Source organism: Mesorhizobium carmichaelinearum (assembly GCF_900199455.1).
Lineage (GTDB): Bacteria > Pseudomonadota > Alphaproteobacteria > Rhizobiales > Rhizobiaceae > Mesorhizobium > Mesorhizobium carmichaelinearum.
This window is the reverse complement of record NZ_FZQR01000011.1, coordinates 218,627-273,421: the sequence shown is the minus strand read 5'-3', so window position 1 is coordinate 273,421 and position 54,795 is coordinate 218,627. Positions and strand designations below refer to the sequence as shown.

Here is a 54,795-nt window from a genome sequence, read left to right as displayed (position 1 = left end):
GGGGGGACTTGGGGGGTGGCCCGTCGCACCAATAATGTCTGAGTCGGATGATGGTTCCGTGACCGTGTCACTTTTTTAAGAAATATTCGACGCTGCCTGCTGCGAGCGGGCCGCCAGCCAGTCGCGGCCGGCATGGGCGAACACTGCGCCAAGCACAATGACGCCGCCGACAATGCTGGCGACAGGCGGGATCTCGGCCAGGAACAGGAAGGCAAACAGGATCGCGAACGGCACCTCCGCCGAGCCGAGCAGGCCGGATTCGGGCGCCGGGATGAGCCGCGCGCCTTCCGTCCACAGGATCGACGACAATGCGAAGGATGCGCCGAAAGTGACGAGCAGAACAGCATCCCTTGCCGAAACCGCCAAGGGATCGGTGACGAACCAGCCGATAATGAACAGCAGGAAGGCTGAAACCGCGCCGGCCCACACCACCGGCGTGTCGCGGAAGGCGCGCACCATGATCATGTAGAGCGCGCTGCCGGCCGTCATCAGCAGCGCCAGCCCGTCGCCGAACAGATTGCCGGTGCCGAAGCCCGACCAGACCATGATCGCCACGCCGCACAGCGATACGGCGGCCGCGAGCATCGTCTGCAGGCGGAAGGGCTCGCGCACCAGCACCCAGGCGAGCAAGGCGGCAATGAAGGGCGACGTTGCGTAGATGACCGCGACATTGGCGACGTAGGTGAATTTGAACGCCGAGATGAAGGCGATGCTGGCCAGCGCGCCTTCCACCGCCAGCAGCCAGCCGCGCCAGCCAAGGCGGAGCGTGTCGCGGTTGCCCGACCGGCGGCGGCGCCAGAGCACATAGAGGCTGATCAGGATCGAGCCGACAAAGCCGCGCCAGCAGGTAATCGTCAGCGGGTCTGCATGGATCGACTTCGTCAACACACCGGTCAGGCCGAACACGGCAGCCGATGACGACACCAGGATGATGCCGAGCGTGCGCTCGGTGGTTTCGGTTGTGGTGGTTGCGATGTCAGTCATACCGGCAGCCTACCTCGCTAGGTCCTGACATCGTAGTGTCAGCAGTGACGGCTACCCACATCACAGCCGCTTGCGGAAATGCTCGCCGCCGACGATCAGCAGGCCGGCGGCGATGATCAGCGCAGCGCCGAGAAACACTTCGCGGCGCGGCACGTCGCCCCAGATCGCAAAACCGAGCGCGAACGCCCACAACAGCGAACTGTATTCGAGCGGGGCGAGGATCGATGCCGGCGTTCGCTTCATGCCTTCGAAGAGAAGATATTGCGCCAGGCCGCCAAGGGCGCCGACGCTGCCGAGAAGCAGCAGCTGGTTCAGATCAGGCGTATGCCACCACAACAGCGCCGGCACCGCCGAAAACAGCAGGAAATAGAAATTGTTGAGGAGCAGCTGGATCATTGAGCGCTCGGCAAGTGCTGTCTTGCGCAGGAGCACGATGGCGATGGCCCACAAAAGGGCGGCCGCCAGCACCAGCAGCACCGGCACGGACAGGCCGAGATGGGTCGGATCACAGGCGACGAAGACCCCGACAAAACCGATCAGAACCGCCAGCCAGCGCAGCATCGGCACCTTTTCACCGAGCAGGAACACCGAAAGCACGGTGACGATGATCGGCGCCGCGTAATAGACCGTGGTCAGTTCGGCAAGCTGCAGGCTGCGCGCGGCGTTGTAGTAGCAAAGCCAGGCGGCAAGCGTGAACGCGCTGCGCACCAGCATGGGCCGCACGATCGGCGAGCGCACCGTGTCGGCAAACAGTTTTCGCCCGCCGATCGCCGCGCAGGCGCTCAGAATGGTGATGCTGCGGAAGAACATGATCTGCCAGACCGTCATGCCGGTCACCAGCAGCTTGATCGAGGCGTCCTGCGTCGAAAACAACAGATAGGCAGCGCCGGTCAGCAGGATTCCAGCGAAAGCCCTTTCGCGTGTTTCGAGAATGGCGATGTCGGCCATAGGCGTGGGACCAGTGTTACGGGAAGCGGCAGAAATGCCGTGGATCAACGCAATGGCCGGGAAATAGCCGTCTTGCCAAGCTATACGGCCGAAAGTTGGCACAGCGCTACGCCAGCCCTGGGCTTGCGTTGGGGCAGGAACTGGCGGTCTTGCTTCGGCGAGGCGATCGGCACTTATATCTGACAAAGCCACGCTGCTCGCTGGCCGCAAAAAGCGAAAGAGACAACGGAAATGGATGCAACCGAACTGAAGGCCATGCAGGCGCCGCTGAAGCAGGCTTACCGCGACGATGCCTCGCAGGCGCTGATCACGCTGCGCGCCAAAGGCTCGATCGACGACCAGTCGGTGGCCTGTAAGGTGGAGACGGGCAGGGCGTTGGCCATCGCCGGTCTGCATCCGGCAACCGGCGGCTCTGGGCTCGAGCTCTGCTCCGGCGATATGCTGCTGGAAGCCCTGGTCGCCTGTGCCGGCGTGACGCTGAAAGCAGTGGCGACGGCGCTCGAGTTCAAGCTCGGCGCTGCCACGGTGGAGGCCGAAGGCGATCTCGATTTTCGCGGCACGCTCGGTGTCGCCAGGGATGCGCCGGTCGGTTTTCGCGCTATCCGGCTCAATTTCAGCCTCGACACGGATGAACCACAGGAGCGCGTCGATTCGCTGCTGAAGCTGACCGAGCGCTATTGCGTGGTGTTCCAGACCATCAACCAGAAGCCGGAGCTGACGGTGAGCGCCCGGCGTTGAAATGACAAGGCCCGCAGCCGGCAGCTGCGGGCCTTGTTGTAAAGGATGCTTACTGTGCCGACGGCGTCTCGGCATCGCCTTCGTCGGTGAAGGGCGAGGCGCTCGGTACGCACTGTATGGACCAGCCGGTGGGTGTCGGCTGCTTCTGATATTCGGTGATGGCGGCGGTGCACTGCTCGCGCTTGTCGAAGGTGCTGGGCAGCACGACCATGCCGCCCTGCGGGCCGGCGATTACCAGATACCAGACCAATGCTGCGGTCGTAGCCATGGGGATGTCCTTGTTCTGCCCAGCAGGGCGCTCGTTGTTGTGGGAGTCGTTTCGATCCTAACAACTCCTTGGAAATGACGAAAGCATGACCGCGACCCGGCCTTTCCCCTCAGATCACAGCCGCGTGATGATCCGGCGGATTTTGCATCCAGATTTTGAGGCCCTGTCGGCTCGGTCCGTCGCAAAACATTCGAAGAACGTCGGGAGTGCCCGAATTCTTCCGGCAAAAGGATGCAGCTACTCCGGTTGGCGGTAGGCAACAAAACGATTGTGCTTGGCCTGGAAGATCAGTCCAGTCTCTTTCAGCTCCGGGCTCGCGAGCGGCACGATGCGTTTGGCGATCTCCGAGGGGTGCGGCAGCGTCTCCGGATCCTCGCCGGGCACGGCCTGGGCTCGCATGGCGGTGCGGGTGGCGCCCGGGTCGGCGGCATTGATGCGCAGCGGCAGGCTTTGCGTCTCATGCGCCCACGAGCGCATCATGGTTTCGACCGCCGCCTTCGATGCCGCATAGGGCGCCCAGAAGGCGCGCGCCGAATGCGCTGCATTGGACGACAGGATGATGGCGCGGCCGGCATCCGAAAGCCTGAGCAGCGGGTCGACCGAGCGGATCAGCCGCCAGGTCGAGGTGACGTTGATGGTCATCACCTTCTCGAAGGTCTTGGCCTCGACATGGCCGATCGGCGAGATGACGCCGAGCACGCCGGCATTGGCGACGAGAATGTCGAGCTTGCCCCAGCGCTCATGGATGGCGCCGCCCAGCCGGTCGATGCCGGCCATGTCGGCGAGATCGAGCGGCACCAGGGTCGCCTGGCCACCGGCTGCCTTGATCTGGTCGTCGAGTTCTTCCAGCCCACCGACCGTGCGCGCAACCGCGATGACATGCGCGCCGGCTGCGGCCAATTCCCTGGCGATGAAATAGCCGATGCCGCGCGAGGCGCCGGTGACGACCGCAACGCGGCCGGTAAGGTCGAGGGTCATGCGAGAATTTCCGTAAGGTCCAGAGCAATTCCAGGAAAAGTGTGAAGCGGTTTTCCGTCCGGAATTGTGTCAAAACAAAGAGTTGGAGCGGTTCGCCGTTTTCCGTGAAACGGTGAACTGCTCTAGCCTACGCCCCGTTGTTCGCCAGCAGCGACAGCGTGCGCACATTGTCGTGGCCTTCGAAGTCGAGCAGGCGGGTCGGGTACTGGCCGGTGAAGCAGGCGTCGCAGAATTGCGGCTGGTCGTTGTCGCGGCCGACCTCGCCGACGGCACGGTAGAGCCCATCGATAGACAGGAAGCCGAGCGAGTCGACTCGGATGAACTCGGCCATCTCTTCCACCGACATGCGCGAAGCCAGAAGCTTCGACTTCTCCGGCGTGTCGACGCCATAGAAGCAGGAGGCGCTGGTCGGCGGCGAGGCGATGCGCATGTGCACTTCCTTGGCGCCGGCGTCGCGCACCATCTGCACGATCTTCTGGCTGGTGGTGCCGCGCACGATCGAATCGTCGACGAGCACCACGCGCTTGCCCTCGATCATGCGGCGGTTGGCGTTGTGCTTCAGCTTGACGCCCATGTGGCGGATCGAATCGCCGGGCTGAATGAAGGTGCGGCCGACATAGTGGTTGCGAATGATGCCGAGTTCGAAGGGAATGCCTGCGGCTTGCGAAAAACCGATCGCCGCCGGCGTGCCCGAATCCGGCACCGGCACGACGATGTCGGCCTCGACCGGGTTTTCCTGCGCCAGTTCGGCACCGATGCGCTTGCGCACTTCGTAGACGTTGCGGCCTTCGACCGAGGAATCCGGCCGGGCGAAATAGACATATTCGAAGATGCAGAAGCGGGTCTTCTGCGGCTCAAACGGGAACAGGCTTTCAATGCCCTTGGAGGTGACGACGACCATCTCGCCGGGTTTCAGGTCGCGCACGAAACGCGCGCCGATAATGTCGAGAGCGCAGGTCTCGGAGGCGAGGATCCAGGCGCCGTCGAGATCGCCGAGCACCAGCGGCCGGATGCCGAGCGGGTCGCGGCAGCCGATCATCTTCTTGGCGGTCATCGCCACCAGCGAGAAGGCGCCCTCGACCTGCCGCACGGCGTCGATGAAGCGCGAGTTGAGGTCGCGCTCCTTGCTGGTCGCAACCAGGTGCAGGAGCGTCTCGGTGTCGGAGGTGGAGGAGAAGATCGCGCCCTGTTTCTGCAGCGCGCGCTGCACCGTCATGGCGTTGGTCAAATTGCCGTTGTGGGCGACGGCAAAACCGCCATCGGCGAGTTCGGCGAAGAAGGGCTGGATGTTGCGCATGCCGGCGCCGCCGGTCGTGGCGTAGCGCGTATGGCCGATGGCGCGGTTGCCTTGCAGGCTGTCTATGACGCGCTGCTTGGTGAAGGTGTCGCCGATCAGGCCGACATGGCGTTCGACATGGAACTGGCTGCCGTCGTAGGAAACGATACCGGCCGCTTCCTGGCCGCGATGCTGCAGCGCGTGCAGGCCAAGTGTGACAATTGCCGCTGCGTCCTGTCGGCCGAAAATGCCGAACACGCCGCATTCGTCGTGGAAATGGTCGTCGGCCTCGGCGGAAAGCACGTCGTCTGCGTCTGCCATCTTAAGCTCCGCTAAAATCGCCATATAGTGCGGGTTCGCGTCGAAAGCAACGCGCGCCGTGCAGTCGTTCACACCATCGTCTGCTCCGACGCCTGTTTCGGGCGTCAGTTTGCCGGTGCTGCCGACGCCGGCTTGGCCGTGTTGTCGGCAGGGGCGGCGTCGTTGTCGTCGGGCGCTGGTGCGTTGGCGTCATCGCCGCCGGCAGGGGCATCCGCCGCTGGTGCATCCGGGGTAGCCGGAGTCTCGGCGCCCGCTTTCGGGCTGAGCTTCTTGAGGATTGCGTTTTCGGTGTCGGCCGGCAGCAGGTTTTCGAGCTTGGCGCCGATCTGTTCCAGCAGCGGCCGCGACTTGGCATCCGTGACCCAGGCGGGTGCCTTGGCGCCGGCAAGCCAGTTGAAGAACAAAAGCGCCACCGCGACGACCAGGATGCCGCGCGCGGCGCCGTAGAGGAAACCGAGCGTGCGGTCGAGCGCGCCGATACGCGAATCGATGATCCAGTCGGCGAGCTTCATGGTGATCACCGAGACGACGATCAGCGCGATGATGAAGACGACGCCGGCGGAGGCCGCCATGGCGATCTTCTCATTCTCGATGTAGGGCTTCAGGTAGGGCAGGACCGGCTTGTAGAAGAAGAATGCCGCTGCCGCTGCCGCCGCCCACGAGACGACCGACAGGACCTCGCGCGAGAAGCCGCGAACCATGGCGAGCATCGCCGAGACCAGGGTGAAGCCGACCAGGATTCCGTCAAGCAGCGTAATCGGCATGTCTTTCGCCCCACTCCGATCTCTTGTTCACGGCTCGGCGAGCCGCGTCACTCTTCGTCGTCGACACGGCTGCGCCTTGAGCCGGCTATGCGCGCCACGAGGTCGGCAAGCTCGGTGGGCTGGAAAGCGCCGGCCCCGATCCCCCCGGCAAGTTCCTCGCTGCCCAAGGGCAGAACCGCGCTACCAAAACCCAGCTTTTCGGCTTCCTTGAGGCGCTGCTGCGCATGCGCAACCGGCCTCACCGCGCCCGAAAGGCTGATTTCGCCGAAATAGACGCAATCAGCCGGAAGGGCAAGACCGGTGAGCGAGGAAACCAGTGCGGCGGCGACCGCAAGATCGGCCGCTGGCTCGCTGATGCGGTAGCCGCCGGCAACGTTGAGATAGACGTCGTGCTGGCCAAAGCGCACGCCGCAATGGGCTTCGAGAACCGCCAGGATCATCGACAGGCGAGCTCCGTCCCAACCGACGACGGCGCGTCGTGGCGTGCCGAGCGAAGATTGTGCCACCAGCGCCTGGATCTCGACCAGAACAGGCCTTGTGCCTTCCATGCCGGCGAAAACCGCAGCACCCGGCGATTTCGCATGCCGCTCGCCGAGGAACAGCTCGGATGGATTGGCGACTTCGCGCAAGCCCTTGTCCGACATTTCGAAGACGCCGATCTCGTCGGTCGGTCCGAAGCGGTTCTTCACCGTGCGCAGGATGCGGAAGTGATGATTGCCTTCGCCCTCGAAATAGAGCACGGCATCGACCATATGCTCGACCACGCGCGGGCCGGCGATCTGGCCTTCCTTGGTGACATGGCCGACCAGCACGATCGCTGCCCCTGTGGATTTTGCATAACGGATCATCGCCTGGGCGGCGGCGCGCACCTGGGTAACCGTGCCTGGCGCTGAATCGGCAAGGTCGGTCCACAGCGTCTGGATGGAATCGAGAATGACCAGATCCGGCCGCTTGCCGTCGGCGATCGTGGCAAGAATGTCCTCGACATTGGTCTCGGCTGCCAGTTCCACCGGCGTGTCGGCGACGCCGAGCCGCTGCGCCCTCAGCCTGATCTGCGCGACGGCTTCTTCGCCCGAGACATAGACGATGCGGTGACCTTTGGAGGCAAGAGCGGCGGCAGCCTGGGTGAGCAGCGTCGACTTGCCGATGCCGGGATCGCCGCCGACCAGAAGTGCGGAGCCGCGTACAAAACCGCCGCCGGTGGCGCGGTCGAGTTCGCCGATGCCCGAGATGATGCGCGGCGCGTCCTCGATGTCGCCGGAAAGCGTGGTCAGCACCACCGCGCGGCCCTTGCGGGCGTTGCGCGTGTTGGCCGGCCCCGAGCCGATGCCGCCGGACGTGCCTTCCTCGACCAGTGTGTTCCACTCGCCGCAGGCATCGCATTTGCCGGCCCAGCGCTGATGCACCGATCCGCAATTCTGGCAGATGAACTGGACGCGCGATTTAGCCATCAGGCTTGGCCTGCCACAAATGAAAGACAGGTCGGCGGGACAGCGCCCCCCTCTGTCCTGCCGGACATCTCCCCCACGAGGGGGGAGATCGAATTGCGCGTGGGGTTTCGCCAATTTTCAGCGCTGCAGAAATGAGCGCCGGCGTCGCCGACAGCCAATCTCCCCCCTTGTGGGGGAGATGTCCGGCAGGACAGAGGGGGGCGCCGTAGAGCGCCTTGGTCCCGTTTTTCTGTTGCGACAGCTGGCAAGAGGCTACTCAAACCTCTCGGCGATATGGTGCTCCTCAGCCAGATCGGAGAAGCGGGTGAATTCGCCGTGGAAGGCGAGCGTCACCGAGCCGGTCGGGCCATGGCGCTGCTTGGCGACGATCACCTCGGCCTTGCCGCGCATCTCGTTCATCTCGTTTTCCCACTTGACGTATTCCTCGGTGCCAAGCTTGGGCTCGCGGTTCTTGAGATAATACTCCTCGCGGTAGACGAACATCACGACGTCGGCGTCCTGCTCGATCGAGCCGGATTCACGCAGATCGGAGAGCTGCGGGCGCTTGTCGTCGCGGCTTTCGACCTGACGCGACAGCTGCGACAGCGCGATGATCGGCACCGCCAGTTCCTTGGCCAGCGCCTTCAGGCCCGTGGTGATCTCGGTGATTTCCTGCACGCGGTTCTGCGAGGCCCTGGCGGATGACCCCTGCATCAGCTGGATATAGTCGATGACGATCAGGTCGAGGCCGCGCTGGCGCTTCAGGCGACGCGCGCGGGCGGACAGCTGGGCAATGGAAATACCACCGGTCTGGTCGATGAAAAGTGGGATCTTCTGCATGGTCTGCGAACAGGCGACCAGCTTTTCGAAGTCCATTTCGGTGATTTCGCCGCGGCGGATCTTCGAGGACGAGATTTCCGTCTGCTCGGAAATGATACGGGTGGCCAGCTGTTCGGACGACATTTCGAGCGAGAAGAAGCCGACCACGCCGCCATTGGCCGCCTTGAAAGAGCCATCGGCCTGCTGCGCCGGCACATAGGCCTCCGCGACGTTGAAGGCGATGTTGGTGGCGAGCGACGTCTTGCCCATGCCAGGGCGACCGGCAAGCACGATCAAATCGGACGATTGCAGGCCACCCATGCGGCGGTCGAGATCGCGCATGCCGGTGGCAAGGCCCGACAAATGGCCGTCGCGCATATAGGCGGCGTTGGCCATGTCGACCGCGGTCTTGACCGCGTCGGTGAAGCTCTCGAAGCCGCCATCGTAGCGGCCGGTTTCGGCCAGTTCGAACAGCCGGCGCTCGGCGTCCTCGATCTGTTCGGAAGGCGACATGTCGACCGGCGCGTCATAGGCGATGTTGACCATGTCCTCGCCGACGGTGATCAGCGCGCGGCGCGTCGCCAGGTCGTAGATGGCGCGGCCATAGTCGGTGGCGTTGACCACGGTGACGGCTTCGACCGCCAGCCGCACGACATATTGAGCCACCGTCATGTCGCCGACCTTCTCATCGGCCGGCAGGAAGGTTTTTAGCGTGATCGGCGTCGCCACCTTGCCCATGCGGATGAGCTCGGCCGCGACATCGAAGATTTTTCTGTGTAGCGGCTCGTAGAAATGGCCGGCTTTCAGGAAGTCGGAGACACGATAGAAGGCATCGTTGTTGACAAGGATCGCGCCGAGCAGCGCCTGCTCGGCCTCGATATTGTTCGGCGCCTCACGATAAAGCGGTTGCTCCGCCACGCCGAATTTCCGCGCTGCCTCTGCCATGATGTCCCCGATCTAGATCCCGGCCTTTCGATATCAGAACGAGACGAAACCGTGCTGACCTTTCTGCATCACCGCTCGACCAAACAGCCTTGATGCCCGTTGTTCACAGGAACGACAAACCGTCCACAGGACAGTGTTCCTGTGTCCCGATTCCGGTTGACTCGGCAAGCGGCGATTCTTATGCGAAGCCCTGGAACGAAGCAAGAACAATCGGTCGTTCACGTGCTGCCTGGGTCCAGCCGGTCGCCCCAGTCCAGCCGCCGGGCCAGCTTGAAGTCCGCGCCGTCACGCTTGGTGAACAGTTGCTCCGTGGCCGTGCCGTCCTCCTGGCAAAGCTTGAGCAGAACCTTGCCGGAACCGGATTTCGGCGGTGCGATGACTCGAGCGGCGTGGGAGGCGGCCGGCTGGCGCGACGCGGCGACATAGATGAATTTCTCGTCTTCCCAAGGCACTTCCGCGTCCTTGGCCAGCCGGTGCAGGCGCGAGCGGGCGACGCGGCGGGAAAAGTGGCACCAGTCAGGTGGGCTGAGCGGGCAGGGCGCCTCGTGCGGACAAGGCGCCAGCAGATGCGCGCCGGCCGCGATCAGCTGCGCGCGAACCGCCAGAATGCGCTGCCAGCCCGCCGGCGTGCCCGGCTCGATGATCAGCAACGTGTCTGTCGTCAGCTGCCATAGGCGGTCGACCATTTTGGGCAGCGACGCCGGCACGATCTCGTCCAGCACATAGGCGCAAGTGACGAGGTCCGCCGGCTGAACGTCGGCAAGATCGATAGTGACGTCGCCGGCCTGCCAGACGGTGCGGGCCGTGATGGCATCGGCGGCAAGCGTCTCGCCGACCTTGCGCACCGCGGCACTTGCTTCCAGCAAGATGGCCTGTTCGAGATCGGGCCAGAGCGCGCTGGTGGCCCAAAGCACCGTACCAGGACCGGCGCCGACATCGAGCAGGATTTTCGGCGTGAAGTCCGGCCGCGCTTCGTTGAGCGCATCGAGGCTGGCGCGGACCGCGGCATAGGTCGCCGGCAGCCGCGTCGCCAGATAGGCCTTGACCGCCATGTCCTGCGCCATGTGCAGACGGCCGTCGCGCAGTTCGGCGCGGTAGCGGTCCGACAAGGTTTTTGCTGCCTGCTTCAGCTCGAGCAGCGGGACTTTTTCCAGGATGCGATCGACAGCTTGTCGAAGAGGGGCTGGCAGCTCCACGCTATGCTCCTCGCGGTGCGAGCAGGATGAGCGAAGCGCCGGCTATGCAGAGCGCGGCACCACCAAGATCCCAGCGGTCGGGCCGCACGCCTTCCACCAGCCACAGCCAGCCGAGCGAGGCGACGATGTAGATGCCGCCATAAGCGGCATAGGCACGGCCAGCCGCATTGGTGTCGACCAGCGCCAGAAGCCAGGCGAAGACAAGCAGCGAGACGAAGCCCGGCGCCAGCCACAAGGGCGATCTTTCCAGCCGCCACCAGGCCCATACCGAAAAACAGCCGGCGATCTCGGCCAGTGCCGCGGCGGCATAGAGGAGATAGGTCATGAAAAAGGCCTCGCGACGATCACGAGGCCTTTTTCAGGGCAGGGGCCGGGAATGGCAAGCGCCAATGGCGAAAGCCTGCGAACGTTCGGCTCTATTCCGCCACCTTGCGGCGGCGGGCTGGCTTGGCGGGCTTCTCGACGGGAGCCGCTTCGCGGCGGCCCATGTCGCGCATTTCCAGCGCCTTTTCGCATTTGGCCATATAGTCGCGGGTCATCGGCAGCGTTTCGTTCTTCTTGGCGATCTGGAACTGGAAGATGACCAGATCCTGCCAGCGGAAAGCGGCTTCCGAAGCGGCCAGATAGAATTCCCACATGCGGCAGAAGCGTTCGTCGTAGATGGCCTTGGCCTTGTCGCGGTTGGCGGCGAAGCGCTGGCCCCAGTGCTTCAGCGTGTCGGCATAGTGGAGCCGCAGGATCTCGACGTCGGTGACCACGAGGCCGGACTTCTCGATCGCCGGCAGCACCTCCGACATGGCCGGAATATAGCCGCCCGGGAATATATACTTGCGGATGAAGGCGCTGGTCGCCCACGGCACGCCGGAGCGGCCGATCGTGTGCAGGAGCATGACGCCATCGGGCTTCAGCAACGTCGCCGCCTTGTCGAAGAAGGTGCGGAAGTGATTGACCCCGACATGTTCGAACATGCCGACCGAAACGATGCGGTCGAAGCGTTCGTTGAGTTCGCGGTAATCCTTCAGCTCGAAATGAACGTGGTTTTCCAGGCCTTGCGCATGCGCCCGGTCGGTGGCGACGCCATGCTGTTCGGTCGACAGCGTCACGCCCTGCACGTCGACGTCGAACGCCTTGGCGAGATAGAGGCCAAGCCCGCCCCAGCCGGAGCCGATGTCGAGCACGGTCTGGCCGGCCTTCAGCCTGAGCTTGGCGGCGATATGGCGCTTCTTGGCGGCCTGCGCCTCGTCCAGCGTCATGTCCGGCTGCTCGAAATAGGCGCAGGAATACTGCATGTCCTCGTCGAGGAAGAGCCGGTAGAGATCGCCCGACAGATCGTAGTGGCGCTGCACGTTGCGGCGCGAACGCGAGGCGGTGTTGATCTGCTGCAGGCGGCGGAAGGCGTGGCGCAGGCCCTCGATGGCTTTCGACCATGTCGCGTCGATGCCGCCGCTGCCCATGTTCTGGAAGGCTATGCGCATCACACCCAGCACGCCGCCCTCGAGAATGTCGAGTTCGCCATCCATATAGGCTTCAGGCACCGCCAGCATCGGATCGAAGGTAATGGCGCGCTCGGCATGCGCGGTCTTGATGTGCATATGCACCGGCTCGCCGCTGCCGTCGCCGAAGATGACTGTCGAGCCTTTGGGCCCGGTTACCTTGAGATTGCCCGTGCGCACCAGGCGGTCGAGAACGCGCTTCAGCAGGATGTTCATAACCAAATGTCCCCTCACGGTCAGACTGGCTGCCTTAATTCTGCAACAATATATAGGGGTTCGAAAAGTTCCATTTGGTACAAAAATGCCCGGGCGAGAGGCCCGGGCATTGGTCCACAAAGGCTGGATGACGACAAAGTGATAAGAGCGCTGCTCCCTCGCTTGTCGTACGCGATCAGGCGTTGTCTTCGCCGCCTTCGAACTCGGCGTTCGGATCGAAGAAGTTTTCCGGCCGCGCATTGTCGTTGATGTCGTCGCCATAGATGGCTTCGGCGGTGGTCAGTGTCTCGCCCTTGGCCTGACGCTCGGCTTCATCGGCCGTGCGGGCGATGTTGAGCGTGATGGTGACTTCGACTTCCGGATGCAGCGCGATCGCCACATTGGTCAGGCCGATGGTCTTGATCGGCTGGTTGAGCAGGATCTGGTTGCGGTTGACCGAAAAGCCTTCCGCCGTCACCAGATCGGCGATGTCGCGTGTCGACACCGAACCGTAGAGCTGGCCGGTTTCGCCGGCCGAACGGACCGCGATGAAGCTCTTGCCGTCGAGCTTTTCGGCAATTTGGCTGGCTTCCGACTTGCGCTCGAGATTGCGGGCCTCGAGCTGGGCGCGCTGGCCTTCGAACTTCTTCTTGTTGGCTTCGTTGGCGCGCAGCGCCTTGCCCTGCGGCAGCAGGAAATTGCGGGCAAAGCCGTCCTTGACCTTGACGGTATCACCCATCTGGCCGAGGCGGGAAACGCGTTCGAGAAGAATGACTTCCATGGTTTTGTTCCTTTTGGTTGGGCGTCCGTCCACAGGGCAGGCGCCAAATTCAATGGAACAGGTCAGGAAGCTTGAGCGCCTTGAGCGCCGGTGTCGCTGTCCTGCCTGTCGCGGCAGTTAGAGGCGTTGACCTCAACTCGGGATTTGATGGCTGAGCCGGTCATGCCCGTCATGGCCGGCGAAAGGAACGGGCGGCGAACCGCCCGTTCGAGAGAATTAGCGGACCACGTAGGGCAGCAGGCCGAGGAAGCGGGCGCGCTTGATCGCCTTGGCGAGTTCACGCTGCTTCTTCTGGCTGACGGCGGTGATGCGCGACGGCACGATCTTGCCGCGCTCGGAAATGTAGCGCTGCAGCAGACGCACGTCCTTGTAGTCGATCTTAGGCGCGTTGGCGCCGGAGAACGGGCAGGTCTTGCGGCGACGATGGAACGGGCGCCGGGTCGGGATCTGGTTGATGTCGACCATTATTCTGCACCCCCTTCAAAGCCTTCGCGCGGACGGCGCGGACCACGATCGCCACCGGCGTCGCCACCGAAGCTGCGCGGCGGACGATCGCCACGGTCGCCGCGATCACGGTCGCCGAACGAACGCGGACCACGATCGCCACGGTCGCGGTCGCCGAAGCTGCCGCGCTCGGAGCGCTCTTCGCGCTTCTGCATCATGGCCGACGGACCTTCCTCATGCGCCTCGACCTTGATGGTCAGGAAACGCAGGACGTCCTCGGACAGACCCATCTGGCGCTCCATCTCGTTGAGCGCTGCCGGCGGGCAGTTGAGGTCCATTAGCGTGTAGTATGCCTTCCGGTTCTTGTTGACCCGGTAGGTGAGGGACTTCAGTCCCCAGTTCTCGACCCGGCCGACGGCCCCGCCATTCGCGGAGATGACGCCCTTGTACTGTTCGACAAGCGCATCGACCTGCTGCTGCGAGAGGTCCTGCCGGGCAAGAAACACATGTTCGTAAAGAGCCATTATGTCTTCGTGCCTTTCTTCGTTTCTCTCCCGGTTCCCGGCGGCAAAAGCCTCTGCAACTTCTCTGACCCGTATGCCAAGAGGCACGGGGAAGAAAGGAGCATGACGAGACGGTCGAGAGCGGAGACACGGGAGGCGGAAGCACTTCCGGCTTCACACGAAGGCTTTTGAAACCTCCGGCCCTCCGTTCAGCCCCCAGCTGGGACCGGCAGATTGGCGGCGTCTATACAGCAATCCACTGATAAGGCAAGGGCAAGCGGTGTTCCCGATGTCGCAGGGCGCCGCAAAATCAGGCGGCAGCGCCGATACGGCCTGGCGCTTTCCCTGCAACCGGCCCTTAACCACAATGTCAGGTTGTGCAGGGTTGAGCCCTCGCCGTCAACGGTCGATTCATCATGGGAGGTGCAAAAGCCCGGGCAAGCCGCGCAGATCAAGCGGGTAAGCATTTCGGGGGTAAGGATGCTTCTCAACAGATTCTGGCGCTCGAAGAGCGGCAATTTCGCGCTGCTGATGGGGCTCGGGCTGCCGGCTATCCTGTCGGCGGTGGCGTTTGCCGTCGATGTCTCCACCATCATGCGGGCCAAGAGCAACCTGCAGAATGCGCTCGACTCGGCAAATCTTGCCTCCTCGCATCTCGGCGATCTGGAAATTACCCGCAACGACGCCTTCGACCGCTATTTTCAGGCCAACATCGCCGGACATGGCGAACTCGCCAACGCGCAGGCGACGCTGACCGTCGACAGGGGCGTCAACTTCGTCAAGACCAAGGCGGTTGCCTCGGCGGACGTCAATTTGAACTTCGCTTTCCTGTTCGGCCAGAACAAGCACATTGTCGTCGACGCCTCGGCGGTCGAATCGAACAACCAGCTCGAAGTCGTGCTGGTATTGGACAATACCGGCTCGATGGCCGGTGCCCGCATGACGGCACTGAGGACGGCGACGAAGTCCTTGCTGGACACGCTCGAGTCGACAAAATCGCCGACGCGCCAGGTGCGTGCCTCGCTGGTTCCCTTCGTCACGGCCGTCAACGTCAATGGCGACGAGTTCGACCCGTCCTGGATCGACATGGACGGCAAGTCCTCGACCAATGGCATCAATTTTCCCGTCATCGACGGCAAGCGGCCGAACCATATGGCGCTGTTCAAGCAATTGGGGCTGAAGGGCGGATGGAAAGACACCGGTTGGAAAGGCTGCGTCGAGGCGCGCCCCGGCACCTACAACATTTCCGATACGCCACCGGATCCGAACAGACCCGACACGCTGTTCGTGCCTTACTTTGCTCCCGACGATCCGGCGCCTGCCACCAGGCCGTCTGGCTCCTATGGCAACTCGGCGACCGGCTACAACAATTCGTACCTCGACGACACCATCGACAAGGTCAAACTCGCCGAGCCGGGCGTCAACATACTGGGTATCGACCTCAGCGGCCTGCTTGGCGGCGTGGTCGACGCACTGTTGGCCGCGGACCTGGAGAAGGTCGCCAAATATGTCGCGCCGACGAACAAGATCGTCACCGAGACCGGCAGCGCGATCACCGTCGGCCCCAACCGCTCCTGCCCAACCCCCGTGGTTCCCCTGACCGACGATTTCGACAAATTGCGCAAGGCGGCAAGCCAGATGACGGAGTGGAACGGTTCCGGCACCAACGTCTCGGAGGGCCTGTCATGGGGCATGCGGGTGCTTTCACCCGGTGCGCCCTATACTGATGGTGCGCCATTCAAGACGGCAGGCGTCAGCAAGATCGTCATGCTGCTTACCGATGGCGAGAATGTCGTCTATGGCGCCAGCAACCAGCCGACCAAGTCCGACTACACGTCCTATGGATATCTGGCGGGGGGCCGCTTCGGCTCGGACAACCAGGCGACAGCGGCGCGCAATGTCGATGGCTGGACCAAGAGCGTGTGCACGCAGTTGAAGAACCAGGGTGTGCAAATCTACACAATGGTGCTGCAGTCCGACACCGCCGCCAACCGCACGCTCTACAGTGCGTGCGCCTCGGACCCGAGCGGCTATTATGCCGTCAACGATCCGGCCAAACTGCCGGACGTTTTCCAGCAGATCGCCAACAAGTTCTCAAGGCTGCAGCTGACCAATTGAGAGCTCTACCCTGGAAGGGTCGAGCTTACCTCTCAACTCGTATGGGCGACAACCTTGTCGACCGTCTCGGGGAAGAAGTCGGGCGCGGCGTGGCGCTTGCCGAACATCATGTCGTACTGAATGAGCCGGAAATCGCGGATCGCCGGGTCGATCTCCTTCTGCCGGGACCAGTCGGGCGTGGCCTCGCCAGCCGGCGTCAGCAGCAGGTTGCGGTCGACGACGCGGTAGTGTTCACGCATCTCACCCAGAAAACCCGTGTAATAGGGGTGGGTAATCCCCGCGGTGGTGAGGATATGATAGGGCAGGAAGGCCGGGCTCACCGCGCCAAGGTTCTCGACCGAACCGGAGCGGTTCGACCAGATGATCAGCGGCGTCTGATGATGCTCCAGTGCGTCTTGCGGCGTCGCTTCCTTACGTGGCGCGACATTGTCTTTCAGGAAGCCGGTTTCGACATAGACCGGCCCCAGCGGCGGCAGATGGTCGCCGAAAAAGGCGATCACGGTGGGGCGGGAACGCTTCTTGGCCCATTCGATCAGCCGTTCAAGGCCGCGGTCCGCGTCGGCTGAACCCTCCGCGTAGCTCAGCAGCGAGTCGCGTGCCCACTGGCTGATCGGCGCCTGCACCGCGTGGGTCGGGTTGTAATAGCGGTTCGGTTCATAGGGGCCATGGTTCTGCAGGCTGACCGCGAAAAAGAACACCGGGTCGTCGCTGGCGTCGGCTTCGCGGATGATTTCGTCCGTCATCGCCGCATCCGATGCCAGCGGTCCGCGCTTTTCCATGGGCGGCAGCGTCTCTTCCGACTTGAAATCGTTGAAACCGAAATCGGCATAGACCGCGCCACGGTTCCAGAACCAGTTGGTGCCCGGATGGATGGCGCGCGCCCTGTAGCCCTCGCTCTTCAGGAAAGTCGCCATCGAAGGCGTCGGCGTGCGCACATATTGCTGGTAGGGGATGCTGCCGGCCGGCAGGAAGGCGTTGGAAAAGCCGGTCAGCGCCTCGAATTCGATGTTTGCGGTCATGCCGCCGAATTCGGGCGAGAACATCGAACCGGAACGCAATGCCCGCACGGTGGGAATGGGATCCGGCGTGATGGTGACGCCGGGCAGTTTGGTCGGATCCCAGAAGGATTCGCTCATGACAACAATGATGTCGGGCTTTTCATCGGGCACAGTGGCTGTCATCTGCGGCCTCTCGATCGCCGCGATCGCCTTATCCGTATAGCCCGGCGGTGCCGAGACATGCGCCATCGGCACGTTGAGCGCGAAGGCGAGCGCAAAGCCGTTGGAGGCATAGTTTTCCTTCTGGTCCCACATGATCGGGATGATCTGCAGCCGGTCCCTGGTCCAGGAGAAGGTGGCGTAGTCCATGATCGAGACGAAGAAAGCGAGCAGCGGCACGGCCAGCGTCAGCCGGGCGAGGCGGCCCTTGCGGCTGAGTGCTGGAACCTTGCGGCGCCATAGCCGCCAGCCATAAACGAGCAGCGACAGGCCGGCGACGATGCCGACGACCATGGCGAGCGCGGTCATCGGCCGGTCACGCACCAGCAACGGCAGCAGGGCGACGATCTGGCGGGAATAGAGAAAATCCGTCGGGTAGAGCGGATCGCCGAGATAATGCGATTTCTGGTGGCCGACAAAAGCCAGCGACAGCGTCAAGGGTGCGACGATCATCAGGCTCTGATGGCTGCGTCCGAGCACGGCATCGAGACCGATGAGGATCAGCGCGAACACGACGATGGTCGTCCAGCCCGGCTTGAGCGGCTGCAGGAAGAAGGAGACCGTCCCGGCAAAGTCACCGCGCACAATCAATTCGATGGCAAACACCAGGATGGCCGAAATCGCCAGGCTGATCAGCCCATAGCGGACGACCGGCCATCTCCGGCCCGGCAGATAGCCGGTGGACGGATCGTCTTCCAGGAATTGAGGCGCAGCTTTGCTGGCGCGTTTCGAACTCTTTGCCACTTTAACTTCCCACCCGGTGACAACCCAAGTCACGCGATTGTCATATAATTGTCACGCAAAGCTAGCGCCTGTGGCGGAAATAAGAAGAGCCAGCAAACGATTCGTGAGCGGTTTTCATCAGGAGTGATCGCCGAAAAGCCTTTTGGAACAGGCACTCGGCGCGCAGCTCGGAGCTGGCACCGGGTTGAACCGGGCTTGACTTGGCGGCCTGCCTTGCGCCACAGGCAGGGAAAATTCGTGTTATCAGGCAAGTAAAACCAGTCTTCGGGAGCCCTCGCATGGCCGTCGCATTCACCTTTCCGGGACAAGGCAGCCAGGCTGTCGGCATGGGCAAAGAGCTCGCCGACGCCTTTCCCGAGGCGCGCAGGGTCTTCCAGGAAGTCGACGACGCGCTCGGCGAAAACCTGTCGAAGCTGATCTGGGAAGGTCCGGAAGAAACGTTGACGCTGACGGCCAACGCGCAGCCGGCGCTGATGGCGGTGTCACTGGCAGTGATCAGGGCGCTGGAAGCGCGCGGTTTCTCGCTGAAGGACAAGGTCGCCTATGTCGCCGGCCATTCGCTGGGCGAATATTCAGCCCTTGCCGCCGCTGGTTTTGTTTCCGTTGCCGATGCCGCACGGCTGCTGCGCATCCGCGGCAACGCCATGCAGGCGGCGGTACCGGCCGGCGAGGGCGCCATGGCGGCGATCATCGGACTGGAGCAGGCGGATGTCGAAGCCGCTTGCACCGAGGCCGCGCAAGGGGCTGGCAAAGTCTGCCAGATCGCCAACGACAATGGCGGCGGCCAGCTGGTCATCTCCGGCGCCAAGGCCGCGGTCGAACTGGCGGCGAAACTATGCACTGAAAAGGGCGCCAAGCGGGCATTGATGCTGCAGGTCTCGGCGCCCTTCCATTCGGCGCTGATGGCGCCGGCGGCGAATGTCATGCGCGAGGCGCTGGCCGGCGTGACGAAGCATGCGCCGGCGGCGCCCGTGCTGTCCAACGTCACCGTGACCCCGACCAGTGATCCCGACGAGATCGCGCGCCGCCTGGTCGAGCAGATAACCGGCCGCGTGCGCTGGCGCGAAACGGTGGAATGGTTCGGCGCCAACGGCGTTGCAACGCTTTACGAAATCGGCGCCGGCAAGGTGCTGTCGGGCCTGGCACGGCGTATCAACCGCGACATCGCTACCGCGTCGGTCGGCACATCGGCCGATGTCGAGACGGCGCTGGCCGCACTTGCATAATCCACTGGCGATTTGACCCCACCCGTGTGAAGGGTGTTCCCCTCAGATCAGGAGACGAAAATGTTCGAACTGACCGGCCGCAAGGCGCTCGTCACCGGCGCATCGGGAGGCATCGGCGAGGCGATTGCTCGCGTGCTGCATGCGCAAGGCGCCATTGTTGGGTTGCACGGCACCCGCATCGAGAAACTGGAGACCTTGGCAGGCGAACTTGGCGAGCGGGTCAAACTGTTCCCGGCCAATCTGTCGAACCGCGACGAGGTCAAGGCGCTTGGCCAGAAGGCGGAGGCCGAGCTCGAAGGTGTCGATATCCTGGTCAACAATGCCGGCATCACCAAGGACGGGCTGTTCGTGCGCATGTCGGATGCCGACTGGGACACCGTGCTCGAGGTCAACCTGACCGCCGTGTTCAGGCTGACCCGCGAACTCACCCACCCCATGATGCGCCGCCGCCATGGCCGCATCATCAACATCACCTCGGTGGTCGGCGTGACCGGCAATCCCGGCCAGACCAATTACTGTGCCTCCAAGGCCGGCATGATCGGCTTCTCCAAATCGCTGGCGCAGGAGATCGCCACCCGCAACATCACCGTCAACTGCGTCGCCCCGGGCTTCATCGAATCGGCCATGACCGACAAGCTCAACGACAAGCAGAAAGAGGCGATCATGGCGGCGATTCCGACGCGTCGCATGGGCACGAGCGTTGAAGTGGCGTCCGCGGTTGCCTACCTCGCCTCCAACGAAGCCGCCTACGTCACCGGCCAGACCATCCATGTCAACGGCGGCATGGCCATGATTTGACGGATATTGCGGGGCTGTGAAAAGAGACCATTTCGCCTTGGACCTCCGCCATTTTTCGTGTAATGCGGCCCGCAACCCGGCGGTTCGGGCAAAAACCGGTCTGTAGCCGTTGCGTTTCCGGCAGGACCATCTTTCAGCTTGATTAGCGGCATTCTGCCCGCTAACGAAGACAGACAAACAAAAGACGAGGATGCCCCAAATGAGTGACACCGCAGAGCGCGTCAAGAAGATCGTCATCGAGCACCTTGGCGTCGATGCCGACAAAGTGACGGAGCAGGCGAGCTTCATCGATGATCTGGGCGCCGACAGCCTCGACACGGTCGAACTCGTCATGGCGTTCGAAGAAGAATTCGGCGTCGAGATTCCCGACGACGCGGCCGAGACCATCCTGACCGTCGGCGACGCGGTTAAGTACATCGACAAGGCTTCGGCCTGACGCTTTCAGCAGTCATCACCGGGGAGGACCTGCGATGAGGCGTGTCGTCGTCACGGGCCTTGGGTTGTTGTCGCCGTTCGGCATGGGCTTTGAGCACAGCTGGAAGGAACTTCTGACCGGCCGCAGCGCCGCCAAGCGCATCACCGAGTTCGAGGTGGAGGATCTTGCCTGCAAGATCGCCCACGTCGTTCCGCGTGGCGACGGCAGCAATGCCACCTTCAATCCCGAGGCCGTGCTCGAGCCGAAGGAATTGCGCAAGATCGGCGACTTCATCCTGTACGGGATTGCCGCCGCCGACGAGGCGCTGAAGGATTCCGGCTGGGAGCCCAAGACCCACGAGGAGCAATGCGCCACCGGCGTGCTCATCGGTTCGGGTATTGGCGGCATCGAGGGCATCGCCGAGAACGCGATGATCCTCAAGGACCGCGGCCCGCGCCGCATCAGCCCCTTCTTCATTCCGGGCCAGATCATCAATCTCGTCTCCGGCCAGGTTTCGATCCGGCACGGGCTGAAAGGCCCGAACCATGCCGTCGTCACGGCCTGTTCGACCGGCGCGCACGCCATTGGCGATGCGGCCCGGCTGATCATGTGGGGCGATGCCGACGTCATGGTCGCCGGTGGCGCCGAAGCGCCGGTGACGCGGCTGTCGATCGCTGGCTTTGCCGCTTGCCGGGCTCTGTCGACCGACCGCAATGACACGCCGCAAACGGCGTCGCGTCCCTATGACCGCGACCGCGACGGCTTCGTCATGGGCGAGGGCGCCGGTGTTGTGGTGTTGGAAGAACTCGAGCACGCCAAGGCGCGCGGGGCGAAAATCTACGCCGAGGTGACCGGCTACGGCCTCACCGGCGATGCCTATCACATCACGGCTCCTGCGGAGGATGGCGACGGGGCTTTCCGTTGCATGACCGCGGCGTTGAACCGGGCCAAGCTTACGCCCGCGGATATCGACTACATCAACGCGCACGGCACCTCGACCATGGCCGATACGATTGAACTTGGCGCCGTCGAGCGGCTTGTCGGCAATGCCGCGTCGAAGATTTCGATGTCGTCGACCAAGTCGTCGATCGGCCATCTGCTGGGGGCGGCGGGTGCCGCCGAAGCGATCTTTTCGATCCTGGCTATCCGGGACAATGTCGCGCCGGCGACCATCAACCTCGACAACCCCGAGCGCGAAACCGCGATCGACCTGGTGCCGAACAAGCCTCGCTCCCGCCAGATCGACGTGGCGTTGTCCAATTCCTTTGGTTTTGGCGGCACCAACGCTTCGCTTGTGTTCCAGCGCTACAATGGCTGATCGTCCGGCTGCCGGGCGAAGCTTCGGTGTGCCGTCAATTTTGCCATATTCGCCCCTACTCTGCCGCAGGGGATTCGTTGGGCGATCAAACGGTAGGGCAAGATGAACACAAATCCGTCGGGCAACGGAGAATTCGGGCAAAGGCCGGCGAACACCGGGCCGATCGTGCCGAAGACAGCCAGCGAGGCCTTGCGGCCGGAAGCCGGAACGCCGCCGCCGAAGCGCTCGCGCGCTTCGCGCAGCCAGGTCGTCGTGTTCATGAACTTCGTCATCTCCTTGGTGATGCTGATGGTTCTGGCGGCGGGCGCAGCACTTTACTTCGGCAAGCAGGAATTCACCGAAGCCGGTCCCTCAGCCAATGGCGACACCTTCCTGGTCAAGCCGAACACCGGCGTCGCGGACATCGCCGACCAGCTTGAGCGCCGCGGACTGATCAGCGACGCCCGCGTCTTCCGCCTCGGCGTGCGCGCCTTCGGCAACGATTCCGCACTCAAAGCCGGCGAATACGAGATCAAGCCCAGGGCATCCATGCGCGACATCATGGAGCTTTTGAAGAGTGGCAAGTCGGTGATGTACTCGCTGACCATTCCGGAAGGGCTGACGGTTGACCAGGCCCTGCAGCGTATCGCCGACGAACCCGCCTTGAGCGGCGACATGCCGGCGAAAACGCCCCCCGAGGGCAGCCTTGCCACCGACACGCTGCGCTTCACGCGCGGCGCGACGCGCCAGCAGATGATCGACAAGCTGGTGGCCGATCAAAAGAAGCTGGTCGACGAGGTATGGCAGCGGCGCGCGCCAGACCTGCCGCTCGCCAATATCGAGGACTTCGTCACCCTGGCTTCGATTGTCGAGAAGGAAACCGGCAGGGGTGATGAACGTTCGCGCGTCGCCGCCGTCTTCCTCAACCGGCTGGCCAAGGGCATGCGCCTGCAATCCGATCCGACCATCATCTATGGTCTGTTCGGCGGCAAGGGAAAGCCCGCCGACCGCCCGATCTACCAGTCGGACATCCAGAAGCAGACGCCTTACAACACCTATGTGATCAATGGCCTGCCACCGACGCCTATCGCCAATCCGGGCCGTGCGGCGCTTGAGGCCGTGGCCAATCCATCAAAGACCGACGATCTCTATTTCGTCGCCGACGGCACGGGCGGGCACGTCTTTGCCGCGACGCTCGACGAGCACAATGAGAACGTCGCCCGTTATCGTGCGTTGCAGAAGAAGCAGGCCGATGACGCGGCTAAGGCTGCCGCTGGTGCCAACGGCACTGCCGATAAGCCTGCTGCCGACAAGCCTGCCGATGGCAGCGACGGCACCGGTGGCGACAATGGCGATGCCGGCGGCGATGCGGGCGACGCCCAGTAAGATAAAAAAGGCGTTGCCCGGAAGGCGGCAGCCTGACATTTGAAAGAAACGCCACGCGTCCGATTTCGACGCACCCACGGCGTGGTCATTTTAACGCGGCACTTGCCCCTGTCCGGAAAACTGGTTTGGGGTGATGCGCCAGGGGTGTGCAGGCGACATGAATTTGCAGAGCATGACCGGATTTGCGCGTGCCGTCGCCGAGCATGACGGCACTTCGATCGCCTGGGAGGTCAAGTCCGTCAACGGCAAGAGCGTCGAGGTGCGGCTGCGGCTGCCGCAAGGTTTCGAACGGCTGGAGCCGGCGGTCAGGCAAACGCTGCAGAAGCGTTTCGCCCGGGGCAATTTCCAGGCGACGCTGACCATCGGCCGCGCCGCCGGTGCGCAGGCGCAACCCGTCGTCAATGAGGTCTTTCTGAAAGACCTTGCGGGTCTCGCCAAGCGGCTGCAGGAACAATTCGGCGTTGCCCCAGCGACGGCTGACGGGTTGCTGTCGTTGCGTGGCGTGCTCGACATTCCTGAAACCGTCGAAACCGAAGAGGCGCGCGCCGCGCTCGACATCGCCATCATGGCAGCGCTCGACGTGGCGCTGAAAGGGCTGGAGCAGGCGCGGCAAAGCGAGGGTGCGGCCCTGGCTTTGCTTCTGTCCGGCCACATCGATGCCATCGAGACACTGACGCTGCGCGCGGAGGCGGATCCGTCTCGCGAGACGGCGGCGATCCGTGAACGCATCGCCGAGCAGGTCAGGCTGCTGATGGACGCTTCCGCCAATCTGGATGCGAGCCGGCTGCACATGGAGGCGGCGTTCCTCGCCACCAAGGCTGATATTCGCGAAGAGATCGACCGGCTGAAAACACATGTCGCATCTGGCCGGGCCCTGCTCGAGGGCGGCGGCGCCGTCGGCCGCAAGCTCGATTTTCTGGCACAGGAATTTAACCGCGAATCGAATACGCTGTGCTCGAAGTCGAACGCCGCCGCCGTCACCGCGATCGGGCTGGAGCTGAAGGCCGTGGTCGACCAGTTTCGTGAACAGGTCCAGAATCTGGAGTAGCCGATGGTTGCCAAGGAACCGATGGTTCCCAGGGATTTGGGGTCCCGCATCCGCCGCCGGGGGCTGATGCTTGTGCTGTCGTCGCCGTCGGGCGCCGGCAAGTCGACGATCGCGCGCAACCTCCTGGAAAGCGATTCCAGCCTCGAACTGTCGGTCTCGGTCACCACAAGGCCGCGCCGCGGCTCGGAGATCGAGGGTGTTCACTACCATTTCCGCACCATGCGCGAGTTCGAGCGGCTGCGCGATTCCGACGCGCTGCTCGAGTGGGCGGAGGTGCACGGCAATTGCTACGCCACGCCGCGCGAACCCGCCGAACTGGCATTGGCGCAAGGCCGCGACATGCTGTTCGACATCGACTGGCAAGGCGCACAGCAGCTCAAGGAGAAGATGCGCGCCGACATCGTCTCGATCTTCATCCTGCCGCCGTCGATGAAGGAATTGAAGGCGCGGCTGAAGCGCCGCGCCGAGGACCAGGAAGCCGTGATCGAGACGCGGCTGAAGAACGCCCGCAACGAGATCGAGCACTGGAAGGAATATGATTTCGTCATCGTCAATGACGATCTCGACCGCGCCTTCGCCGAAGTGCGTGGCATCGTCGTCGCCGAACGATTGCGGCGCGACCGCCGGCCCGGTCTGTTCGATTTCGTCTCCGGTTTGCTGGACGAGAAGACGGAGTGAGTCCTCTCTTTTTTCTTCTCCCCGTTCACGGGGAGAAGGTGGCCCGAAGGGCCGGGTGAGGGGCAGCACCATGTCTACGAAAAGTTCGCGCCGCCCTCATCTGCCTGCCGGCATCAGGGGTCGAGCCGCCTGTCTCGACCCGTCCTTCGGACCCCGTAAACGGGGCGAAGAGAGCTACACCGCATTGGTCAGTCGCACAAATTCCTCGACGCTGAGCGTTTCGGCGCGGCGGGTCGGATCGATGCCCGCGCGCTCGAGCAAGGCCTCGCCGCCCAGGCTTTTCACGCTCTGTCGCAGCATCTTCCGGCGTTGGCCGAAGGCGGCTTCGGTGACGCGGCCTAGTTTTTTCACATCCGCGGGCAGGGGCGTCGCACGTGGCTCCAGATGCACCACCGACGAGGTGACCTTGGGCGGCGGTGTGAAGGCCTGGGGTGGCACGTCGAAGGCGATCCTGGCCTGCGTGCGCCAGCCGGCCAACACGCCGAGCCGGCCATAGGCATCGCTGCCGGGTGCGGCGACGATGCGCTGGGCCACCTCACGCTGGAACATCAGCGTCATCGAAGCGTAGAAAGGCGGCCAGTCCGGGACCGTCAGCCACCGCACCAGCAACTCGGTGCCGATGTTGTAAGGCAGATTGGCCACGATCCGCACCTGACCGCCGTCTTGGGCAGCCGAGGAGGCGAGGGCGGCAAAGTCGGTCTTCAGCGCGTCGCCGGAAATCACCTCCAGCCGGCCGGGATAATGAGCGGAGACTTCGGCAAGGGCAGCCAGGCAGCGTTCGTCGCGTTCGATAGCGACGACCCGGCGGGCGCCGTTGGAAAGCAGCGCCCTTGTCAGGCCGCCAGGTCCTGGACCAACCTCGATCACCGCAGTGTTTGTCAGGTCGCCTGCGCTGCGTGCGATCTTGCCGGTCAAATTGAGGTCGAGCAGAAAATTCTGGCCAAGCGCCTTTTTCGCCTGCAGCCCATGGCGCTCGATGACGTCGCGCAGCGGTGGCAACCCATCGATGCTCATGCGTTCGAACCCGAAACGGCAGCGCTCATGCGGCCACGGCCTTTGCGTCGGTGTCGGCGAGCTTCCTGGCGAGCTTCAGCGCCGCGATCAGGCTGTCCGGTCGTGCAACGCCCTTGCCGGCGATATCGAAAGCGGTGCCATGGTCGGGCGACGTGCGGATGAAGGGCAGGCCGAGCGTGACGTTGACCGCCTCGTCGAAAGCCAGCGTCTTGGCCGGGATCAATGCCTGGTCGTGATACATGCAAAGTGCTGCGTCATAGCCTGCCCGCGCCCGGGCATGGAACAGCGTGTCGGCCGGCAGCGGGCCGAAAGCATCGATGCCTTCGGCACGCAGGATGTCGACTGCCGGGTGCACGATGCGCTCATCCTCCAGGCCCATGGAACCGCCTTCGCCGGCATGCGGATTGAGGCCGGCAATGGCAAGCCTCGGCCTGGCGATGCCGAAGCGGTTGGCGAGGTCCGCCGCGGTGATGCGCGCGGTCGCGACGATCAGCTCGGTGGTCAGGGCCTTCGGCACCTCGGCCAGAGCGATGTGGATGGTGATGGGAACCGTGCGCAGGTCGGGGCCCGCCAGCATCATGACCGGCATTGCGTCGACACCGCTGTGCCGCGCCGCCAGATGCGCCAGATACTCGGTGTGGCCGGGAAAGCGGAACCCTGCGTCGTAGAGCGGCTTCTTGGCGATCGGGCAGGTGACCACGGCTGCGGCGTCGCCGGCAAGGCAGGCGGCGACAGCGCGGTCGATGGCCTCGACGGTGCCGGCCGCATTGGCCGGATCCGGCCGGCCGGGGCTGTCGATGAAATGGGCCGCCAGTGGAACGATGGGCAAGGCATGGGCGAAAACCTCCGCCGCTCCAACCGGCGTTGTCTCGACGATCGGCACCGACACGCCCAGCTGCCTCGCCCGTGAGGCGATCAGCGCCGGATCGGCCAAAAGATAGAAGGCGGGCAGGCCGACTGCCTCGCGCGCCAGGAAGGCGGCGATGGCGATTTCGGGGCCGATGCCAGAGGGATCGCCGACGCTCAGTGCCAGCGCGGTCATCGCGCTCTTCACGTCAGCGCTTGACGATACGGGCTTTCGCCTTCAGCTCGTCGACATATTTCTTGCTCAGATCGTCAGCCGCCTTGTCGTTGGAGCCTTCGCTCTGGAACACCATCTGCGCTGTCTTGTCGTCCGACACTTCGCGCGATGAGCAGATACCGATGAACTCGACGCCGCGCTCGGTCTCGCGTGTGACGGTGGCGCCACCGACCTTGGTCGCCTTGATCTGTTCGGCCCAGTCCGGCGGCAATTGCGGCGCCAGCACCCGGCCCAGATCGCGAACGGTGACGTCGATGAGGCCCTTGGCGAATTCGCGCGTCGTGTTGCAGCCGTTGAAGCGGGCGCGCATGGCATCGGCCTCGCGCTTGCGCTTGGCCAGCGTCGCGCTGCGTTCGGCGGCCGGCACAACGAAGATGACCTGCTGCAGCATGTACTCGGTGGCGCTCGGTTTGGCCCCGCCCTTGTCGAGCATGCGCCGGACCGCGTCCTGTTCGGTCACGCTGCCGCCTTCGCCGGAATGGTAACGCGCACTCAAGGCCTGGTTCCAGGCCATCTGGGCGCGGATAAACTCCTTGAAATGGTCCTTGCCGACGCCGGATTTCTCCATCACGCCATCAAGCTGGCTGAGCTGCATCTTGTTGTTGGTGGCAAAGCGCTGATAGGCGGCCTCGACCTGGGCGTCGCTGATACGGATGCCAAGCCGCTTGGCTTCGGCAAGGCGCAGCGTCTGGTCGATCATTTCCTGGGCGGCATCGCCCTTCTTGCGCTGCAGCTTCAAAAAGGCGGCGCGGTGCGCGATATCGCCTGACGTGACGGGTATGTCGTTGACGACGTACTTGATCTCGCTGGCAAAAGCCGGCGGCGTCATGACGGTCATCGACACGGATGTCGCCGCCACAAGCAGCGCGAACCCTGCTGAAAAGAGGTATTTCCTCATCATTAGCATCCCAATTCTATCCCGGTTCCGCCCAATTTCGTCCTCTCCCGGGTGCGCGAATCCGTGCCAGCCCTATGCGGCGAAACGATGTCTCGCCGGCTACTGGATGGTGTCGATTGCGCTGGTCGACGAGCCGAAGTCGCCGAGGGTGCGGAACGACAGGTTGAAGCCGATGCTCTGCGTCACTTCCCTGGTGTTCAGGTCACGCGACTGCGAGTACGTCATCAGATAGGTGAAGCAGGAATCGTTGTAGGCGAAGCCGACCCCATCCTTGACCAGCAGGCTTTCCTGCAGATCATAGGTTCCTGTCCCGAACACGCGCCAGTTCTGGGCAAGGTGCGTCGATGCACCCAGCGTGACCTCGTGACGGTCGGTGGTGAAACCGTAGAGCGGCTGGGCCTGGATGAAGGCGTATTTGGCGCTGAGCGACACCGGCAGGCCTGAATAGGCGGCCTTGAACTCGGCGCGGCGCATCTCGAAGGTCTGTTCGTCGAAGCGGCCGCTGACGGAGGCTGCAAATCCGTTCGGGCTGTTGACGCCAAACAGGCCGACATAGTCGGACTTGGTGGTCTGCAGGCCCGAATAGGCGCCGACATTGACCAGATCCGGCTCGGCGAACGAGTTCTCGCCGCCAATCTGATAGGACTGGCCGAAAATCGCGTTGGTGCCCCAGCCGTTGATATAGGAGCCGGAATAGCGGACGCCGACATTGGCGCGCGAACCGCCTTCGATGCGGTCGTAACCGGAGAACTTGTCGCGCTCGAAGAGCGTGGTCGCGTCGAACACCATGCTCTGGGCGTCTTCATTGGGAACAGCGAGGCCGCCGACATACTGTTCGTTGGGGCGCAGAAACACCTGCGCCATCGGCTCGATGACATGGCTCGATCCGCTGGCAAGCGAAAACAGCATCGGCCAGCGCATTTCGAGGCCCGCTGTTGCCATGTAACGGGCAAACGACGACCGCATATCATCGTTGGCATTTATCAGCGGATTCGCCGCCATCTGGTTGATGGCTGCGAGCGAACCCGATGACGCATTGAGGTAGTCCACGTCGCCCTGCAGCGCCAGCAGCGGTGTCAGCACCAGTCCGTCGTCGGTGACGAACGTCCGCTTCCACTCGGTCTCGGCAGTGAGACGGCCGGATTCGCCTTCAATGCCGCGCACGCGCTGCACGGGCGTGCCGTCGTTGTAAGGGACGTTGAAAGTCTGATCGAGCTGGTTCCGGCGCAGGACCCGCGTGTTGACGTTGAGCGACAGCTGGCCGCCGGCCAGCGGCGCGTCGGGGATATAGGCGTAGTCAAGCGACGGCAGCACCCATGGCTGCTGGTTGCTGCGCGCGGCGATATTGCTGTTGAGTGTATTTTCCTGCACGTCGAAGTGCATGGCGCGCACATCGAAGTAGTTGCGGCCATTGAGACCTGTCAGGTAGACCGCCGACTGATGGACGCCGGCATTGTACTTGTCGATGTTGTAGGTGCTCGAGAAGTCCTTGTCGGTCTGCAGCAGCACGTCCCAGCCGAAATTCCAGCGTTCGTTGATGGCGAACTGGCCTTGCGTGCCCATCATGCCGCGGAATTTGTTGGGATCGCCCGCCGCGCCCGAATCGACGTTGCGCCCGGCGCTGTCGATGAAGGCGTCCGGATCCCGCTGCTGGATTCCGGCGATCTTCAAACTGTATGCGCCATTGTTGAAGCGCTGGCGCCACTCGGCCTCTCCGAGGAAGCCCTGCTTGGTGTAGCCGCTTCCCGTCACCGTCAGGTCATAAGTCGGCGAAAGGGCGAAATAATAGGGAACCTTGACGCTGTATCCCAGGTGGCTGTTGTAGCTGATCCCCGGGATCAGGAAGCCGCTCTTGCGCTTCACCGTCGGGTCGGCGATCTCGAACGCCGGCAGGTAGGCGAGCGGGAAGCCGAAGAATTCGAAATTCGCATTCTCGAAGCGAACCGTCTTCTTCTCGCCGTTCCAGATGATCTTCCTGGCCTTCACGCGCCAGGTCGGCGCCTTGTCGGGCTTGTCCTCGCACGGTTCGCAGGCGGTATAGACGCCATTGTGGAATGTGGTCAGCACGCCGCCCATGCGCTCGGCGCTTTCGGCGGCGAAATAGGCCTTGTCGATGGTTTCAACGCGCAGTGCGTTGACGAAACCGTCGGCGAAATCGTCGGTGATATCGATATGCTGCGAATTGATCTTGGTGCCGTCGCTGTTGACGATCTCAACATTGCCGGTGGCAACCATCCGCTTGGTGTTGCGGTCATATACGACCTTCTGGGCGACGAGGCGGTTGCCGCCATAGTCGATCTGCACGCCGCCGACGGCGGTCACCGTCTGGTTGTCGTTGTTGTACTCCAGTGTGTCGGCGGCCAGCAGCATCTGCGAGCCGGACGGAACATTGGTCGCCATCTTGCCGACTTCCTGCGCGAACGCGGGCAATGGCACGGCGCAGGCAAGCAGGCACGCCAAGGCGCTCGCCGCATAGAGGCGCGCCAAATTGGCCTGCCTGTTGCTGGGCAAAAACGCCTCCCTCACTAGCCGTCTTCCTTGTATAGCAGGAAAGTCACCCCGAAGAACATAGCTACCACGACCGGCACCCAGGCGGCTATGGCGGTCGGCACGAACCCCGCCACGCCGAATGCCTTCACCAGCACCGAAACGACATAAAGCAGAAACCCGGCAACGACGCCACCCAGAATCATCGTTGCCGATTGTCCCATCCTCGCAAATCGCATTGAAACTGTTGCCGCAATCAGCGTCATGGCGACGAGGAGGAACGGCAACGCCACCAGCGAATCAAACTGCATGGCAAACGCATTTGCCTTGAGGCCGAAGGAACGGGCAACCTCGATTTTTCCAGGCAGGTCGTAGAACGGAATGGTCTCCGGGCGCGCCAGCCGCTCTTGCACGAATTCAGGCTTCAGATTGGTCGGCACACGATCGCTTGCCGCGGGCTGGATGGTGCCGTTCCTGAAGGTCTTCACATCCTGCAAATCCCAATAGCCATCCCGCAGGTAAGCACGCGCGGCATCCTTGCGCTCGACGATGTTGCCTTGCTGGTCGAGGACGAAAAAGACGGCGTCGGACATCTCCAGGCCCTGGTTGAGGATGGCCCGCGCGCCGATGATGGTGTCGCCGGTGCCGGTTTTCTGGCGAATCCAGGGGGCGGCATCGGCCGAAACCGTATTTGATTTGCCGGAGCGCAACTGCGTCTCGATCTGCTCGGACAAGGAGAAGGCGTGCGCGGCGAGCGGGTTGATGAGCCCGACCGACACAAAGCCGAACAGCAACGCTCCGACGCAGCATGGCAAAAGGAATTGCCAGGCGGAAACGCCGGCGGACCGCGCGATGACCAATTCGTAGCGACGGTTGAGCGAAACCAGTGTCGCCATTGCCGAGAACAGGCCGACAAACGGCACCGTCTGCAGCATGATCATCGGCATGCGAAGGCCCGAAATGGCCACCGCCGTTCCGTAGGTGAAGCCGGGCAGGCCGGTGGTGCGGCCGGACAGCTCGGTGAAATCGATCAGGAACACCAGCGCCAGCAGGCCCAGGAAGAACCAGATCGTGATCGTGACGTAGCGGAAGAAGAAGTAACGGCCCAGCGTCCAGCCCATCAGCCGATCTCCTGGCCTGAAGTGCCGCGCCTGGACCAACGCAGCTTGAGGGCGTTCCAGCCGTCACCGACGCGGCCGGCAATGTTCGTCATCCAGTCCGCCCAGGCCACCGGCAGTTCCATGGTCCGGTTCGACACGATGAACCAGATCGCCACTGCCGAAGCCACGATGGGCACGCCATAGACCATATAGGCATATTGCGGCACTTCATCGGCCTTGCTGGCGGCAAAGAAACCCAGCCAGCGCACGAACAGCGATATGGTGATGGCCGTGATCAAAGGATTGACGCGTGCCTCGCGATGCGAGCGCGCATCGCCTGCGACCGCAAGCGCGATCAGCGCGAACACCATGGAATACAGCCATTCCGAAAATCGTTGGTCGACCTCGGCCCGATACTGCTGCGGGTTTTGCTGAAAATTCTTGTCGTTGGGGCTTGGATTGAGCAGGTACTGGGTTGTCTGGTCCTTCGGCAGCAGCGTCACTTCGGAGGCCGCCGCCATGAAGGCCGACATGTCGAAGGCATAGGACGTGAACCGGATGACACTGAGGTCGCCGGTCAGCGTTTTGCGGTGGATGACGCCGTCATTCATCATCAGCACCTTTTCGCCGCCGCGTTCGACGACGCTGCCGGTCTTGGCGTAATAGACGAGATTGACGCCTTCCTCACGCGAATCGGCGACGAAGATGCCGCCCAGCTTGTTATCGGGAAGCCGCTCGCCAATCTGCAGGAACAGCCCCTCCTCGATCTTGCGGAACGTGCCTTCCTGGATGATCAACGACAACAGATCGGCGCGCGACTCCGCCACCAGGGCGCGGTTCTTCTGCCGTGCATAGGGGTCGATGCCATTGTCGACGGCAAAGGAAAAAACGCTGGCTGCGAGGGCCAGAAGCATGATTGGCCGCACGATCGTCCAGCGCGAGGCGCCGGCGGCGTTGACGACGGCCAGTTCGGAATCCGAATTCATGACACTGAGTGTCTGGGCGACCGCCACCACCAATGCGAAAGGCACGACGATCGGGATGATCGAGGGAAGAATGAGGGCGGCGACCTCGAAGAAGGTCAGCGACGACTGGCCGCTGTCGGTAACCAGATCGATCTTGGCCAGCACCTGCGTGGTCCACACGATGGCCAGCGTCCAGACCAGCGCTGCCAGGAAGACCACGAAAGCGCGGCGCATGATGTAGCGTTCAACGACCTTCATGAAGGCTTTACTCGATTTGCTCGAACGGCATCATGCCACCACGCTAAGGGTAGCCGCCCGGCGGCGCCCGCACAACTGGCTCCGATGGGCTCGATCAGGCAGGCGATCCGGTTCCGGTCCCACGTCGCGTGCCGCAATGGACCGGAGTGTCGGAGGGAATGGATAAGAAAGGGAAAACATCGATGGTTAACAACAGGTTGCGGCATGAAGCGGGGCCGTGCCGCGACGAATCGCCATCGATTCCAACTGTCATATGGGTAGCCATTTTGGCAAAGTCTTGCCAAATGCCGGAAAACGACCAAATGTCGCGGATCGTTTCAAACCGCTTCGCGTACCATTGCGCAATCCCCGAAAGCAGGACATGATGAACCCGAGACCGTCGATCGCCTTTGCAAAATTCGCCGCGCCTCAGACGGCGGCGAGCAGGAAGGGCACCGTCTTCGTGCTGTCGGCGGATGACGGCGGCCTGAGCGACGCGGCCAGGGCTTACGATCCCGGCAAGTCGCTGGAACGGGCCTTTCCGGTGGCCGAGTTCACCGGCAAGTTCGCCGGCGTCGTCGAGATTCTGGCGCCGGAAGCAACGTCGCTCGACAGGCTGGTCGCAGTCGGTGCCGGCAAGGCGGCGGGGCTCGATGAATATGCCTGGCTGAAACTGGGCGGCACCATTGCAGCGTCGCTGCGCAAGGCAACCGACGTTTCAGTGGTGCTCGATCTGGTCGGCGCCTCGGCGGATGGCAAGGATGCCGCCAACCTTGCGGCAGGCATCCTGCTGCGCAGCTATTCCTTCGACAAGTACAAGACCAGGAAGGACAAGGATGACGCAAAGGCCGATCCGAAGAAGCCGGTCAAGGTAACCATCCACACCGCCGACCCGGCAGGCGCCAAGAAGGCCTTCGCGGATGCCGAGGCGGTGATCGACGGCGTGCTTCTGGCGCGCGACCTCGTCAACGAACCGGCAAATATGCTGGGACCGATCGAGTTCGCGGCCCGTGCCAAGGAACTCGAGACGCTCGGCGTCAAGGTCGAGATCCTGACCGAAAAGGAAATGAAGAAGCTCGGCATGGGTTCGCTGCTCGGCGTCGCGCAAGGCTCGCCGCGTGGCGCGCGCATGGCCGTCATGCAGTGGAGTGGCGGCAAACCCAAGGACAGCCCGGTCGCCTTCGTCGGCAAGGGCGTCACCTTCGACACCGGCGGCAATTCGATGAAGCCGGCATCGGGCATGGAGGACATGAAGGGCGATATGGGTGGTGCCGCCGCGGTAACCGGGCTGATGCACGCCTTGGCCGCGCGCAAGGCGAAAGCCAATGTGGTTGGCATCATCGGCCTGGTCGAAAACGCCGTCGACGGCCATGCCCAGCGCCCCGGCGACATCGTCACCTCGATGTCGGGCCAAACCATCGAGGTGCTCAACACCGATGCCGAGGGCCGCCTCGTGCTGGCCGACGCGCTGTGGTACTGCAACGACCGCTTCCAGCCGAAATTCATGGTCAATCTGGCGACGCTGACCGGCGCCATCATGGTCGCGCTCGGCCTGCATTATGCCGGCCTGTTCTCCAACAATGACGAACTGGCGGAAAGGCTGGCGGCGGCGGGGCAGGCGACGCAGGAGCGGCTGTGGCGCATGCCGCTTGGCGCCGAATACGACAAGCTGATCGATTCCAAGAACGCGGACATGAAGAACATCGGCGGCCGCTATGGCGGCGCCATCATCGCCGCACAATTCCTGCAGCGCTTCGTCAAGGACACGCCCTGGGCGCATCTCGACATTGCCGGTACGGCCATGGGTTCGCCATCGAACGAGATCAACCAGTCCTGGGGTTCAGGCTTCGGCGTGCGGCTGCTCGACCGGCTGGTGCGCGATCACTACGAGAGCTGACTTTGATCCATGGCTGATGTGCTGTTCTATCACCTGACCGAATCGACGCTGGAGGATGCGCTGCCGGGCCTGCTCGAGCGCAGCGTCGATCGTGGCTGGCGCGCCGTCGTGCAGACCGGCACCGAGGAACGGCGCGACGCGCTCGACCAGCATCTGTGGACCTTCCGCGACGATTCCTTCCTGGCGCACGCGACCGATCGCGAGGCCTATCCCACCGAACAGCCTGTCTTGTTGACCACCGGCGACAGCAATCCAAACGAAGCCAAAATCAGGTTCCTGGTCGACGGCGCGGTACCATCAGACCTCGCCGGCTACGAGCGTGCAGTGTTCCTGTTCGATGGCCATGACACTGCCCAGGTCGAGGCGGCGAGGGGGCATTGGAAGACGATGAAGGACGCCGGCCACGCCGTGACCTACTGGCAGCAGACGTCAGACCGCCGCTGGGAGCGCAAGGCTTAGAGCAATTCCAGGAAAAGTGTGAGCGGTTTTCCGTTCGGAATTGCGTCAAAACAAAGGGTTAGAGCCGTTCGCCGTTTCCGTGAAACGGCGAACGGCTCTGGCACCCTGCATGCAAGAAAAGACCCAAAGCGCATCAACGCGATGCGCTTTGGTCGGCGATTTGCCGCCGATAGTAAGGCTTTATTCGCTTGCCTTGATCCGTTTCTGTTTCCGGCTGACATAGTCGCCGTATTTCAATTTCATGAACTCGTCCGCCGAGTTGCGATGCGAGCTCCTGAAGACGTACCAGTCGCCATCCGGTAACTTGCGCTGGAAGAGCACCTTGCCGGCCTGGCGGTGCTCGAAGCAGGTGAGGGCGTTGGAGTCGCCCCCCGCGCCATGCCATTTCGCACGGAAGCAAAGCTTGCCTCCTCCAGGAATGAACCAGATACCGTCACCGTAGCCCAACTTCCCCTTGTCCGAAGTCCAGGCGCTGAACTGACGACGCTGCACGGCAAAATATCCAGCGCCGTTTCGGCCCCAGAGCCACGAGCGGTTCTGATACATCTGGTAGATGCCTTCGTCGGGCACCGCTTCGGCCTGCTTGGCCAGTTCGGCGACTTGCGCCGCTGTCTTGGCTGCCGCCGGAAGCTGGCAAAACAAGAGTGCTATGGAACAGGCAAGTGCCGTTCCAATGGAATTCCCCAACACTCGTTTCACGACTCTGCCCCTACAACTCTACGTCACACCCAATTTTTACGCTTGCATTTGCACCCGGTGCACGAGGTCTAGGGCAAGACGTGCTGGGTAACCCTCCAATCGGGCAGCCCATAGCCACCCAACCATGGCCACACTTCCTTCTGATTGAAGTAGACGACCGACGTCAGGGCTGGAAATTCCGCATAGGACTTGCGGGAATCGGCCGCCCATTGCGAAACATATTCCTGCTGCCCGACATAGCCGAGCTCCGCCACCTGGATCGGTTTGTTGAAACCCGCGACGCGGTCATATCCGGGCTTCAGCGCCTCGGCGAACGTACGATCACGCCCCTTTTCGTCATTGTCTTTTTTCTGCAGGCCGAACACCGACAGGCCGATGACGTCGACGTAGTCGTCGCCAGGGTAGTATTTCTCCAGACCCTCTTCACCCTTGGGGGACCACATGTATTTGGCGGCTGGAGCAGCCTTGCGGCACAGATCGACCTCGCGCTTATAGGCGGCGATCCAGTCCTTGGGTGCCCAGTTGGCCCAAGTGAAGCGGCCGTTCTTGTCCTCCATTTCTTGCGCCCAGCGAATGGTGACGGGGCTCTTCATGGCTCCCACCAGGTTGCAGATTGCCTGCATGTTTGCGTCATATTTGCCGCTCAATATGCCGTCGCGCAGTTCGCTCGGGGTGATGCGCCAGTCCTTCGACCAGGTCCAAGGCTCGATGGTGATCAACAGCGACCGGTTTCGCTGAAGCGCATAGGCATCGGCCAAGGGTAGGCTCGCCAGGTCGACGTCTTCCCAGGGCAGGAAGAGCTCCTCGATGCTGGCACTCTTGTCGGCGCTGAAATCCCCGTAGGGATCATAGGATCCGAACGCCGAAGCGGCGCTGCTCGTATGAACGGGATCCGTCACGGCTGCTGAGCCGGCGCCCGCCAGAGTTGGGAACGCTGCGCTCCCGCCCAAAGCCAACGCCATTGCAAGCGCACTTACTGCGGTATGTTTCATCTTAAGCTCCCATGGCTTCGATATCCTGCGGAAGTCGAAGCCTCGCCCGCGTGTCGACGAGTGATCGACACGAACCATCCAAAACCCGATCGGCTTTATCGGCGGAATCTGTGGGATTTCGGAGCGACTGTTGGCGGCAGTGCTACGCACAAATCCCGCCATGAAATCATCTCTCTAGGCACCGATACGAGGGCATCGAGAGACAAGACTCGCCGCGATACTCACAAATTCGCGTCTAATTCCGATATATCATCCCTAGCTAATTTAAGAGCCGGTCCCGGTTAAGAGTCAAGTACAATTAACGGTTGATTAACCATGATTCGCTCGGCATGGTTAATGGACCGACTTGCCGGAATCCCACCGGGCGCCTTTGGCCAATCGGCTATTTCCCAACGCTGAAAATTTCACCGGATCTATTCCGGAGTCGACCATTGGCCGTCGTGCCGAAAAATTTGGGCTCCGGCTCAAGGGGGGTAGGTTAACCAATGCTCAAGAAGCATGGTTAAGCAATGTTTAATTTAGTTGACACTAACGGAACGACGGCCGATTCTGCTGCGGGGATTTAAGGGCCTTGCAGCAGTCGTTGGCTGCAGCCCAAAGTGGCGGCGTGTAAGGGTATGAGTTTAGACGTAGGCATCATCGGCCGTACGAGCACACAGGCAACGCGGCCCGGGTCGGCTCTGGCCAACGCGGCGCAGAAGGCTCCTTTTCTCGTGCCCGTACTTTCTCCAGCCCAGCAATGGATCCTGCGGGCAGGCTTGGCTTTCTGGTTCGTCACCCTCGGTTTTTTCTGGGTCTGGTGGCTGAAGCCGGAACATATCGAACACATCGGACCGTTCACCTTTGCCACACTCGTGCTGGCCTGGCTGACCTTGATGCCGATGTATTTCCTGCTCAACGTGCACGCGTCGCGGAAACCTTCAAAGCTTTACAGTGTCCCAAAGGGTTCGCGGGTCGCGATGGTTGTCACCAAGGCCCCATCGGAACCGTTTGCCGTGGTTGCGCGAACGCTGGAGGCAATGCTGGCGCAGGACTACCCGCATGATACCTGGCTTGCCGACGAGGATCCCTCCGAAGACACGATCGCCTGGTGCAATGCTCACGGCGTACTGATTTCGACGCGGCGCGGCAGGGAAGACTATCACCGCAAGACATGGCCGCGCCGCACGCGCTGCAAGGAAGGCAATCTGGCGTTCTTCTACGACCACTATGGTTATGAGCGTTACGATTTCGTCGCGCAGATGGACGCCGACCATGTACCGACGCCGACCTATCTCAGGGAAATCCTTTATCCCTTCGCCGATCCCGCGGTCGGCTATGTCTCGGCGCCGAGCATCTGCGACAACAATGCCGCCGAAAGCTGGTCGGCGCGCGGCCGGCTGTTTCCGGAAGGGATGTTCCACGGCCCCTTGCAATCCGGCCATACCGGCGGCGGGGCGCCGCTCTGCATCGGCTCACATTACGCCGTGCGGACCAGGGCGCTGAAGCAGGCGGGCGGTCTCGGTCCGGAACTGGCCGAGGATCATTCCACCTCCATGCTGATCAACGCAGCCGGATGGCGCGGCGTGCATGCGATGGATGCCATTGCCCACGGCGACGGCCCGCAAACCTTTGCCGATCTTGTCACCCAGGAATTCCAGTGGTCGCGCAGCCTGATGACAATCCTGCTCGAATATTCGCCCGCATACTTTCCCAAGCTGTCGCCGAGGTTGCGGTTCCAGTTCCTGTTCTGCCAGCTCTGGTATCCGCTGTTCGCCGTCTTTGCGCTGTTGATGTACGCAATGCCGATGTATGCGCTGTTCACCGGGCGCAACTTCGCCAATGTCATGTATGCCGACTTCCTCTTCTACTATCTGCCCAACGCCGGCGCCCTGGTTGGCCTTGTAATGATGCTGAAGGCATTCGGCCTCTCGCGACCGATGACGGCCAAGACGATAAGTTGGGAAGGCACGCTGTTCCTCTTCTTCGCGCGCTGGCCGTGGGTGCTGGCCGGCACGGTGTCGTCGCTGCGCGACTATCTGACGAAGTCTTTCGTGGATTTCCGCGTCACGCCAAAGGGCAGTGGCCCAAAGAGCCTGATTCCGCTCCGCGCCTTCTTTCCCTATGTGGTGCTGGCGATCGGTGCGGCGCTGCCCGTCCTGCTCGTTGACCACCCCTTCGACGCCACTGGCTTCTACTGGTTCGCCGCCCTCAACGCCTTCCTCTACGGGCTCCTGGTGTTGGTCATCGTCGTAAGGCATGTCATCGAGAACAGTATCCCCCTGCGTGCGAATGTGACGAAACTCGCCTTGCAGGCTTCGCTCGCCATGTTGGCGCTCGTCGTGCCGGCGATGGGTTTTTACGACCGTGGCATGGAGGGCGTCTACGGGCTGCAGCAAGGCGCTGGCGGCTTGCGCATCGTGCGCGTCGCCTATGTGGTTTCCGGTGCTGGCCAGGGCAATATCGGCACCCGCAACTTCTACTTCGATCCAGGTTGGGAAACGCGGCGCTGACGCCCAGACTCATCCCCCCGTAAAGAGTTCTCCCGAACTGCATTCACCCTGATTGAGGGGCTCGATTGCCGGCCAGCGACCTGCCTCAGCTTCAGGCGCGAGCGAATAAGATCAAATTTTAATAATATCCGATCGAGCGCCGAAAGGCGGCACTGACCATGCCGTTTGCGCGAATTTTAATAAGTATCCTCTAATATTCGGACATGATGTGAGTGGCAGTTGGCTGTTCACGCGGCGCGGAAGACACCAAAGAAAAATATCTCTGCGTCCAATCGACTTGCATTTATCGGCAGGGGATAGATGATGAACATATTCATGAGGGGCTTGGCTGCCAAAGGCAGGAAAAATGCCTGGTCTATGGCTGCTGTTGCATTGATCTCGATGATTTCCGGTTGCCAGAGCATGGACGCGACCACGACCGGCTCACTCGCCGGCAAGCCCGCGGTGCATGCGCCAGCCAAGAAGATCCACTACGTCGGCAAGAAGCGGAGTCATGTGTTCAGCCGCCAGCGCCTCATGCAGACGACCAGCGTGACACGCACGACCGAGACGGCCTACGCCGCCTTCGTGCGGCCGCAACGGGCCAGGATCGTCACGCCGGCGCCAGTGAAGGTGTCTTTCCAGCCAGGCAATGGCGGCCCGTTCCTCGGTCATTCCCCCTGGATCTGCGGTCCGAGTGGATTTGGCCAGCGCGCCACTTGCCGCGCGCGCTAACTAAGAAGAGTTCGGCCGGGGACTGGGATCCGGGCGTGAGAGGTGAGGCGGCGCGGGCCGCGTCAGCCACCCCTTACGCCCGGATTTCCATTCGCGCCGATACCAATCGACAAACGCCTTCGAACCGTCTTCGATCGACCCTCGTGGCTTGACGTCGAAGTCTCACATCGGCCGTGGTTCCGGAGGCTTGTCGCCTCTCGGTCTGAAGCTCCTCGCCACGGCGCAAAAGGTTGACATCGGTCTTTGCCCAACTGTTAATGCCCGTAAGCCAAGCTGCTGACCGCGCCCGGAAACCCGGGGCCGCATCGAGGGGGGACGCTCTGTAGCGTCCTCGGTCACGATCGTGTCGACGCTACGCTGGAGATGCGAAAACCGGAATGCGACCGCTGATTGTGCCGACAGTTTCGACCGGATTGCGTTGGCCTCACATAGCTAGAGAGCCGGAACGCGGCCGGCCTGCCAGGCGCGTCTGGCTTGTGCCTCTGCTGGTCGTTTGTGGCCAGTTGGCGCTTTCCGGAGCGGCTCAAGCCGCCAACGAAAAGAACCCCAAGCTTGCGGAAGCCGCCGCCACCGTGCCGACGGCTTTCGAGCTGCAACGTCTCTACGCCGACCACACTTGGCTGTGGAAAGACGGAGCAGCCTATTTTGGACAGACCGGCCGCCCCCTGCGGGCCTGGGTTTCGGGGCAGGATTCAGCCTCTGTCGCCGAGGGCAGGTGGCTGGTGACCAAAGACGGCAAGATGTGCATGGAGGTCGCCTGGCGGTCCAAGAGCTACAAGGGCAAGCAGCAGCGCACCTGCTACAGCCACCGCATCGAGGGTGGAGCAATTCAGCAGCGCAAGGATCCGGATGGGGTATGGTACAGTTTCAAACGAACCCCTGAGGACCCTTCAGACGAGTATCGGAAATTCGAAGTGGGCGACACCAAGGGCGCGCAGTTCGAGGAGACCCGCAAGCTGATCGATTCCAAGAATTAGGTCGGTTTCAGCCATATTGAGCCGGTGGTTCCTTGCATGAGCGTCGGCGCAGTCAGCGATTGTGCGTTTCGCTCCAGGCCCGTCGCGGCGGGTTGAGCAACCCCAAATCCTTCCTGTTTTGACAGCGGGCTGCTTTGCCTGGTGCCTGTCGGGGAACTTGCGAATCGCTTATGGTCAAGCATCAAGCGGTTCGGCTGGAGCAGTCGACGCGCCGACTGCTGATTGATCGCATTCAATTGCAACTGACGGACGAAGTGACGGTGGGCCTACCATAGGATTTTCATTAAATTTAATAATTAGTGATGTCTAATGTTCATGCGTGATGTGCGAGTGGTTGCCCACGCGGCGTGGAAGCGACGAAGGCATAGTATGTCGCGATGCGCCCTTGGCTCATACTGATAACAAGGGACACATGATGAGCAAATCCGCAATGGGCGCATTTGGCCCAAGCAAAAATATAGTATCTATTGTTGCGGCTGTGGCGATGATCTCTGCGGTTGCAGGTTGTCAGGGCCTGGATGCGACCAAAACCGATGCGGTCTTCATCAAGCCTGTGGTCCATCCGGTCCGCGGCAGACCCGCGGTCCAGCCGGCCTACGCCATGTCCACGGTTCATTCGCTCAGAAGCGATCCTCAGATTCTGATGACGAGCGCGGTACGGACCACTGAAAGTGCCTACGCTTTTACATCGCCACAGCCGATCAAAGTTCGCACGCCGGGGCCTGTGAAAGTCTCTTTCAATCCGGGCGATGACGGTGCGTTGCTGGGCAGTTCACCTTACATCTGCAGCCCCAGCGGATTTGGCCAACTCGCAAGTTGCCACCCGCGCTATCTCTGACCTATCCAGCCGCGACGAATGTTGCCGCCTGGCTTGGCGGCAGTTTCACTGGTTTCGTCTGCAGCCCGAAGAACGGCGCTGCCGTCCTGACGATCGTGTCGATGTCGGAAAGCTGCGGCACAAAGCCAAGATGCGCGCGCGCCTGGCTCGCATCGGCATAGAGTTCGGCCGGATCTCCCGGGCGCCGGGCTCTGAAGACGGCCGGAACCGGTCTTGAGGTTATCCGGCTGACCGCCTGCACGATCTCCTTGATGGAAACGCCTCGCCCGGTGCCAAGGTTGACCGCCAGGCTTTGTCCGCCGCCCTCGAGGTGCTGGAGGGCTTTCAGGTGGGCGCGGGCCAGGTCGCTGACGTGAATATAGTCGCGCACGCAGGTGCCGTCCGGCGTGTCATAATCCGTGCCGAAGATCTCGATTTCGTCGATCATGCCTGACGCCGCCATCAGCACCCTGGGAACCAGATGCGTTTCCGGTGAATGCCACTCGCCGATCTCGCCGTCGGGATCGGCACCGCAGGCGTTGAAATAGCGCAGGATCGCAAATTTCATCCCATAGGCGGACGCATAGTCGCCGATGATCTGCTCTCCAATCAGCTTGGTGCGCCCGTAAGGGCTGATCGGATTTTGCGCGGAGGTCTCGCGAATGGGCAGCGCTTCCGGCACGCCGTAGGTTGCGCAACTGCTGGAGAAGATGATGTTTTCAATGGCGTGTGCGCGTGCCGCGTCGAGCACGGCGATGGTGCCGGTCACATTGGTCGAATAATAATCGGCCGGCTCGCCAACGGATTCCCCAACATAGGCCAGCGCCGCGAAGTGGATGACCGAGGTCGGCCTGTATGTTCCGATCGCCGCTTGCAGCGCATCCCGGTCCCGGATATCGCCCACGACAAGCGGACCCCAGGCCACGGATTTCCGGTTGCCGCGGCACAGATTGTCGAAAGCCACGGGCAGATAGCCGGCAGTGGCCAGCAGCTTGCAGGTGTGACTGCCGATGAAGCCCGCCCCACCTGTCACCAGGATTGCCGGTCGGCTCATGAAGCCGCGGCCCCGGTGATCATCCGGCTGCCGTAGAGCAAGGTGTCGAAATAGTCGACGGTATGCGCGAGCCCCTGGGCCAGGTTGATCCTCGGCTCCCAACCGAGATTGTCCCTGGCGAAGGAAATATCCGGTTTGCGCTGCCTGGGATCGTCGATCGGCAATGGCCGATGCACGATCTTGGATCTAGAATTGGTGTAGCCGACGACCAGCGTCGCGAGTTCCATGATGGTGAATTCGCCGGGGTTGCCGAGATTGACCGGATGGGCGGGCGCACGCGGCGCATTCATCAGCCGCATGAAGCCCTCGATAAGATCGTCTGAGTAACAGAAGGAGCGGGTCTGCAGGCCGCTGCCATAGACGGTCAGGTCTTCGCCGCGCAACGCCTGGACGATGAAGTTCGAGACCACGCGCCCGTCATCGGGCTGCATGCGGCGGCCGTAGGTGTTGAAGATACGGGCAACGCGGATGTCGAGCCCATATGTCCTCGAATAGTCGAAGAACAGGGTTTCGGCCGAGCGCTTGCCTTCATCATAGCAGGACCGCGGTCCATGCGTGTTGACGTTGCCGAAATAGCTCTCGGGCTGCGGGTGCACGAACGGGTCGCCATAGACCTCCGAAGTCGAGGCCTGGAATATTTTGGCATTGTTCCGGCGCGCGAGTTCCAGAAGGTTCAGCGAACCGAGCACACTTGTCTTGAACGTATGGATCGGGTCCGCCTGATAGTGCGGCGGAGAGGCAGGGCAGGCGAGATTGTAGATCTCGTCGACTTGAAGATCCACAGGCAGCGGATCGACGATGTCATGCTCGATGCAGGTGAACCTAGGATCGCGCAGAAGGGCGTTGAGATTGTATCTCTTGCCGGTTTGGAAATTGTCCAGCACGACGACATCATACCCATCCCGCAACAGGCGTTCGCACAGATGCGACCCCAGGAAGCCCGCGCCCCCGGCAACCAGGGCGCGACGTCGTTTTTGGTTCGGCTCTCTTTGACCGATCCCGGATCCCAGTTTCAGAACCTTGATGACCTTGCTCATGCTTGCCCCTTACGCAACGCGCACGCTACCGCCGAGCCGGGACAACAGCCCGACTACGTCGTCAGAACGTGACAAACCCTCCGCATCAGCGGATTCGCCAACATTGATGTGCGTCAATTGTTCTTTGGGTTCGCCGGGCCGGTGCCGCACGCTTTACGTGCTGCCGCTTACCCTGTCTCCGCGCCCCAAAATCGCGATCACGTGCCCAGTGCCATCATCGTCGATTGCTCGCCCAAATTGCACATCCCAACGCATTGAAAATATACCTGTGGGGATCATAGTCAACTAAATTAGCAATTCGTTAACTACAACAATTTGCGAATGGTTAACCCTCGGGTGGGTTCGACCCGCAATGCCATACCGCGCGGGTCCGAGGAGGATACCCTTTGCAAATCAACAGTTTGGATCGGCCATTTGACGGCCTGCCAGGGGGCTGGGCACCGGGAAATGCCGATGTCGCCACTGCATTGCGCATCTTGGCTTATATCCCGGGAAATATACCTAAATGAAGACGGGTTTGGGCGATCCTGGCGGATGTCAAACTTTCAGAGTGCAACTGGACTGCTGACCAAATCCACTCGGGCTGCAAATATAAACGTCGGGATGAGAATATTTTGCCAATATTTCTTTATGAAAGGAGGATAGATCGCAACCGGCTATAGTGGAAAAGAAGCCAAGAACCAAAACCTGAACGGAAAGCCGCTTCGTGGAGACGGGCCTCAATTGCGGGTTGTTTCCATCGCACTGCTCGCAAGCTCGGCGCATAAAGGCCCCCTCATTCGCACGGCACGGATCAACGGTCATTTTTGCCGGAAAGCGCGCGCATGTCCATTCTATGCAGCAACATCGGTCATTTTCAGCATGGCATTGAGCGCATAGGTAGAGAGCGCCGTCCATTGCGCGATCGCGTATCTGCGCGGAACGGCACGCCGGCATGGCTGGCGTGAAAGGCCTGAGAGGCCAGAATAAGGTCCCTTGTCGACGGGGCGGTGCCGCCCGACCTTTCCGGTCGCCGCTAGGGTCGCAGGGCACACAAAGAGCGGCGGCACGCGTCTTGCAAAGGACGCAGTTATCGTTGAACGATCCCATCCAGCAATTGGAAAGCGCAACTCACGCGGCGGGTTGAGAATGCGGATCAAGATCATTGGAACCGGGCGTGCCGTGCCGGCAACGTGCGTGACGTCGCGCGCGCTCGAAGAGAAATTGGGGCTCGGCCACGGCAAGCTTGAGGCCGCCACCGGCGTCGTCGAACGCTATGTCTGCGATGCGGAATCGCAGGTGGATCTCGCTTGCGCGGCGGCCCGTCTGGCGCTCGCCGATGCCAGGATCGAGGCCGGCGAGATCGATCTCGTAATCGGCGGCTGCGGCGTGCCTTACCAACCGCTGCCATCGACCGCGCCGCTGGTGATGCAGCGGCTGGGCATGGCCGATGGTTCGGCGGCCGCCTTCGACGTCAACAGCACTTGCCTCGGCTTCCTGACCGCCTTCGAGACTGCCGGCCGCATGATCGAGGCCGGGCAAACCAAACGGGCGCTCATATTCTCCTCGGAGGTCGCCTCGCGCGCCTTGCCCTGGAAAGACCAGCCGGAAATCGCTGCCCTGTTCGGCGACGGCGCAGCGGCGGCTATTCTGTGCCGGTCGATGCCCGGAGAGGGCAAGATGGTGGCCAGTCTGATGCGCACCTATCCCTCGGCCTACGACGCCTGTGGCATAGGTTCCGGCGGCACTCGTTTCGACTTCCATCGCCAGCCGCAGGAATTCGCAAGCCACGCTCTGTTCCACATGGATGGCAAGGAGCTGTTTCGCGTTACATCGCGACATTTCAACGGCTTCCTGGCTGACTTGTTGGAACGCGCGGGCTGGGATCATGATGAGGTAGACCTCGTCGTGCCGCATCAGGCCAGCCCCTTTGCCCTGGTCCATATGACGCGTCAGACCGGCTTTGCCCGGGAGAAGCTTGTCGATATCGCGGCGCGCTATGGCAACCAGATCGCCGCCTCTATCCCCTTCGCCTTCGACATTGCGCGCCGCGAGCGGCGCATCGCGCCGGGTGCCAAGGTCCTCTTCCTCGGCACCTCGGCCGGCGTGTCCTTCGGCGGCATGGCGCTGCAGGTATGAGGCGCGTGCTCGTCACTGGCGCCAGCGGCTTCCTCGGCGCGCATATCGTGGCGCGGTTGGCAGCGGACGGCATGCAGGTGGTGGCGCAAGGCCGCGATGTCGGGCGCTGCGTGGCGCTCGAAGCTGCCGGTCATGCGGTTGTCCGCCGCGATCTGTCGCAGCCACTCGATGCGGATGCCGAGACCGCATTCGGGGAACTCGGCGCAATTGTGCATTGCGCGGCGCTCTCGGCACCGTTCGGCCGGCTGGCGGATTTTCAGGCGGCCAACGTCACGGCAACCCGCAATCTCGTCGATTTCGCGCATCGGCAAGGCGTGCGCCGCTTCGTCCATATATCCAGCCCCTCGGTCTGCTTCGCCTTTCGCGACCAGCTCGGCGTGCCGGAGGACATGGCTTTGCCGGAGCCGGTCAATGCCTATGCTCTCACCAAGCGGCAAGGGGAGGAGATCGTGCTGGCTGCGTCCGGGATTGGCCCGGTCATCTTGCGGCCACGCGGCATCTACGGGGCTGGCGACCGCGCCTTGTTGCCGCGCCTGCTTGCAGCGGCCCGGCGGCCGCTGCCGCTGTTTCGCGACGGCCAGGCGCGCATCGACCTCACCCATGTCGACGATGTCGTCGATGCGGTGGTCGCGGCGATCGAGGCCGGCAGCGATGCCGACGGCCAGATTTTCAACGTTTCCGGTGGCGAGGTGCTGCCGGTGCGCCGCATCGCCGAAGCCGCCTGCGCGCGCGCCGGCGTGGCGGTGCGGTGGCGAAAAATGCCGTTGTGGCCGGCCATGCTGGCGGCGGGTGCGATGGAGGCGGTGGCGCTGCGCTTGCCGGGCCGGCCCGAACCGCCGGTCACACGCTACGGCCTCGGCCTGTTCGCCTATGCCCAAAGCCTCGATATCTCAAAAGTTGTGCGGATGCTGGGCTGGGCGCCGAAAGTGTCATTCGAGGAAGGGCTTGACCGCACATTCGGCAAGGCGGCGGAAAGCCGGTTTGCGGCAGGGAGGGCGGCAGCGTGAAGATTGTCTTCGCCAACAGCGCCTGGGTCAGTGCCGCCGAAAGGCTGATCCTGCGCGGCGGCAGCTGGCGGAGCGTCCGGCTGCGTGTTCGCTATGGCCTCATCATCCACCCGCGGGCCGGCCCGGTGCTGATCGACACCGGCTATACGCCGCAAGCGACCAGCGGCACCGGCCGTGGCACTGCCCTGCGCCTCTATGGCGCCATACTGAAGCCCCAGCTCAACGCGGCCGAGCAACCGCTGCCAGTGCTGGCGCGGTTCGGCCTCACCCCGCAAGATGTGGGCACTGTCATCGTCACCCATTTCCATGCCGACCACGTTTCCGGCCTGTCGCAGTTTCCCAATGCCCGTTTCATTGCCAGCGACGCCGCCTGGTCGCGGCTGAAGGCGCGCACGGCGTGGCAGAATCTGCGCCATGGCGTCTTCGCCGAACTGTTTCCGACCGACTTCGAGACCCGCCTCGACGGGCTGTCGACCAAGGCACGGATCGCGCCGCGTGGCGCCATTCCCGGCGGCGCCGATCTGTTCGGCGACGGCAGCGTGGTTGCGGTCGATCTGCCCGGCCATGCCGATGGGCAGTTCGGCCTGTTGTTTGCCGGAATGGAGCGGCCGCTGCTTTACGCGGTCGACGTGCAATGGCTGCTCGCCGCACTGGTGCAGAGACGCACGCCCGGTTTTCCCGCGAGCCTGCTGGCCGAAGACTTCGCCGCTATCGAGCCGACCAGCGAAGTCCTGCGCCGTTTTCTGGCTGATGGCGGCGAGGTGATGTTCTGCCATGATCCGGAACCGAAATCATATGATCTGGATGGCGAGAGCGTATGAGCGGGTTCGCTGAAGCGCTGGGCTCGTTCGCCCACACCCGATGGGTGTCGCGCAAAAGCCGCAAGAGTTTCGAACACTGGCAGGCCCGCGCCTTGCGTCGCTGGCTCGACCGCGACCTGCCGCTGGCGCCTTTCTACGGCAAGCCGCCGCGCCGTCTCGACGATCTGCCGGTGACCGATAAGGCACTGCTGATGGCGAATTTCGAGCGCTTCAATATCGGTGGCGTGTCGGCCAGCGATGCCTGGGCCGCTGCTTCCTCGGATGGCCGCCTCGGCGACCTGACTGTTGGCGCCAGCACGGGTACATCGGGCAATCGCGGCCTGTTCGTCATTTCCGAGGCCGAGAAATATCGCTGGCTGGGTACGATCCTGGCCAAAGCCATTCCCGACCTTCTGTGGCGCCGGCAGCGCGTGGCCGTGATCCTGCCGCAGAACAGCGGACTCTATGACAGCGCGCGCCAATCCCGGCGCGTCGAACTCGGCTTCTTCGATCTCAGGCTTGGTCCGGAAAATTGGCGCGATGCACTCGAGGATTTTGCGCCGACGGTGATCATTGCGCCGCCCAAGATACTGCGCCACGTCGCGACGGAGAGTTTCAGGCTGGCGCCGGTCCGCGTCTTTGCGGCCGCCGAAACGCTGGATCCGGTCGACCGGCCGGTCATCGAGGCGTTTTTCGGGCTGCCGCTCGACCAGATTTACATGGCGACGGAGGGACTGTTCGCGGTCACGTGCCGGGAAGGCGGGCTGCATCTGGCCGAAGATTCAGTGTATTTCGAGTTCGAGCCGGTCGGCGACGGCCTGGTCGCGCCGCTGGTCACGGCCTTCCGCCGGCAGACGCAGATCATGGCGCGTTATCGGATGAGCGATTTGCTGCGTCTGTCCAAGGTGCCTTGCCGCTGTGGCTCGCCGCTGCGCACGGTGGACGAGATTGTCGGCCGCATGGACGATGTCTTCCGGCTGGTCTCGATGCATGGACCAATCCTGGTTACGCCAGATATTTTGCGAAACGCGGTGCTGGGGGCCGATCGCCGTATCGACGATTTCCGGCTGATCCAGATGGCAACCGAAAAGGTCGAGCTGCGGCTGGCGTCGGGCCTCGCCAACGACGCGGCGGAGGCTGCCCTGGAGGCGGTGCGCGCGCTGCTTGCCGCGCGCCAGGCAATCGTCGCAGTGGAACTCGTCCGTGCACCGCTGCCGCTGGAAACCGGCCGCAAGTTGCGCCGCGTCGAATGCCGGCTGGGGGCGGGGCCGTGAGTCTTGGAAACATCGACGAAAGCCAAGCCGATCGGGTCGAGAACAGTCCGCGCCAGGTCGCGGCCCTGGTCGAGCTTTTCAACGAGGTGCCGGCCCGCGATCTCGTGCGCAACCTGACGGTCAGGCTCGAGGCTTTCGAGGTCGCCGGGCGTATTTTTCCACTGACGTTGAACGACGCCAGCGAGGCGCCGAACTGCTACATCTGCTGCCCGTCCAGCGCCTATATCGACTATGCCATCGACGAAACGCGCAACTTTGCTTCGAGCCCATTGCTGCGGCGCATGGTTCGCGCGCTGGTCCGTGCCTGTGCGCCGCTGGTGAAGGCAAGCGGCCTCGACCATCAGGTGCAGGTCAACAACTGGCTCTATTCGACCAATCCGGTGCCACGGCTCGAACGCGCCGCCATCGCCGAGATGCGGACTGAGCTGACCACGCGCTTTCCCGATCGCGCCATTGTCATCCGCTCGCTCAACGATATCGCCGACCGCTCAACCATCGCGGCGCTGAAGACGCAAGGCTTTCGCATGCTGGCGGCGCGGCAGATCTATATCTTCGCCGATCGCAGCGCGGCGCCGTCGACGACGCGCGACATGAAACGCGACCGCAGCCGGTTGCGCTCGACGCCCTTTCGCCTGGTCGGCGATCGCGACTTCAGCGAAGCCGACTACGTCAGGAGCGAAGAGCTCTACGCCATGCTCTATCTCGACAAATACACGCCGCTCAATCCGCACTACACAGCCCGCTACATCGGCGAGATGCACCGTCGCGGCATCCTCAGACTTGTCGGCTTGCGCGACAACGGCAGCGGCAGGCTCGTCGCCGTCACCGGTCTGTTCGAAAATGGCCGGACGCTGACCCAGCCCATCGTCGGTTACGACACCAGCCTGCCGATCGGCGACGGGCTCTACCGCATGATGATGGCGATGGCGCAGGATCATGCCACGGCGCGCGGCCTGTTCTTCAACATGAGCGCCGGTGCGGCCGATTTCAAACGCCGTCGCGGCGCGGTGCCGGCGATCGAGTACAACGCCGTCTACGTCAGGCATCTGCCGCTTGGCCGTCGCGTTGCGGTGCGGATCATGGAAACGGTGCTGAATTGGGTCGGCATTCCGCTGCTTCGGAGATTTGAGCTGTGAGTCAGCCTGTGAAGAAAGACCACTGGCAGGCGGTATCACTGTCCACCGATGTCGGGCGCAAACCCTGGCGTCTCCTGCTGGATGGCGCGCCGGTGGTGCTGTTCCGTTCGGCAACCGGGATATCAGCGCTTTTTGACCGCTGCGCGCACCGGCTGGTCGAATTGTCGACCGGCAAGATCGTCGAGGGCGAGATCGAATGCCCTTATCATGGCTGGCGTTTCGACGGTGATGGCCGCTGCACCGCCATTCCCGGCCATGTCGGCGCGGTGCCGCATTACCGCGTGCGGCGCTATCGCGCGATCGAGCGCGATGGCGTCGTCTTCGTCGCGGTCGGCTCCCCCGAGGGCGAACCTTATCTCCACTGCATGCAGGGCCAGGATGTGATCGTGCGGCGCGTGCGCTCCTCGACGCAGTCGACGGTCATCGACGCGGCGGAAAATATCCTTGACGCCACCCACACGCATTTCACCCACAAGGGCTTGCTGCGCGGGCTCAGTGCCAAGCGGCATCTGGTTCATGTCGAGGTGACTGGCGGCGAGGGCTGGGTCGAAGCCTGCTACACCGGTGAAGAGCGCCAGCAGGGATTGATCAGCCGGCTTCTGGAAGGCGCGCGCACCAAAACCATCGGCCGCTTTCGCCATCCCGGTATCGCCGAACTGGAATATTGGGGCACAAACGGGCTTGTGCTGGCGACGACTTTCCATCTGCGCCAGGCCGATGAGCGGACCGTTGAGGGTGTCGGCTGGCTGATCGGTCAGCGCCAGGGCGGGATCGGTCATTTGAAGGCGCTCGCCTTCAAACCGCTGTTCAACATTGCCCTGGAGCAGGATCGCAAGGTGCTGAAATCGGCGAGCGACAATGCGCGTTTTCCGCCGGAGGCGTTGCCGGCAATCGGTCCACTGGATTTCCTGCGTCGCGACATAGCGGCCATCATGGAAGGCAAGATGCCATCGGCTGCGGCGGACCCTCGCGTTCACCAGATCGAGCTTTAGCTCTTGATCGATATTTACAAGACCGTTCCTGAACAACGGGATAGATCCATTCCTTGATTCGACGAGGATCAGTCCTGAAGTGGTCCGTTCCATTCGATGTCGCGCGTCGACGCCTGCTGCAGGCTGATGTGCTGGCGCAGTGACGTGCCGGCGATCTCGGCCAGAGCGCGCCATTGCGCCCGTTTCGGCGCGGGGTCGCCGGGCCAGTCGAGCAGTTCGTCGGCCGCGCGCATCGCCTGGCTGAAGCGCGCGATCCGCAGGGATCGCAGGGCCGCCGGCAATCCGTAGATCCACATCGCCAGCCGCACTGTCTGCGGCGTGGAGACGTCCGGTTTCACCTCGCTTCCATCCTCGAGCATGGCCTCAGTGAAACGCCGTGGATCACGGAAGAAGTGCAAGCCGCTCACGGCACGCGGATTGCACTCCAAGGGCAGCACCCGGCCATCCTTTTCGCGCATCAGGTCGAAGGATATCTGGCCGGTCCAGCCGGTGTCGGCGACGAAGGTCTCGACGAAGCGGCGGGCGGCGGGGTCTTCCACCAACTCGAAGCAGATGCCGGCACCCTTGCCGGCGCGGTAGAGCGAACGATAGAGCCCCAGCGCCTTGAGCTTGCCATTTAGCGCCACCGCATAGGCGCTGATCTCGTCGCCGGAGACAAAGCGCTGCGCCACCCACGGCATTGCCGGTGACGGCTCAATGGCATCGAGTTCGTCCTGTGATGGGCGCAGCAGGACGTGGCTGGCAAAACGCGACCAGACTGGCTTGAACACCAGTTCGCGCGATCGGCCGCGTACGGTTTGCAAATCATCCTTGCTCTGCAGCAGCATTGTTTCCGGCACGGCTAGGCCGAGGCTTTCTGCAAGTCGTATGAAGGCGTGTTTGTCATGCACCTGCGTCAGCAGCGTCATGCCGGGCGCGAACAGCCAGGCCGGCATCACGCGGTCACGCCAGAGATGGCCGAGATAGAAGATCTCTTCGCAAGTCGGGATGACCAAATCGATGCCTTCGCTGCGGACCAGTGCCTCCACGGCTTCGCCATAGGCGAGCCCGGCAAATCGCGGCGGCGGCAAGCGGTGATAGAGCGCGCATGATTTGCTCGCCGCGGCGATAGGGCGGGCCGGGCTGTCGGCCAGGATAACCCGCTGCCCGGCGCCGTGAAGCAGGCGCGCCAGATGCAGCGCCACCGGCGCTCGGGCTCCGGTGATCAGCACCGTCCTATTCGCCATGGAATATCGGCTCATGCGCCATTCGAAATAGTTTCGGCACGAGCGTTGCGCGAAATCCCAAGCGTTGGCAATGCCGATGTGACAGTCGATCCGGCCGGTGCGGAATGGTCAAATCCGGAAGATGGCGAAGTCGTCATCAGCGCTGACGGCATGCGGTACTTTGATTGATTGGGCATGACCCGCCGTCGACAGGCCATGCCGCTGGCCAGGGGTTAGCCAGGCATCACTGCCCACCCATTTCCTTCTTGAATGTGTCGAAATCGACCTGCATGCCGTTGAAGATGGTGCTCCAGTGCCGGGTGAGCGCGGCCATGGCCACGGCTTCCTGGATCTCCTCGTCGGTGGCGCCGGCGCGCTTGGCGTCCTGCGTGTCCGACCAGATGCAATAGTTGCACGGAATCTGCGCCGCCACCGCCAGCGAGATCAGCGACTTGACCTTTGGTGGCAGCGCCGTCTTATCGCTGAGTTCGATGGCCTTGACCTCGGCCCAGGCACCGGGCAGACCGGCCTTGGGAAACTGCTTCACAAAGCTCGGCACGCCGCCCATGGTCGACTGGATGTCCTTGAGGGTTGCATCATAGTCGTCGGCATGGACAGGTGCCGCGGCCAGCGTCAGCGCGCAGCCGGCAGCAGCGAGCAGGCAGGTCTGGCGTATGGAAGAAGGCACGGATGAAAGAATGCGATAGGCAGACATGACATTCTCCTCTGGTCTTTGTTGGCCTTACGATGTAAGGTGGCGTGGAAAATGAACCTTACAGTGTAAGCTGTCAAGCGACGCCATGGACTCATCGATCAAAAAAAAGCGAGCACGTGGGCGCCTGTCGCGCGAAATGATCGAGGACGCGGCCTTCGACGTTATCGAGACGGAGGGGCTCGCCGGCTTTTCCATGCGCAAGCTGGCGTCGGCGCTCGGCTGCGAGGCGATGAGCATCTACCATCACTTTCCTTCGGTGGCGCATTTGCACGAGGCGCTGGTCGACCGGCTGGTCGGTGCGCTTGAAATGCCCGACGCCAGCCTGCCGTGGCGGCAAAGGATGCGCATCGCCATCGAGGATTTTCGCCGCATCGGCCGCGACCACCCCGCCTATGCTGCCTTCTTTGTCACCTACCGGATGAACTCGCCGACCTGCCTTGCCTGGTTGAACGGCATTATCGGCCTGTTCAGGGATGGCGGCTTCGACGCCGAACTCAGCGCCAGGCTGTTCCGTGCCGTCGGCTATTATCTGATGGGCGCGGTGCTGGACGAGAACGCAGGCTATGCCAAGGGTCCGTCGGCGGTGAACACGGTCAGCGACGAGCAACTGGCCCGGGATTTTCCCAATGTCATGGCTGCCGGGCGCTTTTTTGGCACCGCCGAATTCGACAAGACATTCGAGCTCGGCCTCGACATGCTGCTGGACGAGATGGAACGCCTGCGCGACGGTGCCGATGCAGGCCAGTTGTCCGGCAAGGTGTGATTGCAAGGTGAGTGTCTGAATGCGCTTTCTGTTTGTCCTGATCCTGCTCGCCGGCACCGGCATCGGCCTTCTCTATCCCTGGGCGATGACCAATTTTTCCGGCCGCGAGATCGGCACTTGGCGGGTCTATGAGCAAGGCCGCTTCAAGCCGTTGACCGTGTCGCTCGCAGGCCGCGATGCGCCGGTGCGGGTGCTGGTCGACCTGACCGCGCGGGCCGAACGCATCGTTTCGCAGCAGCGTACGGTGCTGACCCTGACCGCCGCCAGCAACGGCCGCACGGTGCTTGCCTCGACGTTGCAGTTCAACCACGTCGACAACCCGCGCCAGGTCAGCCCACAGCTGCCCGACAAGATCTTTCGCGACGAGGCTGGCGTCATCGCGAGCGTCAATTCCGGTCCCTATACCTTCACCGTCGGCCCGGGCGATGCCGAGGACATTCCGATGCGGGCGGTCGATCTTGTCTTGCGCTCCGGTGTCGGCGAAACCGACCGTCGAGCGCGGCCGGTCGGCATCTCGCTGATGGCGGTCGGCTTGATCGGCTTCCTGCTGACCTTGCGTTCTCGTGGCGGCCGGCCGGACAATCCGAACTCGCAACCACCGCCGCCGCGTTGGGGCAGGGGAGCCAAGTGAATTACCGCCACGCCTACCACGCCGGAAATTTCGCCGACGTCGTCAAGCATGTCGTGCTGACGCGCCTGCTCGACTATCTCAAACAGAAGGACAAGGCGTTTCGCGTCGTCGACACCCATGCCGGCATTGGCCGCTACGATCTGTCGTCACTCGAGGCGCAGAAGACCGGCGAGTGGCAGGGCGGCATCGGCAGGCTGATCGATGCCTCGTTCGACGCGAAGGCG

At 62.7% G+C, this 54,795-nt stretch carries 52 protein-coding genes (1 of these 52 running past the window's edge); 24 read left to right on the top strand and 28 right to left on the bottom strand.

Annotated features, from left to right (window positions below; translation table 11 throughout):
- Positions 1-75 precede the first annotated feature (75 nt).
- Together CKW40_RS25260 and CKW40_RS25255 are read right to left on the bottom strand one after the other, a co-directional pair.
- Positions 76-984: a DMT family transporter gene (locus CKW40_RS25260; protein ID WP_095202545.1), complete on the bottom strand. Its 909-nt coding sequence runs from the start codon at positions 982-984 to the stop codon at positions 76-78.
- Between the two features lie 60 nt (positions 985-1,044).
- The gene (locus CKW40_RS25255) at positions 1,045-1,932 is read right to left on the bottom strand and encodes a DMT family transporter (protein WP_095202544.1); all 888 of its coding nucleotides are present in this window, start codon (positions 1,930-1,932) and stop codon (positions 1,045-1,047) included.
- 231 nt (positions 1,933-2,163) lie between these two features.
- Between CKW40_RS25255 and CKW40_RS25250 the strand changes: the two genes are divergently transcribed.
- Complete coding sequence (locus tag CKW40_RS25250; protein WP_095202543.1) at positions 2,164-2,670, top strand: OsmC family protein; 507 nt, start codon at positions 2,164-2,166, stop codon at positions 2,668-2,670.
- Positions 2,671-2,719: 49 nt separating this feature from the next.
- Here the strand turns inward: CKW40_RS25250 and CKW40_RS25245 are convergent, their stop codons facing one another.
- The 12 genes from CKW40_RS25245 to rpsF all read right to left on the bottom strand — a co-directional run bounded on the left by CKW40_RS25245 (position 2,720) and on the right by rpsF (position 14,104).
- A complete protein-coding gene (locus tag CKW40_RS25245; RefSeq protein WP_095202542.1) occupies positions 2,720-2,938 on the bottom strand; it encodes a hypothetical protein in 219 nt (72 codons plus the stop codon).
- A gap of 237 nt (positions 2,939-3,175) precedes the next feature.
- Entirely contained in the window at positions 3,176-3,916 is a 741-nt protein-coding gene (locus CKW40_RS25240; protein WP_095202541.1) for an SDR family NAD(P)-dependent oxidoreductase, read from the bottom strand.
- Between the two features lie 127 nt (positions 3,917-4,043).
- Positions 4,044-5,513: an amidophosphoribosyltransferase gene (purF, locus tag CKW40_RS25235; protein ID WP_095202540.1), complete on the bottom strand. Its 1,470-nt coding sequence runs from the start codon at positions 5,511-5,513 to the stop codon at positions 4,044-4,046.
- Between the two features lie 104 nt (positions 5,514-5,617).
- Positions 5,618-6,277 carry a CvpA family protein gene (locus tag CKW40_RS25230; RefSeq protein ID WP_095202539.1) on the bottom strand — a complete coding sequence of 220 codons (660 nt, stop codon included), beginning with the start codon at positions 6,275-6,277 and terminating at the stop codon, positions 5,618-5,620.
- A gap of 47 nt (positions 6,278-6,324) precedes the next feature.
- Positions 6,325-7,728 carry a DNA repair protein RadA gene (gene radA, locus CKW40_RS25225; protein WP_095202538.1) on the bottom strand — a complete coding sequence of 468 codons (1,404 nt, stop codon included), beginning with the start codon at positions 7,726-7,728 and terminating at the stop codon, positions 6,325-6,327.
- A 252-nt stretch (positions 7,729-7,980) separates the two neighbouring features.
- Positions 7,981-9,471, bottom strand: a complete 1,491-nt coding sequence (locus tag CKW40_RS25215; RefSeq protein ID WP_095202537.1) for a replicative DNA helicase — start codon at positions 9,469-9,471, stop codon at positions 7,981-7,983.
- 218 nt (positions 9,472-9,689) lie between these two features.
- Positions 9,690-10,667, bottom strand: a complete 978-nt coding sequence (locus tag CKW40_RS25210) for a small ribosomal subunit Rsm22 family protein (RefSeq protein WP_095202536.1) — start codon at positions 10,665-10,667, stop codon at positions 9,690-9,692.
- 1 nt (position 10,668) lies between these two features.
- Positions 10,669-10,992, bottom strand: coding sequence for a YnfA family protein (locus CKW40_RS25205; RefSeq protein WP_095202535.1), 324 nt, complete (start codon positions 10,990-10,992; stop codon positions 10,669-10,671).
- 91 nt (positions 10,993-11,083) lie between these two features.
- A complete protein-coding gene (locus CKW40_RS25200; protein WP_095202534.1) occupies positions 11,084-12,376 on the bottom strand; it encodes a cyclopropane fatty acid synthase in 1,293 nt (430 codons plus the stop codon).
- A gap of 175 nt (positions 12,377-12,551) precedes the next feature.
- Complete coding sequence (gene rplI, locus CKW40_RS25195; protein WP_095202533.1) at positions 12,552-13,136, bottom strand: 50S ribosomal protein L9; 585 nt, start codon at positions 13,134-13,136, stop codon at positions 12,552-12,554.
- Between the two features lie 216 nt (positions 13,137-13,352).
- Positions 13,353-13,601 (bottom strand): 30S ribosomal protein S18, encoded by a 249-nt coding sequence (gene rpsR, locus CKW40_RS25190; protein ID WP_006203718.1) that lies wholly within the window; start codon positions 13,599-13,601, stop codon positions 13,353-13,355.
- On the bottom strand, positions 13,601-14,104 hold the full coding sequence (gene rpsF, locus CKW40_RS25185) for a 30S ribosomal protein S6 (RefSeq protein WP_095202532.1): 504 nt from the start codon (positions 14,102-14,104) through the stop codon (positions 13,601-13,603). The genes rpsR and rpsF overlap by 1 nt, the downstream gene beginning before the upstream one ends.
- 459 nt (positions 14,105-14,563) lie before the next feature.
- Between rpsF and CKW40_RS25180 the strand changes: the two genes are divergently transcribed.
- Positions 14,564-16,201, top strand: coding sequence for a pilus assembly protein (locus tag CKW40_RS25180; protein ID WP_095202531.1), 1,638 nt, complete (start codon positions 14,564-14,566; stop codon positions 16,199-16,201).
- Positions 16,202-16,233: 32 nt separating this feature from the next.
- On the opposite strand, the gene CKW40_RS25175 is transcribed toward CKW40_RS25180, so the two are convergent.
- Complete coding sequence (locus tag CKW40_RS25175; RefSeq protein WP_244571281.1) at positions 16,234-18,162, bottom strand: LTA synthase family protein; 1,929 nt, start codon at positions 18,160-18,162, stop codon at positions 16,234-16,236.
- 278 nt (positions 18,163-18,440) lie between these two features.
- Here CKW40_RS25175 and fabD point away from each other — a divergent pair, with 278 nt between their 5' ends.
- From fabD to gmk, 7 genes are all read left to right on the top strand, one after another.
- Positions 18,441-19,388, top strand: a complete 948-nt coding sequence (gene fabD / locus CKW40_RS25170) for an ACP S-malonyltransferase (RefSeq protein ID WP_095202529.1) — start codon at positions 18,441-18,443, stop codon at positions 19,386-19,388.
- A gap of 60 nt (positions 19,389-19,448) precedes the next feature.
- Positions 19,449-20,186, top strand: a complete 738-nt coding sequence (gene fabG / locus CKW40_RS25165; protein WP_095202578.1) for a 3-oxoacyl-[acyl-carrier-protein] reductase — start codon at positions 19,449-19,451, stop codon at positions 20,184-20,186.
- Positions 20,187-20,385: 199 nt separating this feature from the next.
- Positions 20,386-20,622 (top strand): acyl carrier protein, encoded by a 237-nt coding sequence (locus tag CKW40_RS25160; RefSeq protein WP_006203723.1) that lies wholly within the window; start codon positions 20,386-20,388, stop codon positions 20,620-20,622.
- A gap of 34 nt (positions 20,623-20,656) precedes the next feature.
- Positions 20,657-21,919, top strand: a complete 1,263-nt coding sequence (gene fabF / locus CKW40_RS25155) for a beta-ketoacyl-ACP synthase II (RefSeq protein WP_095202528.1) — start codon at positions 20,657-20,659, stop codon at positions 21,917-21,919.
- A 102-nt stretch (positions 21,920-22,021) separates the two neighbouring features.
- Positions 22,022-23,284, top strand: coding sequence for an endolytic transglycosylase MltG (gene mltG, locus CKW40_RS25150; protein WP_095202527.1), 1,263 nt, complete (start codon positions 22,022-22,024; stop codon positions 23,282-23,284).
- Between the two features lie 157 nt (positions 23,285-23,441).
- The gene (locus CKW40_RS25145) at positions 23,442-24,332 is read left to right on the top strand and encodes a YicC/YloC family endoribonuclease (RefSeq protein ID WP_095202526.1); all 891 of its coding nucleotides are present in this window, start codon (positions 23,442-23,444) and stop codon (positions 24,330-24,332) included.
- Between the two features lie 21 nt (positions 24,333-24,353).
- Positions 24,354-25,010 carry a guanylate kinase gene (gmk, locus tag CKW40_RS25140; protein WP_095202577.1) on the top strand — a complete coding sequence of 219 codons (657 nt, stop codon included), beginning with the start codon at positions 24,354-24,356 and terminating at the stop codon, positions 25,008-25,010.
- A 174-nt stretch (positions 25,011-25,184) separates the two neighbouring features.
- On the opposite strand, the gene rsmA is transcribed toward gmk, so the two are convergent.
- The 6 genes from rsmA to lptF all read right to left on the bottom strand — a co-directional run bounded on the left by rsmA (position 25,185) and on the right by lptF (position 32,813).
- On the bottom strand, positions 25,185-26,024 hold the full coding sequence (rsmA, locus tag CKW40_RS25135; RefSeq protein ID WP_095202525.1) for a 16S rRNA (adenine(1518)-N(6)/adenine(1519)-N(6))-dimethyltransferase RsmA: 840 nt from the start codon (positions 26,022-26,024) through the stop codon (positions 25,185-25,187).
- A gap of 25 nt (positions 26,025-26,049) precedes the next feature.
- Complete coding sequence (gene pdxA / locus CKW40_RS25130) at positions 26,050-27,066, bottom strand: 4-hydroxythreonine-4-phosphate dehydrogenase PdxA (protein ID WP_179298104.1); 1,017 nt, start codon at positions 27,064-27,066, stop codon at positions 26,050-26,052.
- Positions 27,067-27,079: 13 nt separating this feature from the next.
- Positions 27,080-28,012, bottom strand: a complete 933-nt coding sequence (locus CKW40_RS25125; protein ID WP_179298103.1) for a peptidylprolyl isomerase — start codon at positions 28,010-28,012, stop codon at positions 27,080-27,082.
- A 90-nt stretch (positions 28,013-28,102) separates the two neighbouring features.
- Complete coding sequence (locus CKW40_RS25120) at positions 28,103-30,529, bottom strand: LPS-assembly protein LptD (RefSeq protein ID WP_179298102.1); 2,427 nt, start codon at positions 30,527-30,529, stop codon at positions 28,103-28,105.
- Positions 30,529-31,614 (bottom strand): LPS export ABC transporter permease LptG, encoded by a 1,086-nt coding sequence (lptG, locus tag CKW40_RS25115; protein WP_179298109.1) that lies wholly within the window; start codon positions 31,612-31,614, stop codon positions 30,529-30,531. Before lptG ends, CKW40_RS25120 begins: the two co-directional genes overlap by 1 nt.
- The gene (gene lptF / locus CKW40_RS25110) at positions 31,611-32,813 is read right to left on the bottom strand and encodes an LPS export ABC transporter permease LptF (RefSeq protein WP_095202522.1); all 1,203 of its coding nucleotides are present in this window, start codon (positions 32,811-32,813) and stop codon (positions 31,611-31,613) included. The genes lptG and lptF overlap by 4 nt, the downstream gene beginning before the upstream one ends.
- Positions 32,814-33,177: 364 nt before the next feature.
- Here lptF and CKW40_RS25105 point away from each other — a divergent pair, with 364 nt between their 5' ends.
- Together CKW40_RS25105 and CKW40_RS25100 are read left to right on the top strand one after the other, a co-directional pair.
- Positions 33,178-34,689: a leucyl aminopeptidase gene (locus tag CKW40_RS25105; protein ID WP_095202574.1), complete on the top strand. Its 1,512-nt coding sequence runs from the start codon at positions 33,178-33,180 to the stop codon at positions 34,687-34,689.
- 9 nt (positions 34,690-34,698) lie between these two features.
- On the top strand, positions 34,699-35,148 hold the full coding sequence (locus CKW40_RS25100; protein WP_095202521.1) for a DNA polymerase III subunit chi: 450 nt from the start codon (positions 34,699-34,701) through the stop codon (positions 35,146-35,148).
- Between the two features lie 180 nt (positions 35,149-35,328).
- Here CKW40_RS25100 and CKW40_RS25095 read toward each other — a convergent pair whose 3' ends face one another.
- Together CKW40_RS25095 and CKW40_RS25090 are read right to left on the bottom strand one after the other, a co-directional pair.
- The gene (locus CKW40_RS25095; RefSeq protein ID WP_095202520.1) at positions 35,329-35,847 is read right to left on the bottom strand and encodes a DUF995 domain-containing protein; all 519 of its coding nucleotides are present in this window, start codon (positions 35,845-35,847) and stop codon (positions 35,329-35,331) included.
- 68 nt (positions 35,848-35,915) lie between these two features.
- The gene (locus CKW40_RS25090) at positions 35,916-36,839 is read right to left on the bottom strand and encodes a glycoside hydrolase family 26 protein (RefSeq protein ID WP_095202519.1); all 924 of its coding nucleotides are present in this window, start codon (positions 36,837-36,839) and stop codon (positions 35,916-35,918) included.
- 617 nt (positions 36,840-37,456) lie between these two features.
- Between CKW40_RS25090 and CKW40_RS25085 the strand changes: the two genes are divergently transcribed.
- Positions 37,457-39,331, top strand: a complete 1,875-nt coding sequence (locus tag CKW40_RS25085) for a glycosyltransferase family 2 protein (protein WP_095202518.1) — start codon at positions 37,457-37,459, stop codon at positions 39,329-39,331.
- A gap of 227 nt (positions 39,332-39,558) precedes the next feature.
- On the opposite strand, the gene CKW40_RS44680 is transcribed toward CKW40_RS25085, so the two are convergent.
- Positions 39,559-39,735 (bottom strand): hypothetical protein, encoded by a 177-nt coding sequence (locus CKW40_RS44680; protein WP_244571280.1) that lies wholly within the window; start codon positions 39,733-39,735, stop codon positions 39,559-39,561.
- On the opposite strand from CKW40_RS44680, the gene CKW40_RS25080 reads away from it, so the two are divergent.
- The 3 genes from CKW40_RS25080 (at position 39,734) to CKW40_RS25070 (ending at position 41,860) form a co-directional block, all read left to right on the top strand.
- Positions 39,734-40,045: a hypothetical protein gene (locus CKW40_RS25080; RefSeq protein ID WP_244571279.1), complete on the top strand. Its 312-nt coding sequence runs from the start codon at positions 39,734-39,736 to the stop codon at positions 40,043-40,045. The genes CKW40_RS44680 and CKW40_RS25080 overlap by 2 nt on opposite strands.
- 377 nt (positions 40,046-40,422) lie before the next feature.
- A complete protein-coding gene (locus CKW40_RS25075) occupies positions 40,423-41,022 on the top strand; it encodes a DUF995 domain-containing protein (RefSeq protein ID WP_095202516.1) in 600 nt (199 codons plus the stop codon).
- 415 nt (positions 41,023-41,437) lie between these two features.
- Positions 41,438-41,860 (top strand): hypothetical protein, encoded by a 423-nt coding sequence (locus tag CKW40_RS25070; protein ID WP_095202573.1) that lies wholly within the window; start codon positions 41,438-41,440, stop codon positions 41,858-41,860.
- Between the two features lies 1 nt (position 41,861).
- Here the strand turns inward: CKW40_RS25070 and galE are convergent, their stop codons facing one another.
- On the bottom strand, positions 41,862-42,893 hold the full coding sequence (galE, locus tag CKW40_RS25065) for a UDP-glucose 4-epimerase GalE (protein WP_095202515.1): 1,032 nt from the start codon (positions 42,891-42,893) through the stop codon (positions 41,862-41,864).
- Positions 42,890-43,930 carry a UDP-glucuronic acid decarboxylase family protein gene (locus tag CKW40_RS25060; protein WP_095202514.1) on the bottom strand — a complete coding sequence of 347 codons (1,041 nt, stop codon included), beginning with the start codon at positions 43,928-43,930 and terminating at the stop codon, positions 42,890-42,892. Before CKW40_RS25060 ends, galE begins: the two co-directional genes overlap by 4 nt.
- Before the next feature lie 1,128 nt (positions 43,931-45,058).
- Between CKW40_RS25060 and CKW40_RS25055 the strand changes: the two genes are divergently transcribed.
- From CKW40_RS25055 to CKW40_RS25030, 6 genes are read left to right on the top strand one after another with little or no spacing between them, the layout of a single operon-like run.
- Positions 45,059-46,048 (top strand): 3-oxoacyl-ACP synthase III family protein, encoded by a 990-nt coding sequence (locus tag CKW40_RS25055; protein WP_095202513.1) that lies wholly within the window; start codon positions 45,059-45,061, stop codon positions 46,046-46,048.
- Positions 46,045-47,055 (top strand): NAD-dependent epimerase/dehydratase family protein, encoded by a 1,011-nt coding sequence (locus tag CKW40_RS25050; protein ID WP_095202512.1) that lies wholly within the window; start codon positions 46,045-46,047, stop codon positions 47,053-47,055. Before CKW40_RS25055 ends, CKW40_RS25050 begins: the two co-directional genes overlap by 4 nt.
- Complete coding sequence (locus CKW40_RS25045) at positions 47,052-47,876, top strand: MBL fold metallo-hydrolase (RefSeq protein ID WP_095202511.1); 825 nt, start codon at positions 47,052-47,054, stop codon at positions 47,874-47,876. The genes CKW40_RS25050 and CKW40_RS25045 overlap by 4 nt, the downstream gene beginning before the upstream one ends.
- Positions 47,873-49,129 carry a F390 synthetase-related protein gene (locus CKW40_RS25040; protein WP_095202510.1) on the top strand — a complete coding sequence of 419 codons (1,257 nt, stop codon included), beginning with the start codon at positions 47,873-47,875 and terminating at the stop codon, positions 49,127-49,129. The genes CKW40_RS25045 and CKW40_RS25040 overlap by 4 nt, the downstream gene beginning before the upstream one ends.
- Positions 49,126-50,265, top strand: a complete 1,140-nt coding sequence (locus CKW40_RS25035) for a GNAT family N-acetyltransferase (RefSeq protein ID WP_244571278.1) — start codon at positions 49,126-49,128, stop codon at positions 50,263-50,265. Before CKW40_RS25040 ends, CKW40_RS25035 begins: the two co-directional genes overlap by 4 nt.
- A complete protein-coding gene (locus CKW40_RS25030) occupies positions 50,262-51,257 on the top strand; it encodes a Rieske 2Fe-2S domain-containing protein (RefSeq protein WP_095202508.1) in 996 nt (331 codons plus the stop codon). Before CKW40_RS25035 ends, CKW40_RS25030 begins: the two co-directional genes overlap by 4 nt.
- Positions 51,258-51,325: 68 nt before the next feature.
- On the opposite strand, the gene CKW40_RS25025 is transcribed toward CKW40_RS25030, so the two are convergent.
- Complete coding sequence (locus CKW40_RS25025; RefSeq protein ID WP_095202507.1) at positions 51,326-52,483, bottom strand: ATP-grasp domain-containing protein; 1,158 nt, start codon at positions 52,481-52,483, stop codon at positions 51,326-51,328.
- A gap of 223 nt (positions 52,484-52,706) precedes the next feature.
- Positions 52,707-53,177: a carboxymuconolactone decarboxylase family protein gene (locus tag CKW40_RS25020; protein ID WP_095202506.1), complete on the bottom strand. Its 471-nt coding sequence runs from the start codon at positions 53,175-53,177 to the stop codon at positions 52,707-52,709.
- 85 nt (positions 53,178-53,262) lie between these two features.
- Here CKW40_RS25020 and CKW40_RS25015 point away from each other — a divergent pair, with 85 nt between their 5' ends.
- The 3 genes in view from CKW40_RS25015 to CKW40_RS25005 are tightly spaced (at most 19 nt apart) and all read left to right on the top strand, a layout consistent with a single transcriptional unit that may run on beyond the window.
- Complete coding sequence (locus tag CKW40_RS25015) at positions 53,263-53,940, top strand: TetR/AcrR family transcriptional regulator (protein ID WP_095202505.1); 678 nt, start codon at positions 53,263-53,265, stop codon at positions 53,938-53,940.
- 19 nt (positions 53,941-53,959) lie between these two features.
- A complete protein-coding gene (locus CKW40_RS25010) occupies positions 53,960-54,571 on the top strand; it encodes a hypothetical protein (protein ID WP_095202504.1) in 612 nt (203 codons plus the stop codon).
- On the top strand, positions 54,568-54,795 hold the beginning of the coding sequence (locus CKW40_RS25005; protein ID WP_095202503.1) for a 23S rRNA (adenine(2030)-N(6))-methyltransferase RlmJ. 621 nt of this gene lie beyond the right edge of the window; only the first 228 of its 849 coding nucleotides appear in the window; the start codon lies at positions 54,568-54,570; its stop codon lies off the right edge, out of view. Before CKW40_RS25010 ends, CKW40_RS25005 begins: the two co-directional genes overlap by 4 nt.

Bases quoted from the DNA above. Each gene is read 5' to 3' on its own strand.
- pdxA (WP_179298104.1), bottom strand. From the start codon at position 27,066: ATGACCGCGCTGGCACTGAGCGTCGGCGATCCCTCTGGCATCGGCCCC.
- galE (WP_095202515.1), bottom strand. From the start codon at position 42,893: ATGAGCCGACCGGCAATCCTGGTGACAGGTGGGGCGGGCTTCATCGGC.
- fabD (WP_095202529.1), top strand. From the start codon at position 18,441: ATGGCCGTCGCATTCACCTTTCCGGGACAAGGCAGCCAGGCTGTCGGC.
- CKW40_RS25090 (WP_095202519.1), bottom strand. From the start codon at position 36,839: ATGAAACATACCGCAGTAAGTGCGCTTGCAATGGCGTTGGCTTTGGGC.
- CKW40_RS25040 (WP_095202510.1), top strand. From the start codon at position 47,873: ATGAGCGGGTTCGCTGAAGCGCTGGGCTCGTTCGCCCACACCCGATGG.
- CKW40_RS25255 (WP_095202544.1), bottom strand. From the start codon at position 1,932: ATGGCCGACATCGCCATTCTCGAAACACGCGAAAGGGCTTTCGCTGGA.
- CKW40_RS25240 (WP_095202541.1), bottom strand. From the start codon at position 3,916: ATGACCCTCGACCTTACCGGCCGCGTTGCGGTCGTCACCGGCGCCTCG.
- CKW40_RS25015 (WP_095202505.1), top strand. From the start codon at position 53,263: ATGGACTCATCGATCAAAAAAAAGCGAGCACGTGGGCGCCTGTCGCGC.
- radA (WP_095202538.1), bottom strand. From the start codon at position 7,728: ATGGCTAAATCGCGCGTCCAGTTCATCTGCCAGAATTGCGGATCGGTG.
- CKW40_RS25050 (WP_095202512.1), top strand. From the start codon at position 46,045: ATGAGGCGCGTGCTCGTCACTGGCGCCAGCGGCTTCCTCGGCGCGCAT.
- CKW40_RS25180 (WP_095202531.1), top strand. From the start codon at position 14,564: ATGCTTCTCAACAGATTCTGGCGCTCGAAGAGCGGCAATTTCGCGCTG.
- CKW40_RS25060 (WP_095202514.1), bottom strand. From the start codon at position 43,930: ATGAGCAAGGTCATCAAGGTTCTGAAACTGGGATCCGGGATCGGTCAA.
- CKW40_RS25215 (WP_095202537.1), bottom strand. From the start codon at position 9,471: ATGGCAGAGGCAGCGCGGAAATTCGGCGTGGCGGAGCAACCGCTTTAT.
- CKW40_RS44680 (WP_244571280.1), bottom strand. From the start codon at position 39,735: ATGCTCTGGCAACCGGAAATCATCGAGATCAATGCAACAGCAGCCATA.
- CKW40_RS25010 (WP_095202504.1), top strand. From the start codon at position 53,960: ATGCGCTTTCTGTTTGTCCTGATCCTGCTCGCCGGCACCGGCATCGGC.
- CKW40_RS25250 (WP_095202543.1), top strand. From the start codon at position 2,164: ATGGATGCAACCGAACTGAAGGCCATGCAGGCGCCGCTGAAGCAGGCT.
- CKW40_RS25020 (WP_095202506.1), bottom strand. From the start codon at position 53,177: ATGTCTGCCTATCGCATTCTTTCATCCGTGCCTTCTTCCATACGCCAG.
- rpsR (WP_006203718.1), bottom strand. From the start codon at position 13,601: ATGGTCGACATCAACCAGATCCCGACCCGGCGCCCGTTCCATCGTCGC.
- CKW40_RS25145 (WP_095202526.1), top strand. From the start codon at position 23,442: ATGAATTTGCAGAGCATGACCGGATTTGCGCGTGCCGTCGCCGAGCAT.
- rpsF (WP_095202532.1), bottom strand. From the start codon at position 14,104: ATGGCTCTTTACGAACATGTGTTTCTTGCCCGGCAGGACCTCTCGCAG.
- rplI (WP_095202533.1), bottom strand. From the start codon at position 13,136: ATGGAAGTCATTCTTCTCGAACGCGTTTCCCGCCTCGGCCAGATGGGT.
- CKW40_RS25070 (WP_095202573.1), top strand. From the start codon at position 41,438: ATGAGCAAATCCGCAATGGGCGCATTTGGCCCAAGCAAAAATATAGTA.
- CKW40_RS25205 (WP_095202535.1), bottom strand. From the start codon at position 10,992: ATGACCTATCTCCTCTATGCCGCCGCGGCACTGGCCGAGATCGCCGGC.
- fabF (WP_095202528.1), top strand. From the start codon at position 20,657: ATGAGGCGTGTCGTCGTCACGGGCCTTGGGTTGTTGTCGCCGTTCGGC.
- purF (WP_095202540.1), bottom strand. From the start codon at position 5,513: ATGGCAGACGCAGACGACGTGCTTTCCGCCGAGGCCGACGACCATTTC.
- mltG (WP_095202527.1), top strand. From the start codon at position 22,022: ATGAACACAAATCCGTCGGGCAACGGAGAATTCGGGCAAAGGCCGGCG.
- CKW40_RS25160 (WP_006203723.1), top strand. From the start codon at position 20,386: ATGAGTGACACCGCAGAGCGCGTCAAGAAGATCGTCATCGAGCACCTT.
- CKW40_RS25105 (WP_095202574.1), top strand. From the start codon at position 33,178: ATGAACCCGAGACCGTCGATCGCCTTTGCAAAATTCGCCGCGCCTCAG.
- CKW40_RS25055 (WP_095202513.1), top strand. From the start codon at position 45,059: ATGCGGATCAAGATCATTGGAACCGGGCGTGCCGTGCCGGCAACGTGC.
- CKW40_RS25230 (WP_095202539.1), bottom strand. From the start codon at position 6,277: ATGCCGATTACGCTGCTTGACGGAATCCTGGTCGGCTTCACCCTGGTC.
- CKW40_RS25245 (WP_095202542.1), bottom strand. From the start codon at position 2,938: ATGGCTACGACCGCAGCATTGGTCTGGTATCTGGTAATCGCCGGCCCG.
- rsmA (WP_095202525.1), bottom strand. From the start codon at position 26,024: ATGAGCATCGATGGGTTGCCACCGCTGCGCGACGTCATCGAGCGCCAT.
- CKW40_RS25080 (WP_244571279.1), top strand. From the start codon at position 39,734: ATGGACGCGACCACGACCGGCTCACTCGCCGGCAAGCCCGCGGTGCAT.
- CKW40_RS25125 (WP_179298103.1), bottom strand. From the start codon at position 28,012: ATGCTAATGATGAGGAAATACCTCTTTTCAGCAGGGTTCGCGCTGCTT.
- CKW40_RS25085 (WP_095202518.1), top strand. From the start codon at position 37,457: ATGAGTTTAGACGTAGGCATCATCGGCCGTACGAGCACACAGGCAACG.
- CKW40_RS25025 (WP_095202507.1), bottom strand. From the start codon at position 52,483: ATGGCGAATAGGACGGTGCTGATCACCGGAGCCCGAGCGCCGGTGGCG.
- CKW40_RS25200 (WP_095202534.1), bottom strand. From the start codon at position 12,376: ATGAACATCCTGCTGAAGCGCGTTCTCGACCGCCTGGTGCGCACGGGC.
- CKW40_RS25260 (WP_095202545.1), bottom strand. From the start codon at position 984: ATGACTGACATCGCAACCACCACAACCGAAACCACCGAGCGCACGCTC.
- CKW40_RS25100 (WP_095202521.1), top strand. From the start codon at position 34,699: ATGGCTGATGTGCTGTTCTATCACCTGACCGAATCGACGCTGGAGGAT.
- CKW40_RS25075 (WP_095202516.1), top strand. From the start codon at position 40,423: ATGCGACCGCTGATTGTGCCGACAGTTTCGACCGGATTGCGTTGGCCT.
- fabG (WP_095202578.1), top strand. From the start codon at position 19,449: ATGTTCGAACTGACCGGCCGCAAGGCGCTCGTCACCGGCGCATCGGGA.
- lptF (WP_095202522.1), bottom strand. From the start codon at position 32,813: ATGAAGGTCGTTGAACGCTACATCATGCGCCGCGCTTTCGTGGTCTTC.
- gmk (WP_095202577.1), top strand. From the start codon at position 24,354: ATGGTTCCCAGGGATTTGGGGTCCCGCATCCGCCGCCGGGGGCTGATG.